Source organism: Parasphingorhabdus sp. (assembly GCF_048269865.1).
Taxonomy (GTDB): domain Bacteria; phylum Pseudomonadota; class Alphaproteobacteria; order Sphingomonadales; family Sphingomonadaceae; genus Parasphingorhabdus.
On the sequence record NZ_JBLWUA010000005.1, the window covers coordinates 1 to 56,918 of the forward strand.

The 56,918-nt window shown below is 58.4% G+C and carries 57 protein-coding genes and 1 tRNA gene (1 of these 58 running past the window's edge); 12 read left to right on the top strand and 46 right to left on the bottom strand.

The genetic code is table 11. The features are described from left to right. Window positions 1–694: 694 nt before the first annotated feature. Window positions 695–1,327, top strand: a complete 633-nt coding sequence (locus ACN0WW_RS07765; RefSeq protein WP_417611127.1) for a LuxR C-terminal-related transcriptional regulator — start codon at window positions 695–697, stop codon at window positions 1,325–1,327. Here ACN0WW_RS07765 and ACN0WW_RS07770 read toward each other — a convergent pair. The 16 genes from ACN0WW_RS07770 to hisB form a co-directional block, all read right to left on the bottom strand. Next, the gene (locus ACN0WW_RS07770; protein WP_417611129.1) at window positions 1,324–3,093 is read right to left on the bottom strand and encodes an ATP-binding protein; all 1,770 of its coding nucleotides are present in this window, start codon (window positions 3,091–3,093) and stop codon (window positions 1,324–1,326) included. The two genes, ACN0WW_RS07765 and ACN0WW_RS07770, sit on opposite strands and share 4 nt — an antisense overlap. Then, window positions 3,086–4,402: an MFS transporter gene (locus ACN0WW_RS07775; RefSeq protein ID WP_417611131.1), complete on the bottom strand. Its 1,317-nt coding sequence runs from the start codon at window positions 4,400–4,402 to the stop codon at window positions 3,086–3,088. Before ACN0WW_RS07775 ends, ACN0WW_RS07770 begins: the two co-directional genes overlap by 8 nt. A 208-nt stretch (window positions 4,403–4,610) precedes the next feature. Continuing rightward, the gene (locus ACN0WW_RS07780) at window positions 4,611–5,759 is read right to left on the bottom strand and encodes an ABC transporter permease (protein ID WP_417611133.1); all 1,149 of its coding nucleotides are present in this window, start codon (window positions 5,757–5,759) and stop codon (window positions 4,611–4,613) included. Then, window positions 5,756–6,886 carry an ABC transporter permease gene (locus ACN0WW_RS07785; RefSeq protein WP_417611135.1) on the bottom strand — a complete coding sequence of 377 codons (1,131 nt, stop codon included), beginning with the start codon at window positions 6,884–6,886 and terminating at the stop codon, window positions 5,756–5,758. The genes ACN0WW_RS07780 and ACN0WW_RS07785 overlap by 4 nt, the downstream gene beginning before the upstream one ends. After that, complete coding sequence (locus ACN0WW_RS07790) at window positions 6,874–7,917, bottom strand: HlyD family secretion protein (RefSeq protein WP_417611137.1); 1,044 nt, start codon at window positions 7,915–7,917, stop codon at window positions 6,874–6,876. The genes ACN0WW_RS07785 and ACN0WW_RS07790 overlap by 13 nt, the downstream gene beginning before the upstream one ends. Next, window positions 7,907–9,385 (bottom strand): TolC family protein, encoded by a 1,479-nt coding sequence (locus ACN0WW_RS07795; RefSeq protein ID WP_417611139.1) that lies wholly within the window; start codon window positions 9,383–9,385, stop codon window positions 7,907–7,909. Before ACN0WW_RS07795 ends, ACN0WW_RS07790 begins: the two co-directional genes overlap by 11 nt. 280 nt (window positions 9,386–9,665) lie before the next feature. Beyond that, window positions 9,666–9,741: transfer RNA gene (locus tag ACN0WW_RS07800), tRNA-Phe, on the bottom strand. Window positions 9,742–9,842: 101 nt separating this feature from the next. Beyond that, complete coding sequence (locus tag ACN0WW_RS07805) at window positions 9,843–10,046, bottom strand: DNA gyrase inhibitor YacG (RefSeq protein WP_417611141.1); 204 nt, start codon at window positions 10,044–10,046, stop codon at window positions 9,843–9,845. A gap of 3 nt (window positions 10,047–10,049) precedes the next feature. Next, a complete protein-coding gene (locus ACN0WW_RS07810) occupies window positions 10,050–11,519 on the bottom strand; it encodes a sodium-dependent transporter (protein WP_417611143.1) in 1,470 nt (489 codons plus the stop codon). A 52-nt stretch (window positions 11,520–11,571) separates the two neighbouring features. Further along, the gene (locus tag ACN0WW_RS07815) at window positions 11,572–11,952 is read right to left on the bottom strand and encodes a histidine triad nucleotide-binding protein (RefSeq protein ID WP_417611145.1); all 381 of its coding nucleotides are present in this window, start codon (window positions 11,950–11,952) and stop codon (window positions 11,572–11,574) included. After that, complete coding sequence (locus tag ACN0WW_RS07820) at window positions 11,952–12,272, bottom strand: phosphoribosyl-ATP diphosphatase (protein WP_417611147.1); 321 nt, start codon at window positions 12,270–12,272, stop codon at window positions 11,952–11,954. The genes ACN0WW_RS07815 and ACN0WW_RS07820 overlap by 1 nt, the downstream gene beginning before the upstream one ends. Before the next feature lie 152 nt (window positions 12,273–12,424). Continuing rightward, window positions 12,425–12,775 carry a PEP-CTERM sorting domain-containing protein gene (locus tag ACN0WW_RS07825; protein WP_417611656.1) on the bottom strand — a complete coding sequence of 117 codons (351 nt, stop codon included), beginning with the start codon at window positions 12,773–12,775 and terminating at the stop codon, window positions 12,425–12,427. A gap of 277 nt (window positions 12,776–13,052) precedes the next feature. Continuing rightward, window positions 13,053–13,814, bottom strand: a complete 762-nt coding sequence (gene hisF / locus ACN0WW_RS07830) for an imidazole glycerol phosphate synthase subunit HisF (protein WP_417611149.1) — start codon at window positions 13,812–13,814, stop codon at window positions 13,053–13,055. Window positions 13,815–13,932: 118 nt separating this feature from the next. Continuing rightward, on the bottom strand, window positions 13,933–14,658 hold the full coding sequence (gene hisA / locus ACN0WW_RS07835) for a 1-(5-phosphoribosyl)-5-[(5-phosphoribosylamino)methylideneamino]imidazole-4-carboxamide isomerase (RefSeq protein ID WP_417611151.1): 726 nt from the start codon (window positions 14,656–14,658) through the stop codon (window positions 13,933–13,935). Continuing rightward, a complete protein-coding gene (hisH, locus tag ACN0WW_RS07840) occupies window positions 14,655–15,275 on the bottom strand; it encodes an imidazole glycerol phosphate synthase subunit HisH (RefSeq protein WP_417611153.1) in 621 nt (206 codons plus the stop codon). Before hisH ends, hisA begins: the two co-directional genes overlap by 4 nt. Further along, window positions 15,268–15,861 (bottom strand): imidazoleglycerol-phosphate dehydratase HisB, encoded by a 594-nt coding sequence (gene hisB, locus ACN0WW_RS07845; RefSeq protein WP_417611155.1) that lies wholly within the window; start codon window positions 15,859–15,861, stop codon window positions 15,268–15,270. Before hisB ends, hisH begins: the two co-directional genes overlap by 8 nt. A gap of 114 nt (window positions 15,862–15,975) precedes the next feature. Between hisB and ACN0WW_RS07850 the strand changes: the two genes are divergently transcribed. The 4 genes from ACN0WW_RS07850 (at window position 15,976) to ACN0WW_RS07865 (ending at window position 19,585) form a co-directional block, all read left to right on the top strand. Beyond that, a complete protein-coding gene (locus ACN0WW_RS07850) occupies window positions 15,976–16,461 on the top strand; it encodes an SspB family protein (protein ID WP_417611157.1) in 486 nt (161 codons plus the stop codon). Beyond that, window positions 16,458–17,852, top strand: coding sequence for a class II fumarate hydratase (fumC, locus tag ACN0WW_RS07855; RefSeq protein WP_417611159.1), 1,395 nt, complete (start codon window positions 16,458–16,460; stop codon window positions 17,850–17,852). The genes ACN0WW_RS07850 and fumC overlap by 4 nt, the downstream gene beginning before the upstream one ends. A gap of 18 nt (window positions 17,853–17,870) precedes the next feature. Next, the gene (locus ACN0WW_RS07860; RefSeq protein WP_417611161.1) at window positions 17,871–18,152 is read left to right on the top strand and encodes a hypothetical protein; all 282 of its coding nucleotides are present in this window, start codon (window positions 17,871–17,873) and stop codon (window positions 18,150–18,152) included. 125 nt (window positions 18,153–18,277) lie between these two features. Further along, complete coding sequence (locus ACN0WW_RS07865; RefSeq protein WP_417611163.1) at window positions 18,278–19,585, top strand: MFS transporter; 1,308 nt, start codon at window positions 18,278–18,280, stop codon at window positions 19,583–19,585. On the opposite strand, the gene ACN0WW_RS07870 is transcribed toward ACN0WW_RS07865, so the two are convergent. Continuing rightward, on the bottom strand, window positions 19,562–20,680 hold the full coding sequence (locus ACN0WW_RS07870) for an AI-2E family transporter (protein ID WP_417611165.1): 1,119 nt from the start codon (window positions 20,678–20,680) through the stop codon (window positions 19,562–19,564). The two genes, ACN0WW_RS07865 and ACN0WW_RS07870, sit on opposite strands and share 24 nt — an antisense overlap. Window positions 20,681–20,800: 120 nt before the next feature. Here ACN0WW_RS07870 and gmk point away from each other — a divergent pair, with 120 nt between their 5' ends. Then, a complete protein-coding gene (gene gmk, locus ACN0WW_RS07875; protein ID WP_417611167.1) occupies window positions 20,801–21,469 on the top strand; it encodes a guanylate kinase in 669 nt (222 codons plus the stop codon). Here the strand turns inward: gmk and ACN0WW_RS07880 are convergent, their stop codons facing one another. Continuing rightward, window positions 21,470–22,117, bottom strand: coding sequence for a hypothetical protein (locus ACN0WW_RS07880; RefSeq protein ID WP_417611169.1), 648 nt, complete (start codon window positions 22,115–22,117; stop codon window positions 21,470–21,472). A gap of 274 nt (window positions 22,118–22,391) precedes the next feature. On the opposite strand from ACN0WW_RS07880, the gene ACN0WW_RS07885 reads away from it, so the two are divergent. Then, window positions 22,392–24,419 carry a hypothetical protein gene (locus ACN0WW_RS07885; protein ID WP_417611171.1) on the top strand — a complete coding sequence of 676 codons (2,028 nt, stop codon included), beginning with the start codon at window positions 22,392–22,394 and terminating at the stop codon, window positions 24,417–24,419. A 37-nt stretch (window positions 24,420–24,456) separates the two neighbouring features. On the opposite strand, the gene ACN0WW_RS07890 is transcribed toward ACN0WW_RS07885, so the two are convergent. After that, entirely contained in the window at window positions 24,457–25,572 is a 1,116-nt protein-coding gene (locus ACN0WW_RS07890; RefSeq protein ID WP_417611173.1) for a hypothetical protein, read from the bottom strand. A 231-nt stretch (window positions 25,573–25,803) separates the two neighbouring features. Between ACN0WW_RS07890 and uvrA the strand changes: the two genes are divergently transcribed. Further along, window positions 25,804–28,836 (top strand): excinuclease ABC subunit UvrA, encoded by a 3,033-nt coding sequence (uvrA, locus tag ACN0WW_RS07895; RefSeq protein ID WP_417611175.1) that lies wholly within the window; start codon window positions 25,804–25,806, stop codon window positions 28,834–28,836. Window positions 28,837–28,875: 39 nt separating this feature from the next. Here uvrA and ACN0WW_RS07900 read toward each other — a convergent pair whose 3' ends face one another. Together ACN0WW_RS07900 and ACN0WW_RS07905 are read right to left on the bottom strand one after the other, a co-directional pair. Next, window positions 28,876–29,247 (bottom strand): DUF4345 domain-containing protein, encoded by a 372-nt coding sequence (locus ACN0WW_RS07900; protein WP_417611177.1) that lies wholly within the window; start codon window positions 29,245–29,247, stop codon window positions 28,876–28,878. Window positions 29,248–29,676: 429 nt separating this feature from the next. Further along, the gene (locus tag ACN0WW_RS07905) at window positions 29,677–31,074 is read right to left on the bottom strand and encodes a cytochrome P450 (protein ID WP_417611179.1); all 1,398 of its coding nucleotides are present in this window, start codon (window positions 31,072–31,074) and stop codon (window positions 29,677–29,679) included. Between the two features lie 172 nt (window positions 31,075–31,246). Between ACN0WW_RS07905 and ACN0WW_RS07910 the strand changes: the two genes are divergently transcribed. Together ACN0WW_RS07910 and ACN0WW_RS07915 are read left to right on the top strand one after the other, a co-directional pair. Next, complete coding sequence (locus tag ACN0WW_RS07910) at window positions 31,247–31,936, top strand: peptidase (RefSeq protein WP_417611181.1); 690 nt, start codon at window positions 31,247–31,249, stop codon at window positions 31,934–31,936. A 318-nt stretch (window positions 31,937–32,254) separates the two neighbouring features. Continuing rightward, on the top strand, window positions 32,255–33,340 hold the full coding sequence (locus ACN0WW_RS07915; RefSeq protein WP_417611183.1) for an acyl-CoA desaturase: 1,086 nt from the start codon (window positions 32,255–32,257) through the stop codon (window positions 33,338–33,340). 15 nt (window positions 33,341–33,355) lie between these two features. Here ACN0WW_RS07915 and gspM read toward each other — a convergent pair whose 3' ends face one another. From gspM to ACN0WW_RS07965, 10 genes are all read right to left on the bottom strand, one after another. Then, the gene (gspM, locus tag ACN0WW_RS07920; RefSeq protein WP_417611185.1) at window positions 33,356–33,829 is read right to left on the bottom strand and encodes a type II secretion system protein GspM; all 474 of its coding nucleotides are present in this window, start codon (window positions 33,827–33,829) and stop codon (window positions 33,356–33,358) included. Further along, window positions 33,826–34,950 (bottom strand): hypothetical protein, encoded by a 1,125-nt coding sequence (locus ACN0WW_RS07925; RefSeq protein ID WP_417611187.1) that lies wholly within the window; start codon window positions 34,948–34,950, stop codon window positions 33,826–33,828. The genes gspM and ACN0WW_RS07925 overlap by 4 nt, the downstream gene beginning before the upstream one ends. Before the next feature lie 9 nt (window positions 34,951–34,959). After that, the gene (gene gspG, locus ACN0WW_RS07930) at window positions 34,960–35,433 is read right to left on the bottom strand and encodes a type II secretion system major pseudopilin GspG (protein ID WP_417611189.1); all 474 of its coding nucleotides are present in this window, start codon (window positions 35,431–35,433) and stop codon (window positions 34,960–34,962) included. A 21-nt stretch (window positions 35,434–35,454) separates the two neighbouring features. Continuing rightward, window positions 35,455–36,678 carry a type II secretion system inner membrane protein GspF gene (gene gspF, locus ACN0WW_RS07935; RefSeq protein WP_417611191.1) on the bottom strand — a complete coding sequence of 408 codons (1,224 nt, stop codon included), beginning with the start codon at window positions 36,676–36,678 and terminating at the stop codon, window positions 35,455–35,457. Beyond that, window positions 36,671–38,218, bottom strand: coding sequence for a type II secretion system ATPase GspE (gene gspE / locus ACN0WW_RS07940; RefSeq protein ID WP_417611658.1), 1,548 nt, complete (start codon window positions 38,216–38,218; stop codon window positions 36,671–36,673). The genes gspF and gspE overlap by 8 nt, the downstream gene beginning before the upstream one ends. After that, window positions 38,218–40,365, bottom strand: coding sequence for a type II secretion system secretin GspD (gene gspD, locus ACN0WW_RS07945; RefSeq protein WP_417611193.1), 2,148 nt, complete (start codon window positions 40,363–40,365; stop codon window positions 38,218–38,220). The genes gspE and gspD overlap by 1 nt, the downstream gene beginning before the upstream one ends. Next, window positions 40,365–41,174, bottom strand: a complete 810-nt coding sequence (locus ACN0WW_RS07950) for a type II secretion system protein N (protein ID WP_417611195.1) — start codon at window positions 41,172–41,174, stop codon at window positions 40,365–40,367. Before ACN0WW_RS07950 ends, gspD begins: the two co-directional genes overlap by 1 nt. A gap of 108 nt (window positions 41,175–41,282) precedes the next feature. Continuing rightward, complete coding sequence (locus ACN0WW_RS07955) at window positions 41,283–41,930, bottom strand: HAD-IA family hydrolase (RefSeq protein ID WP_417611197.1); 648 nt, start codon at window positions 41,928–41,930, stop codon at window positions 41,283–41,285. Then, window positions 41,927–42,616, bottom strand: coding sequence for a VIT1/CCC1 transporter family protein (locus ACN0WW_RS07960; protein WP_417611660.1), 690 nt, complete (start codon window positions 42,614–42,616; stop codon window positions 41,927–41,929). Before ACN0WW_RS07960 ends, ACN0WW_RS07955 begins: the two co-directional genes overlap by 4 nt. 18 nt (window positions 42,617–42,634) lie before the next feature. After that, window positions 42,635–43,561 (bottom strand): SMP-30/gluconolactonase/LRE family protein, encoded by a 927-nt coding sequence (locus ACN0WW_RS07965; protein ID WP_417611199.1) that lies wholly within the window; start codon window positions 43,559–43,561, stop codon window positions 42,635–42,637. An 80-nt stretch (window positions 43,562–43,641) separates the two neighbouring features. On the opposite strand from ACN0WW_RS07965, the gene ACN0WW_RS07970 reads away from it, so the two are divergent. Further along, window positions 43,642–45,078: an NAD-dependent succinate-semialdehyde dehydrogenase gene (locus ACN0WW_RS07970; RefSeq protein ID WP_417611201.1), complete on the top strand. Its 1,437-nt coding sequence runs from the start codon at window positions 43,642–43,644 to the stop codon at window positions 45,076–45,078. Window positions 45,079–45,346: 268 nt separating this feature from the next. Beyond that, entirely contained in the window at window positions 45,347–46,996 is a 1,650-nt protein-coding gene (locus ACN0WW_RS07975) for a thiamine pyrophosphate-binding protein (protein ID WP_417611203.1), read from the top strand. A 6-nt stretch (window positions 46,997–47,002) separates the two neighbouring features. Here the strand turns inward: ACN0WW_RS07975 and ACN0WW_RS07980 are convergent, their stop codons facing one another. From ACN0WW_RS07980 to ACN0WW_RS08050, 15 genes are all read right to left on the bottom strand, one after another. After that, window positions 47,003–47,563, bottom strand: a complete 561-nt coding sequence (locus ACN0WW_RS07980) for a manganese efflux pump MntP family protein (protein ID WP_417611205.1) — start codon at window positions 47,561–47,563, stop codon at window positions 47,003–47,005. A gap of 99 nt (window positions 47,564–47,662) precedes the next feature. Further along, the gene (locus ACN0WW_RS07985) at window positions 47,663–48,622 is read right to left on the bottom strand and encodes a glutaminase (RefSeq protein ID WP_417611207.1); all 960 of its coding nucleotides are present in this window, start codon (window positions 48,620–48,622) and stop codon (window positions 47,663–47,665) included. After that, the gene (locus tag ACN0WW_RS07990; protein ID WP_417611209.1) at window positions 48,619–49,029 is read right to left on the bottom strand and encodes an EVE domain-containing protein; all 411 of its coding nucleotides are present in this window, start codon (window positions 49,027–49,029) and stop codon (window positions 48,619–48,621) included. The genes ACN0WW_RS07985 and ACN0WW_RS07990 overlap by 4 nt, the downstream gene beginning before the upstream one ends. A gap of 205 nt (window positions 49,030–49,234) precedes the next feature. Beyond that, on the bottom strand, window positions 49,235–49,804 hold the full coding sequence (locus ACN0WW_RS07995) for a fasciclin domain-containing protein (protein WP_417611211.1): 570 nt from the start codon (window positions 49,802–49,804) through the stop codon (window positions 49,235–49,237). Between the two features lie 179 nt (window positions 49,805–49,983). After that, the gene (locus ACN0WW_RS08000) at window positions 49,984–50,565 is read right to left on the bottom strand and encodes a fasciclin domain-containing protein (protein WP_417611213.1); all 582 of its coding nucleotides are present in this window, start codon (window positions 50,563–50,565) and stop codon (window positions 49,984–49,986) included. A 104-nt stretch (window positions 50,566–50,669) separates the two neighbouring features. After that, window positions 50,670–51,455, bottom strand: a complete 786-nt coding sequence (locus ACN0WW_RS08005) for an SDR family oxidoreductase (RefSeq protein ID WP_417611215.1) — start codon at window positions 51,453–51,455, stop codon at window positions 50,670–50,672. Further along, window positions 51,452–51,823 (bottom strand): dihydroneopterin aldolase, encoded by a 372-nt coding sequence (locus ACN0WW_RS08010; protein ID WP_417611217.1) that lies wholly within the window; start codon window positions 51,821–51,823, stop codon window positions 51,452–51,454. The genes ACN0WW_RS08005 and ACN0WW_RS08010 overlap by 4 nt, the downstream gene beginning before the upstream one ends. 36 nt (window positions 51,824–51,859) lie before the next feature. Next, a complete protein-coding gene (locus ACN0WW_RS08015; protein WP_417611219.1) occupies window positions 51,860–52,744 on the bottom strand; it encodes a class I SAM-dependent methyltransferase in 885 nt (294 codons plus the stop codon). After that, window positions 52,737–54,140, bottom strand: coding sequence for a threonine synthase (gene thrC, locus ACN0WW_RS08020; protein ID WP_417611221.1), 1,404 nt, complete (start codon window positions 54,138–54,140; stop codon window positions 52,737–52,739). Before thrC ends, ACN0WW_RS08015 begins: the two co-directional genes overlap by 8 nt. A 13-nt stretch (window positions 54,141–54,153) precedes the next feature. Then, complete coding sequence (locus ACN0WW_RS08025; RefSeq protein WP_417611223.1) at window positions 54,154–54,759, bottom strand: SURF1 family protein; 606 nt, start codon at window positions 54,757–54,759, stop codon at window positions 54,154–54,156. Then, a complete protein-coding gene (locus ACN0WW_RS08030; protein ID WP_417611662.1) occupies window positions 54,756–55,154 on the bottom strand; it encodes a DUF983 domain-containing protein in 399 nt (132 codons plus the stop codon). Before ACN0WW_RS08030 ends, ACN0WW_RS08025 begins: the two co-directional genes overlap by 4 nt. A 3-nt stretch (window positions 55,155–55,157) precedes the next feature. After that, entirely contained in the window at window positions 55,158–56,024 is an 867-nt protein-coding gene (locus ACN0WW_RS08035) for a cytochrome c oxidase subunit 3 (protein WP_417611225.1), read from the bottom strand. A 32-nt stretch (window positions 56,025–56,056) separates the two neighbouring features. After that, window positions 56,057–56,644, bottom strand: a complete 588-nt coding sequence (locus ACN0WW_RS08040; RefSeq protein ID WP_417611227.1) for a cytochrome c oxidase assembly protein — start codon at window positions 56,642–56,644, stop codon at window positions 56,057–56,059. Continuing rightward, entirely contained in the window at window positions 56,644–56,805 is a 162-nt protein-coding gene (locus tag ACN0WW_RS08045; protein WP_417611229.1) for a hypothetical protein, read from the bottom strand. The genes ACN0WW_RS08040 and ACN0WW_RS08045 overlap by 1 nt, the downstream gene beginning before the upstream one ends. Further along, window positions 56,802–56,918 carry the final stretch of a heme o synthase gene (locus tag ACN0WW_RS08050; RefSeq protein WP_417611231.1) on the bottom strand. 789 nt of this gene lie beyond the right edge of the window, so 117 of the gene's 906 nt are visible here — the last part of the coding sequence; the start codon falls outside the window, past its right edge — the gene reads right to left on this strand; the stop codon is at window positions 56,802–56,804. The genes ACN0WW_RS08045 and ACN0WW_RS08050 overlap by 4 nt, the downstream gene beginning before the upstream one ends.

Consider the following 56,918-nt stretch of genomic DNA (forward strand, 5'->3'; position numbering starts at 1 on the left):
GCACCAGCATCGCCCTCGGGGCCTTGGGGACCAGTCGGACCCGGTCTGCCGTCTACACCATCAGCACCAGCATCACCTACGGGACCCTGCGGTCCGATTGGACCCGGTGCACCCGCGTCACCAGTAGCACCCTTGGCACCAGCATCGCCCTCGGGGCCTTGGGGACCAGTCGGACCCGGTCTGCCGTCTACACCATCAGCACCAGCATCACCGACGGGCCCTTGAGGGCCTTCAGGACCTGGGGGCCCTGGAGGACCTGGAGGACCCTGCTCCCCGACTTGCGCCAAGGCTTGCTCTGTCTGAACAGCGGTGCCGCCCACTACTACAAGAGCGATAGATGAACTGTGGAGCAGGATTGCGAGCAATTGCTTGCGTCCCCTGCTGGCTGTCGTTGCGCGATTCAAGATTTTCATTCCAATTTCCCCCCGTCGAACAATCGCCGATTCGGGCCAAAGCTAGCGCCGGGAAAAGTTTGCCGGTATCGCCCGAAAGGGTGATCAAAAATATGCGGGTAACAGGGCTGCTGGCGGACAAGTCGGGCAGCAGCCGAATATCAGGCTGGACCTGTCAGGGGTTGATGACTATCATGGTTCAGCCGTCCGCTTAACCGGATGAAAAATAATAATATTTTGGTATAGAACCAACGGGGTTACGCTAGTTGAATGCAAGGGAGACGGATCCGCTGAAGATCGCGGTGATCGACGATCACCGACTGTTTCTGGCCGGCTTCACACTGCTGCTGGAGAAATTTGACAAGCCCTTTGTTGTTACCCCGTTCGGCGAACCGGTATCACTGCTCCGTAGTCTGGATGACGGCCTGATATTCAATCTGATCATCTGCGACCTCGTCATGCCGAGCATGAACGGTCTCGCTTTTGCTCAGGCCTTGCGCGACCAGTGCTCGATTCCGCTGATGATATTGTCCGGTATCAACACTTACCCTCCGATTTCGGAAATGAAACAACTGGGGGTTAGCGGCTTTGTTCACAAATCGGCAGATGATGCGGTTCTGTTGGCGGCCATTCAAACGATATTGGCAGGAAAAACCAGCTTTCCCGATGCTGGAGAAACAGGAACAGAAGCGCAGGATCCAAATTTCGGGGCTGTCGCTGAGCCTTATGAGGTCGAAAGCGTACCGGTTTTGACTCAACGCCAGATCGAAGTCCTGCACCTAATTTCGAACGGTGCCTCCAACGCTGAAATCGCCACCAGCCTCGGGATTAGCGCGAATACCGTAAAAACACATTTGCGGCAGATTTTCGAACTGCTGCAGGTCAACAAACGGACCGCCTGCGTCCGTGCCGCCCAGGCCTTTGGCCTTATCTAGCCTTCCGAAATATCCGGCTTTGGCGGCGGTGCGATAATCCGGTCGAGTATCGCCCATATCTCGTCCGGTTCCACCGGTTTGTGAAGGAACTCGATATCCGCACGGGCTTGGTCGATATCGATCCTGCCCATTTGCCCACTCATCAAGATCGCCGGCACGGTCTCGTTCACTTCTTCCCTGAGCGATTCGATGAGCTCCAGACCATATTGGTCATTACCCAGCTGCTGGTCGATAATCAGCAGCGCCGGAACGGCTGATGTCCTGCTGACCAACTGGACAGCATCGTCCTGATTGGTCGCGGAAATCACCTGGCAGTTCCAGGTCGAGAGCAGTTGGGTCATTGATACCAGCACCGATTCATCATCATCGACAATCACTACCAGCGGCGACATATCAAACCGCTTGATTGCAGATAGATCATGGTTTTTCAGAATCCGGTCGCTCGTCGTGACGGGAAGCGCGAAGGTAAACCGTGTGCCCACACCCGGTTCAGAATGCAGCGTCATTTCAATCGCCAATAATCTGCAAAGCCGTCTGACGATCGCCAGCCCCAGTCCAAGCCCCTTGGGATTGTTCCCGCTCACGGCATCCAGCTGTACATATTCGTCGAATATCCGGTCGAGATTGTCACTGTGGATGCCGGGTCCATTGTCAGAAATCTCTACAAGAGCATGATCATCAACATGACGCAGCGAAAATTTGACGGTCCCGCCAAGCGTCACGAATTTGCGGGCATTGGACAATATGTTCCGGATGATGCGAGCGAACAGGACCGGGTCGGTCACTGACTGTATATTTTCAAAATCAGCGACCAGTTCGATTCTGGCGCTGTTATCGGACAGAAATTCGCTCGCCAGTTTTTCACACAGGTCCGCCATATCGACCATCACCGGCTTGGGAACGATCGCTCCGCTGTCGATCCGGGAAACATCGACAATGCCCTGCAACAATTCCTTTTGCGCCCGCCAACTGTCCTGGACCTGGTCGAGCAACGCGATCTGTTCCGGCTTTTCGAGCGTATCGCGGAGCGCCTGCATAAAAAAACCTTGCGACTGGAGAGGCTGAGAAAGGTCATGACCGGTTGCGGCGAGAAAACGTGTTTTTTCCTCGGATGCTTTTTGAATGGTCTTGTTTTGCCCGATGACCCGCTCGGTCAGCGCCTTCTTCTGCCGGGCCGAAATCGTGTCTCGGGTTTCGATTTCGACCCGGGCGCTCAGGAACATTGCGAAGGCGAAATAGATCATCATCGCGAAACCGACCAGGCCGAATGGTGCGGGCGCATTGATCATCAGGAACGCGCTAAACGGGGGGACCGCGAATATCGCCAATGCGATATAGCCGGGTCGATAGGCGGAGCTGGGCAATATCCCGCCCATCGTGATGCTCGACACCAGCAGGCAGCCGGTGAAAACGGTATATTCCAGCCGGAAATCGGTCTGGTAAATGGCGACTGCACCCCACACTATGCCCGTCAGAGCGGAAACAATCGTATGGCCAACCAGATAGGAACCATGGTTCTCCCGGGTTATACCCTCGGGTGCCTTCAGCTTGGCGTAGAGAAACGTTACGACCACCATGGCGGTGCCGCTGGCCAGCCAGAGCGTAGCAATGTCGGGGCCGCTGACGAAATACATGATCGCGGCGGTGTAGCTGATCAAGAACTGCACGATCAGGCAGGAACCGCCAACCCGCTTTTTCAGCATCGTAGCCTGTTCAATCCTGAGTTCGACGAAATCTGTCGCAGAATTTTCGATAAATTCAGGCAAAGACGCTATCCTGCTTTTGTTCGACCACGAAGTCCGGGCCGATTTTTAGCACATATAAGGCAGCTAGCCTCAGCAAGATCGGCAAAGCCGAATAGAAGAAAAAGAAGGTCAGCGCCGCATTGGGGCCAGTGGCTCCGGTTTTTTCAAAGCCGATATAGCCCAGCACCGGAAAGGCCAGCCCCATCGGCACAATGAAGGACAATTTGGAGACGGAGTTTTTTACCGCCAGATACAGCCCGCCAAGGCGGTTATTGCCCTCGCGCTCCTTTTCATAGACGATATCCGCCAGCATCGAAGTCGGCATGGTCGCGTCGGCACCAAAGCAACTGCCGACGATTATGCTGACGATAATCGCCCCCTTCACGTCGCCAGGGCCGACAACCGGCACGATAGCGAGCGCAATGGAGCACAACAGGCTGGCCGCCATCCACGATGTCTTTTTGCTATAGCGCTTCGACAAATATATCCAGAACGGCAGAAAAGCCGCCGATGACAATAATAATATGCCGAGAAACAGACCGACAAGCTCCGCTGCCTGCACGATATGGACAACATAGAGAACCATCAATCCGGCGACCAGGGAATTGGCGGTTTGAACAATCAGAAAACTGCCGAGCAGATAACGGTATCGCCGGTCCGCAAGCACCGCCTTCAACGCTTCGACCGTGGTCAAACGTGGGCTGCTGATGATCCTGACCGGCGTAGGCACAGATGAAAGAAACAGCGCGAGCCCGATGAAACAGAGTGCGATTATTGCGAACGCAATAACGTTGAGCGCTTCGCCAATAGAATAGCCCATGATGAAGGGCAGTGCCGCGGCCAGGATGGCCCCGACCACCTGAAACACGGCTTTCGATCCGGCGAGCAATGATCGTTCATGGACATGAGGAGAGACTTCAAGGCCGATCGACGAATAAGGCACGTCCAATATCGTGTAGAAAAGAAAATAGAGGCCACTCGCCAGCACAAGATATGCGGGGCCGATGGCATCAGGAGGGGAAAGAAACAGATAGGCAGAGAGGCTGAATCCAAAAACGCCGGCCATCATCCAGGGCTTGCGTGGCCCGAACCGGGACCGCGTCTCGTCACTCCAGTGTCCGATAAGCGGGTCGGTGATGATGTCGAGTAGCCGACCAAAGACAAATATCGCACCGACCAGGCCCAACCCGAGTCCCATATCGACCGCATAATAGGTCGGCAGATACATGGCCATAGCGAGCCCACCCATCGCCAATGGCGTGGTGAGCAACCCAAAGCATATTATTTGCCAGGCATTGAATGTGCGGACACTGTCGTCACGTTTATCCATGGGCCCTGGGCAATACCCCTTTCGCACTGAAGCCGTGTCGGGACGGTTCTCCAGACCCGTCTGGGTCATTTAAAGGAATCGCGCAACCGCCCTTTCGGGTGATTGTGCGGAGTGAAGAGGCATCAATGGCGATGATTGACTTCGGTCTTGCTGTTCGCGGCGGTCAAACTAATCGCGGCAGTAACCGTTCACCCCGTCAGTTGCCCCTTCACAACCGGCGATCGTCCGTTGGGCCGCTACCGTTCGTCCGGTTGCGCCTCTTTTCCCTCACGGATAGGCAGCTCGAAAGCGCGAGATAGGCGATTGTCAGCATGACGAGCAAGGCCAGCGGACCTGCGACCGCCGAAAAGGGCGCGCCCATCTGGTCTGCCAGAAGCAGGGCGCGGCTGCCGTGCGTGGCGGGGAAAATCGCACCGATGGCCGCTACCCAGGCAGGCATCGCCTCCCGGGGCCAGGTCGCGCCGGTCAGGAAGAAGATCGGCAGCGAACTGGGAATCAGCAGCAGCAGGCCGGTCTCCGCCCGCCGAAACAAGGCTCCCACTGCGCAGGCGAAGGCAGCGATCGCGGATCCCAAGAGCAAGGCGATCAGGCCCAGCATGAGCGGCGAAGTTCGGCCGGGCACGGCCTGCAGAACAAAGAACCAGCCGAAATAAAGCGCCGACGCGATGGTCGACAGCAGGGTGAAGGCCAGCCAGCTTCCGATCAGCTCCCGATGATCCGCGAACGCCAGACCACGCGCACCGGCTCTCTTTCGCCGGCGCAAGGCCAACAGCACCGTGACGCCGAACAGCATTGTCTGCTGCAGAATCACCGGGGTGACAGCAGGGAATATATAGCTCGCATAGCCGGTCTGCGGATTGAAACGGGCGATCGAGACAATTGGATCGGGCAGCTTCAGATTATTGACATAGGGCGCCGCTTCCATGGCCAGCGTCTGGCGGAGGGCCTGCTCCACTGCATTCCCGGTGCTTTTTGCCCGGACGAGATAGGCTCCGTCGATCCACAGCGCGATCTGCGGACCCTCTCCGCGCAGGGCGGCTTTGGTCATGCCCTTCGGGATCAGCAAAACCGCTTCCGCCTCCCGGCTGACAAGCAAATCTTGCGCTGCGGCCAGATCGGCGGGCTGTGCAATCACCGCTGCCTGCTCGCTGCTGTCGATGCGCCTTACCAATGCCCGGGTTAGTGCCGTGCTTTCTTCATCGACGACGGCAATGGGCACATCCTGTGCCTGCTGATGGGCGTAAGGCGCGGGATAATAGAAGCCGTAGAGCACCACCGCGAGAACGATGAGGGTTGTTACCTCCGGCTGCCGAAAAACCTCACGCAGAGTGGCGACAAAGGCGGCCTTCACCGTCATGCGCGCCGCTGCGCGCCCCACAGCGACGCCGAGATGCCAATGGCCACATTTATCACCAGCAGAAAAGCAGGCCACAGATCCACTGCTATTGGGCTGCCCAGAAACTGGTCCATTTGCAGCCGGAGATAGTGGGTGAAGGGCAGCACCTCGCTCCACCAAACCACGACCGAAGGCGCGCCCTTGATCGGCAGAGAACCGCCAGAGTAGGCAAGCGCCGATCCGGCATAAAAGGCGCTGCCCGAAAAGCCCAATCCGCTGCGCCGCGAGACCAGCGTAATGGCAGCAGAAAGGGCGAGACTTGCCGCCACCATTATCACCTGCGCGCCATAGGTGAAGGCCAGCGAACCGCCCATGCGCCAGCCGCGAAAACCGACCAGCCAGATCATCCACACCGCTCCCCACAGCGACAACAGCGCCAGATATGGCAAGAACTTGCCCAAAAGCGCCATCCCCCTGCCACCGGTCTCTCGCCGCCACCGCTCAAGCCGTCCGTCATCAAACTCGCGAGCGACGGCATAAACGCCAAGACAGGCGGCCATAAGATGGAGCATCGCCGGTTGGACAAGCGCCTGCAGATACCATTCGAAACTCGCTTCCGGATTGAACAGAACATGGATCTGGACCTGCGGCAAGCTGGCGTCGCTGAGCTGAAGCCCACGGCGTTCAGCCGCGGCAATGGCCTGTTGGGCAACCACCCCTGTCACCGCACGGCTGATATCGCGTTCGAGCACCGAACCGACCGACAGATAGGTGGCGTTATAGGCAATTTGTACCGGCGCCGACCGGCCGGAGGGGATCTCGCCATAGCCGGAAGGAATCACGACATAGGCCCAGACTCGACCCTGGCGCAGTTCCGCATCGGCTTCGATTTCACTGGCAGGCGTAGCGGCGATCGAGACCCCGCCCTGTGCAGAGATCGCGCTGACCAGGGCCCGGCTCGCCTGAGTATCGGCGGCATCAACCAAGGCGACCGGCAGTTCCTGCAGCGCGCCGCGCGAAAGCATCGACGCGATCAGCAGGATCGACAGGCCCGGAAGCAGAAACAGCGCTGCCAGCAGCGGCCGCGACCGGATTATCGCACGCGCCTCCCGTCTGACGGCGGCTGCCGCCCGATTCATTGGGGCCATTCGAACAGCACGCTCATTCCGGGTCGCAGGCCATGAGCCCGATCAACGGGCTCGAGACGAATTTCAAAGCTGCGCGCATCGAAACCACTGCTCTGCCGGGTTGCCCGTTCGCTGGTAAATCCGGCTTCCGCCCCAATATTGGTCAGGCGAAATGACAAGAGCTTGTCGCCCAGCGCCGGCACCGTCCCGCTCAGAATCTCGCCCTTCTTGACGCCAGCATATTGCGTTTCGTTGATGCGCAAGAGGACATAGGGATGGGCGATATCGACGATCTGGAAGATCGGGATGGCTGGCCCGACAACTTCGCCCGGCGCAGCAAGACGACGCGAAATTTCGCCGGTGATCGGTGCGATCAGTTGCTCTTCCCTGGCCGCGGCGCGCGCGGTCTGCAGCCGGTTCTTGGCGGCCCGTTCCTGGGCGGCGGCAATTGCCTTACTTTCCTGTCGGCGTCCAGCGAGCGCCCGCTGGTATTGCGCTTGGGCGGCGTCTGCATTGGCTGCCGATGCGACGCGTGCGGCGTTGGCTTCATCGCGGCGCTGGGCGGATATCACACCCTGTTCAAACAGATTGTTCATACGACGCGCGGTCACGGCGGCCAGATTGGCCGCTGCGCGCGTCGATTCGGCGATGGAGCGCAGCGAAGCGATGTCTTCTGGCCGCGCGCCCTGGTTGATGATGGCGTCGAGCGCCGACGTGGTCTCCACCGCCGCTTCACCCTGACTGACCAGCAGGTCGCGCGCAGGACTGGACAGTTCCCCCAGAATCTCACCCTTGCGTACCATGTCACCCTCGGCGGCCGACAGCGAAACGACGCGGGCAAAGGCCTTGGTCGCGACGCTGACCTCTTCCGCCTCTACCGTTCCCTGCAGTGGAACCGACACCGGCTGCGATGCATACCAGAGACCTAAGGCCGCAAGAATCGCCGCGACGCCCAGCCCGATCCAAAGAAAACGACCGGTGCGCCGGTCCCCGGTGTCTGTTTGGTCCGTCGGCGCGTCATGAGGTTCGTCGGGTGCAGTATCATTGGTCATCGATAAACATCCTGTCGTCCCGGCGGGTGTAATCGGTGAATGCTTCCGGGATTCCACTGGCGGCTAGCAGGGCTGCGAGGGAAAGATCATATTCATACGCGGCGCTTGCTCGCTGCGTCTCGGCGGTTGCCAAGAGAGCCTGCGCGTCGAGCAGGCGAGAGGCGGTACCGACGCCTTCTCGAAAAGCGATTTCCTGAACCCGCAAATTTTCGCGCGCCGCCGCAAGGCTCGATTCCATCGACAGGAAGATCGTGCGGGCACTTTCTGTCAGAGCATGGGTGCGCTCGATCTCGCTGGCGATGCGGTCCTGTGCTGCGCGTTGCTGCGCTCTGGCGGCTTCTCGCCGGGCGCTGGCCGCAGCCACCAGTCGGCGACGCTGCACGGGGGAGATCAGCGTCAGGCTGACCGTCCCTCCGACCAGCCAGTCCGGTTCGGTCGGCACATTGCTTTGTGTATCCACGGTATAGGATCCAAAAGCATAGGCACGCGGCCGCATGGAAGCGCGCGCGAGCCGTTCCCCGGCTTCCGCAATCTGCACCTTCCCTTGCGCCAGATCCGCCTGTCCGTTGCCATTTATCCCGGCTGCCTGCGAGAATTCAGCCAGTGGCGGCAGCGGCCTGCGATTGACAAACAGCGGCGTCGCCACCGCCTCGACCTCGCGCCCGGTCAGTCGTGCAAGGGACAGTCGCGCCAACCGTTCCTCGCGCATGGCCCGCTCCAGACCGCGCTGCGCAGCATCACGCAGGACCGTAACCTCGAGCGTGGTCGATCGGGGCAGGATACCTTCACTCTCCATCGCCCGCGCATTCGCCAAGTGACGTTCGTTGGCATCACGCCGATTTTGCGCTGACACGACGAGCGACCGGGCCAACTGCAATCCGAAATAGCGCTGCGCCAGCTGCACATGGTTCGCCGAGGCCAACGTCCGCTGGCCGCCGCGCGCAATCAGCACGCCAGCGGCCGCGCCGTCCTGTACCGCTTCCAGTGCCCCTCCTGTGTAGATGGGCATCAGGGCGGTCAGGCTGGGACGCACCACAACGTCCTTCGCACGATAGCGCAATTCGTCAGGAAGCGGTGCCAGAAGCCCCGGAATGGCTTCTTCGATCCGGCCCGAGACCAGGCTCACGATGCTGGTAAAAGCTGGCGGAAATTGATCCGGAAGTGTGTCGAGAAACTGACCTGTTTCATCAAGGATCCGCTGTTTGGTGTCGGACAGGTCAACGGACAGCGTCTTCTCATAAGCAATCACGCTAGCCGATGCGATCACCGTGGGCCGGTAGAGAGTGGACAGGGCCTCGGCCTGATCTTCTGCTGCCTCAACCTCCAGTGCCGCTGCTTCGGCACCCGGATCATGAGCGGACATCGCCAGTTGCGCCGCTTCGTAGCTCATCCCGGACTGCGCGAAAGAGACTGTCGGCGTAGCCGAAACAAGAACGGCAAACAGGGAAACGAAATATCTCAAATTCACGGACTTCCTGAGCTGGCTCACGGAGCCATTGATATAGCAAGCCGCAAGCATGACCAACAAGCCAATATTATTATTTCGCGATAGCGAGAAACTGAGGGTAGACCTTGCCTGTAACCAAATCGGAAACAGCATTGAGCCAGAGGAAAAACGTGCATGGTCCGAAGGCAAGTTCTGAATTGACGCACGATATCTCAAATGGGCTGGCCCGCCAGATGCGACAAGACCGTCAAATTGGCACATAGTGGTGATGCCGCCAGATACTGGAAATTTGAAAAAAAAGTGGTGCCCGAGGGCGGATTCGAACCACCGACACAGCGATTTTCAGTCGCTTGCTCTACCAACTGAGCTACTCGGGCATCTGCGCCTGCGCGTTGCGCTGGCTGCGTTAGGAAGCGACGCTATAGGCGGGGGCCTTGCCGCTTGTCTAGCCTAAAAATCGCGGATTTGTTGCGCGGGTTCAGTCCTCTCCGTCGCGGCCGGACTCACCCGCAAAATGATCCGCCATCTCATCGGGAGAAACCGCTGGCCCCGGTATTTTATAGCCGTCGCCAAGCCATTGCAGCAGGTCACGATCCTTGCATCCGGCGCTGCAAAAAGGCGCGAATTCTTTAATCGCACCCCGTCCGCAAACCGGGCATTTCGGGGATTTCGAGCCCGCCATCGCCTAGCCCTGCCCCAACAGGCCAGGGAACAGGCCGGTCAGCAGGATCGCCGATATGACCAACGGACAAAGCCAGCGAACCAGAAAAAGCCAGACGCGGTGCACATTGCCGTCGAGGCCATTTTCGCTATCAATCAGTCGGCGGTCCGCTATCCAGCCGACAAATATCGCGACCAGCAGCGCGGACAGCGGCAGCAATATTTTTGCCGTCAGTTCATCGATGATGCCGAACACCGGCTGCCCGGAGAAGATCATGAAATCGAACGGATGAAAATCTGCCTGGCTGTTGAACGACAGACTGGCCCAGGCTCCGATCAGGAACGCCAAACCGCCCAGAACCATGGTCACCAGCCAGCGTGGTTTGTTGAAACGCCCGATCGCCCAGCTGACCGACGCCTCCAGCAGCGCGACCGAACTGGTCAGCGCGGCAAAAAATACCATGATGAAGAATAATAAGCCGATCAGGGATCCGGCGGGCATGGTTTGGAAAGCAACCGGCAGATTGACAAACAACAGACCCAGCCCGCCCTGGACCTGCTCCTGCCCATCAAGAATTGCGGCCAAACTGGCCGGAGCAAGCGCGGCAAAGGTGATAGGGAAAATTGCCAGGCCAGCGACAATAGCGACAGACGTATCAGCGGTGGCGATCTGGACCGATGTTTTCGCAAGATTGATATCTCGCGCAGCATAGGCACCATAAGTGATCATCAACGCAGACCCCAGCGATAGCGAGAACAGGGCCTGGCCGAGCGCCGATAGCTGAACCGACGGATCCAGCAACCGCGCCGGTTCAAAGTCGAACAGAAACGCGAGCGCCGCTCCGAATGATCCGGTAAATGCGCCATAGACAGTAATCGCAATCAGCAAGAGGAAGAAGATCGGCATCAACCAGACCGCCACTTTCTCGATACCACTGCTGACACCGCGGCCAACGGCGAATACGGTCAGCGCCATGAAGATCGCGTGCATTGCCAGCATTTCGCCTTCGTCGGCCTGCAGGGCCGGCAAAATAGCTTGCACCTGTTCCACCGAACGCCCCTGCAACGCGCCTTGCGCCAACCCGCCAGAAGCGAAACTGGCACCAACATCGCCAGCGAAAACACCGATGAAATGAACGATCCAGCCAGCAAGGACGCTGTAATAGGTGAGAATCAGGAAAGCGCCGACCATCCCGACACCGGCAGCCACCGACCACCAGCCAGAAGCGCGCGATTCAACCGCCACTTTCTTCATGCTTTCGATCGCCGAACTTTGACCGTGGCGACCGATCAGGGTTTCCGACAACAAGATTGGCAGGCCGATCAACAATACGCAGAAAATGTAGAATATGACAAAGGCACCGCCACCATTGGCACCAGCCTCCGCAGGAAATCGGACCAGATTGCCCAGCCCCACTGCCGAACCAATCGCTGCCAGAACAAAGGCTGTCCGCGAAGACCAGCCATCGCCTGTGGGTACTGCTGCGCCTGCCATATATTTGAACTCCCCGATATTTCGTGCCTGTGCGGCCTTGTTACGCCTGTTACTAGCTGCGCATCAGCATCGGGCCAAGCGGTTTTCCGGCAAATATGTGAACGTGCAGATGGGGCACTTCCTGATGACCGTGCTCGCCGACATTGGCGAGCAGGCGATAGCCCGGCTCCACCATCCCGGCTTCACGCGCAACATGACCAACAGCGCGCACAAAACCGGCGATTTCGGCCTCACTTGCCGATGCTGAAAAATCGTCCCAGCTGACGTAACGGCCTTTTGGAATCACCAATATATGCTCGGGTGCTTGCGGATTGATATCGTGGAAAGCCAGTACCCACTCGTCCTCATAAACCGTCTTATTGGGAATTTCTCCGCGCAATATTTTCGCGAATATGTTGTCATCGTCATAGGGTTCGGTCGGGTCTATTGCCATCAACTGGCTCCTCTTGCGGCTTTTTCTTCCAATCCTGAAATACCTTCCCTCCGCGCCAATTCGTTAGTCACGTCATCGAGAGACAGATCCATATCGGCCAGCAGGACCATCAGGTGAAACAGCAGATCGGCGGCCTCGCCAGTCATCGCTGTCTTGTCGTCCTGAATTGCAGCGATCACCGCTTCGACCGCCTCTTCGCCAAGCTTTTCCGCCATTTTCGCGCGGCCTTTGGCGGTCAGACTTGCCACATAGCTGGCATCTGGCTCCGCTGAGCGTCGCTGCACGATCGTTTTTTCGAGTGATTTGAGAATATTGTTCATTGCTTGCGGTTTGCGCGACGGGTCGCCTGTTCGTCAAGCCCTACCGCCAGAATTGACGTAGGTCATGAAAAAGGGCCGCCAGTTATTTCACTGACGGCCCTTTTTATGCCGTAAAACGATTGGGTCGCTTCCGGCGCTGTAAAGAGAATGATCTAGTCGCGATCAGAAATTTTCTTGCGGCGTTTTGCAGCAACCCGGCCGGCGACCAGACCGCCGAGGCCAAGACCAAGCATCATCATGCTGGATGGTTCGGGAACCGGGGTTCCGCCGCCGGAGCCCGTACCACCGCCGCCGGTGCTCGTGGAGCCACCGGTCGATCCGGTGCTGCCCGTAGATCCAGTGCTACCCGAAGATCCCCAGCCGGAACTACCCCAACCGGAACTGCCCCAACCGGAGCTACCCCAACCCGAGCTACCCCAGCCGGAGCTGCCCCAAGTAGCGTTGGCGGGAGCGCCTGCAGCAAGCGCCATGGTTGCAATACCTGTCAGAACTGCGCATTTCATCGGTTTCAAAACATATCTCCATCCAAGTTCAAATCTAATGTAGATTAGTAAAGCAAAATCGCTGCCAGTTTCGCAAAACCCCCAGTCTTCCTCACATACAATGGTTAATCCCATTTTCGGACAATCGGATACTGTAAAATAAGCCGACAGAATCAATGGGTTCGGGTCCAAATTCAGCCAGATGACTCTGCCCGACAACTCACGCGTCAGGGCTACACGCCGCTTATTGGGAGACGCCGCCATCCATCCGGATGATCGCCGGCAATTGCGAAGGGAGTCAGGCCCGGGCCGGAAGTCCTGCAGAGCGCAGCGCTTCATGCGCTTCGGAAATGCTGTGCTCGCCAAAGTGGAAAATCGAGGCTGCCAGCACGGCATTGGCATGCCCCTGGGTCACGCCTTCTACCAGATGGTCCAGATTTCCCACTCCGCCACTCGCTACGACCGGGATGGAAACGGCATCTGCGATGGTCCGAACCAGATCGAGATCATAGCCGTCTCGCGTGCCATCGCGATCCATCGACGTCACCAGCAACTCTCCTGCCCCCAGATCGGCCATACGCAGGGCATGCTCGAGCGCATCAATACCCGTCGGGGTACGACCGCCGTGCGTGAATATCTCCCAGCGTCCATCCGCCACGCGCCGAGCATCGATTGAGGCAACCATGCACTGACTGCCAAACCGGTTCGCGATATCGCTGACCACTTCCGGCCGGGCCACGGCGGCACTGTTCACCGCGACCTTGTCGGCTCCGGCCATCAGCAATGCCCGCGCGTCGTCGGCGGTGCGTACACCCCCGCCAACGGTCACCGGCATGAAGCAAACCTCTGCCGTCCGCCGGACGACGTCGATGATGGTGTCCCGCTTTTCATGGCTGGCGGTGATATCGAGAAAACAGAGCTCATCGGCACCGGCAGCATCATAGGCCTGCGCCTGCTCGACCGGATCTCCGGCATCCTGAAGATCAACGAAGTTGACTCCCTTGACCACCCGGCCATTGGCAACATCGAGACAGGGAATGACACGAACCCGCACGGTCATATCGGAAACCTGATAGTAGCTGTGCTCCGCACTTGATGCGGAGCCCGGGAGGCAAAACACTGACGACGCCAGAGCTCCGGCTCGACGGCCTGAGCACAATATATTTTCCGTCTGAATGTCATCGATTGGCCATCGCAATCGCCGTCGCCAGGTCCAGCCGCCCATCATAAAGCGCCCGCCCGGTAATCACGCCTTCAATGCCATCTTTGGCATGCAGGCTCAGCATGTGGATATCATCGAGTCCCTTCACGCCGCCGCTGGCAATCACTGGAATATCAACACCCCGCGCGAGATCGACCGTCGCTTCAATATTGCAGCCGGTGAGCATACCATCGCGGCCAACATCGGTGAACAGGATCGAAGCGACTCCGACATCTTCAAACCGGCGGGCAAGATCCCGAACACTGACATCTGACACATCGGCCCATCCCTCGGTCGCAACCATGCCATCGCGCGCGTCCACGGCCACAACAATGCCGCCCTCATATTCGTTCGCCATATCCTTGACGAACTCCGGATCTTTCAGCGCCGCCGTGCCGATCACCAGGCGGGCCACGCCCAGCTCGAACCAGCGCTCGACCGTCTCGCGATTCCGGATACCGCCGCCCAGCTGCACATAGCCCGGGAAACTGGCGATGATCGCCTCGACCGCTTCGGCATTTTTCGGAGAGCCGGCAAAGGCGCCGTCGAGATCGACAACATGAATATGTTCAGCCCCGGCAGCCGCAAACAGTCCGGCCTGCTCTGCCGGATTATCGCCGTATACCGTGGCGCGATCCATATCCCCTTCGGCGAGGCGCACGACTTCGCCGGATTTGAGATCAATTGCGGGAAATACGATCATGGCTTCCATTCCATAAAACGATTGAGAAAGGCCAAGCCATAAGCCTGGCTTTTTTCGGGATGAAACTGCACCCCGACAATATTGTCGCGGCCAACGGCCGACACCAGTGGACCACCGTGATTTGTTTCGGCGAGAACATGGTCGGTGTCGGTGACATCGAAATGATAGCCGTGCAGATAATAAGCCTCACCGGCTTCGAGAAGGTCATGGCCCTCGGTTGGAGTCACGTCATTCCAGCCCATATGCGGAACTTTTATGTCTGCTGAAGGCGGGTTGATCGCCTTGACCGTACCGCCGATCCACCCCAGTCCGTCATGCACACCAAATTCGATACCCTTGTCAGCGAGCATCTGCATTCCGACACAGATTCCGAGAAACGGCGCGCCTTCATCGCCCACCCGACGCTCCATGGCCGCAACCATGCCGTCAATCCCGACCAAGGCATCGCGGCAGGCCCCAAAAGCGCCGACGCCGGGCAATATGATCCGGTCTGCCCGGGCAACGAGCGCCGGATCTGCCGTTACCGCTACATTGCCGGCACCTGCGGCCATCAATGCATTGTGAACACTGTGCAGATTACCGGCGCCAAAATCGATCAGCGCGATTGTTTCAGCCACCCAATTGCCCCTTGGTCGACGGAATCGCATCGCCCTTGCGAGGATCCCGCTCTACGGCCTGACGCATGGCGCGAGCGAAACCCTTGAAGATGCTTTCCGCGATATGGTGGTTATTCTCGCCATAAAGCAGCTCGATATGCAGCGTGATCCCTGCGGAATCGGCAACGCTATGAAACCAGTGTTTGAACAGCTCCGTGTCCATCTCGCCCAGCCGTTCCTGGGTGAATGATGCGTTCCAGACCAGATAGGGACGCGCGGAAATGTCCAGCGCAACCCGGCTCAGAGTCTCGTCCATCGGCGAATAGGCACTGCCATAGCGCACGATCCCGGCCTTGTCGCCCAGGGCCTGCTCGATCGCCTGGCCCAGCGCGATGCCGCTATCTTCCGTGGTGTGGTGCTGGTCGACGTGCAAATCGCCCTTGATCCGCATGGTCAAATCGATCAGCGAATGGCGAGAGAATTGTTCGACCATATGGTCCAGAAAACCGATGCCGGTGGACACCTCATATTGACCGGTCCCGTCGAGATTCACCTCGACAAAAATCTCGGTTTCCTTGGTATTTCGTTCGATTGTCGCTGTTCTCATGCAACAGGCCTATAATGGCTTGGCCAAATCAGGCAACAATTTCGCGGCCTTTGGTCAACGCAAAATTGATTTTACGCCCTTGACCCGATGCCCGCTTCACGCCACCAAGTGCAAATGAGCGATGATGCACCCGATAGCCTGATTCCATATGACGAAATTGTGCAGGAAGCGCTGCGCGCCGTGGTCGGCCGAGTGCTGGGAGAAGTCGTCAAGGGCGGCCTGCCCGGCAACCATCATTTCTACATCACGTTCAAGACCCGCGCGCCCGGCGTCGACATTCCCGACCACCTGATCGCGCGGTTCCCGGACGAAATGACGATTGTCATCCAAAATCGATTCTGGGACCTGAAGGTCGACAAGGACCGGTTCGAAGTCGGCCTTAGTTTCAATCAGATCAGCTCGATGCTGCATATCCCGTTCGCGGCGATTACCTCGTTCGTCGATCCGGCTGTGGATTTTGCGCTGCAATTCCAGGTGGATGAAGTCGAGGGCCATTTGGACGGCCATGACCCAGCCGAAAATGACGGCGAGACGGAAACGGCCAAGCCGGTTGATGACGGATCCAACGTGGTGACGGTGGACTTCGGCAAGAAAAAGTGAGCGGCACACGCACCGAAACCGATTCTCTCGGCGAGATCGAAGTGCCCGCCGATGCCTACTGGGGCGCCCAGACCCAGCGCAGCATTGAGAATTTTCCTTTTCCGCGTCAGGAACGCATGCCGATCCGGTTGATCCACGCGCTGGCCGCAGTCAAACAGGCAGCGGCGCGCGTTAACGGCATTCATGGCCTGGATCCGGAAATTGCCGCAGGAATCGAAAAGGCAGCCAATGCCGTCCGGACCGGCGAATATGACAACCAGTTTCCGCTCAGCATCTGGCAGACCGGCTCCGGCACCCAGACCAACATGAACGTCAATGAAGTAATCGCCGGCGTCGCCAATGAGGCGATCTACGGCACCCGCGGCGGCAAATATCCGGTCCATCCCAATGACCATGTCAACCGGGGCCAGTCGTCCAACGACAGCTTCCCCACCGCCATGCACGTGGCAGCCGCGCGGGCGCTGGAGGTCGAACTGTTCCCGGCGCTGGAACAATTGCACGACGCGCTGGCCGAAAAGGCGCGGCAGTGGAAATCCATCGTCAAAATCGGTCGCACCCATTTGCAGGACGCCACACCGCTGACCCTCGGTCAGGAGTTTTCCGGCTATGCGGCGCAGCTCGTGGCAGCACGAGACCGGATCGAGAGCGTATTGCCGCGCCTGCACCAGCTGGCACAGGGCGGCACTGCGGTCGGTACCGGCCTGAATGCGCCCGAGAATTTCGGCGCGCATATGGCCAAGGAAATCTCCAAGATTACCGGCCTGAAATTTACCTCGGCACCGAACAAGTTTGCCGAACTGGCCGCGCATGACACAATGGTAGAGCTTTCCGGCACACTTAACACGCTGGCGGTTTCGCTGACCAAGATCGCCAATGATATCCGTCTGCTCGGATCCGGACCGCGGTCGGGTCTGGGCGAGATCGACCTGCCGGCCAACGAGCCGGGCAGCTCGATCATGCCTGGCAAAGTCAATCCGACCCAGTGCGAGATGATGACCATGGTCGCTGCGCAGGTGATCGGCAATCATCAGGCCGTGACCGTCGGCGGTCTGCAAGGCCATCTGGAACTCAATGTGTTCAAACCGCTGATCGGCGCCAATGTTCTGCGCTCGATCGAAATTATTTCAATCGGCATGTCCAGTTTTTCCGAGCGCTGTGTGGAAGGGCTGGAAGCCAATGAAGCGCGGATCAAAGAGCTTGTCGACAATTCGTTGATGCTGGTGACCGCACTCGCACCGGTGATAGGCTATGACAAGGCCGCTTCCATCGCCAAACATGCTCATGCGACCGGTCAGACACTGCGCGCCGCTGCGTTGGAACTTGGTCTGGTTGACGCTGAGACCTATGATAGCCATGTTAAACCTGAAGATATGGTCGGCAGAAACGGCTGATCCGGGAACAGCAAAAACATGTCCGCAATCCGAAATGTTTTTATCACCTACGTCGGCAACGAAGCACGCCGCCACACTCAAGGCCATGGTTTGCGCAATTTCGCCCTCGGCATGATCGCAGCCCGCATTGCGACCCGATCCGTTCCCGGTGCCATGCTGGTCGCCGGAGTGCTAATCGCCAAAAGACTTTATGATGATGCGAAAGCGGACCAAGCGCGCGCCGCCGCTGACATGATCATTGAGATTGAAGGCAGGCCGGTACCAGCCGGCAAGCCTATCGTATCACAATCCGAAGTCTGAACACGGTCCCGCAAACGCCGACCACGACTCCCGCAATTTCCTCCACCAAAGGGCAATGTTGATTGTCACTGACATTGCTGTAAGCTAGCGCCAGTCGACCGCGCAAAGCGGCACAGGAGAGCAGATTGGCAACCACCGCGCAACCGGGGCAGATATCCCGTAAATTTTACGGGTGGACCAATGTGAGCCTGCTGTTTTTCCTGCAATTCGCGGCATCCGGCTTTGTCTATTTTGCCTATTCCGTTGTCTTTCCGGTGATGGTCGAGACTATGGCATGGAACCGCGGCACTGCATCGCTGGCACAATCCGTCGCGTTGATGATGCTGGGCCTGGCCTATCCTTTGACCGGCTATCTCCTCAGTCGTTACGGCGTTCGCCAGACCGTCACCATTGGCTTGCTTGTAATGCTTTCCGGTCTCGTGCTGCTCATGCTGGTGGTAAGCGCAGTCTGGCAATGGATCCTGATCTGGGGCGGTGTCATGGGTCTGGCCTTTGCGCTCACTGGCCCGATCTGTTCCCAAACGGCAATGATCAACTGGTTCAGCATCAAAAGATCAACCACCATCGGCATCGTCATGACCGGAGCCGCCCTCGGCGGTGCTCTGGCGCAGCCGGTGCTGACAACGATGATGGAGCGGTTCGACAGTTGGCGCGCCGCATGGCTGATAGCAGCTGGCATGGTGGCCATTGCCCTGATTGCCGCGCAATTCATCATCAATCGTCCGCAGGATATCGGTCAGTTTCCGGACAATGTTGATCCGGATTTGGCAGCGCAGGACCCGCTGAGCCAGAACCTGCAACCCAAAACCCATCGCACCGGCCACGACTGGACGTTTAAGCAGGTCATCAGGACACCGGCACTCTATCTGGTGATGCTGGTGACACTCGGCTATCTGGGCACATTTTTCTTTCTGCTGAATCACGGCGTTCTGCACCTGACCGACAATGGTCTTTCCCCGCTTGAGGCCGCATCGATCATGGGTCTCGCAATTCTGGGCAGCGGCCTGTCGCGCATTCCGGCCGGTTGGCTCGGCGACCAGTTTGAACTGCGCTGGACGCTGTTCGGGTCCATTTCACTGATGGCCATTGGCCTGTCGGGCTTCTGGCTCGGTCACGGTGTGATCCTGCTGTCCGCAATGGGCATGCTGGTCGGAGCGGGCTACGGTAGCCTGCTGGTCCTCGGCCCGGTCGTCATCGGCAATTATTACGGCGAGCGCGCATTTCCGATCATCAATTCGGTGCTGGCACCGGTCATGCTGCCGTTTGCCGCTGCGGCTCCGGCAGGGGCCGGCTTCATTTTCGAGGCCACCGGCAGCTATGACATCGCCTTTGCTGCAGCGGTCGCCTTGCTGTCAGCCGGCCTGATCGCCGCATTATTCCTGAAACCGCCGCAACCGCCGCGTCAGGCCTTAGACATTGCCGTCACTGGATAGCAGCGCCGCAATCGCGCGGGTGCCCGGACGCCGCGCCAGCACGATCATCAAAATTGTCGTGAACGGCACCGCCAGGATCGCGCCTGGAATACCCCACAGGCTGCTCCAGACGGCCAGGGAAACCAGCACCACCATCGGGCTGAGATTGACCGACTTGCTCAGCATCTTGGGCTCAACAATATTGCCAACAACGACCTGCGCGACCGTCATCAGACCTGTAGCGATCAGCGGCGTCGTCAAGGTTCCGAACTGAGCAACGGCAAATAGCGCCGGAAAAGCGACACCGACAAACGATCCGATATAGGGGATGTAATTCAGCAGCCCGATGATAATCGCCCAGAGCGCCGCATATTCCACGCCCAATATCACCAATATCACCCAGCATATCACGCCGAGAATGATGTTGATCAACGTCTTGGTTGCCAGATAACTTCCGATATCATGGTTGATCCGCGTGATCATATTCAGCGTATCCGTGGAATCGCGATCCGAGCCGAACGCCCGCCGGACTTTCTCGGGAAAGCCAGTGATCTCGCTGAGTAGGAAAGATGCGTACAGGATTGTGATGAACACAAATCCGCCAAAACTGGTCAGGGAAGCCAGCGCGGTCTGGGCCACAGCAGCGATGTCGATCTCGGTGAAGAACCTTGTCGCAAACTCGCTGATCGCGTGCGCAACGGCCTCCGTTCCCCGGTCGAATATCGCTCCCGGTGAACTCATCAGTTCGGAAATCTTCGGTCGGCCGGCACCTTCTTCCACCGGCACCGGGAACCAGGTTACAAACAGATTTTCCAGATTACGTTGGTAGACTGGCAGTGATGGCACAAGATTCTGCAAGCTGGCCACCAGCATCCGGGTCATCGCAAAAAGCAGCGCCAAGAAACCGATCAGGGCCAGCGTCGCGCGCAGCCATAGCGGGGTTCGGCCCAGGCCCGGAATACGGGCCACAGTGGCGCTGGCGGCATAAAGGATCTGTAGCAATATGATCGCTGTGACGATCGGCAAAATGATGTCCTTGCCCACGTAGAACAGCCAGCCGAGCATGATCGTGATGCCGATCGCATAGAATATAGTGCTGACACGTCCCTGGATCATAGCACTGCGTTAGCCGGATTTCGCGAGACTGTCATCAGGATGATTGCGGCCGAAAGCGATATCAAAAAACTTCCCGACAAGGATCTTGACGCCAAGCGCTCTTCTCGGCCAATAGCCGCTATGGCCGAGAACATATCTTCCCAGAATATCGACAATGATCACCGCGAATTGAACCGCAGAGGCCTGCTGTTCGTGCTGTCTTCTCCTTCCGGCGCGGGCAAATCGACACTGGCACGCATGCTGCTGGACGCGGATGACGAAATCGCCATGTCGGTCTCCGTCACAACCCGCCCAAAGCGGCCCGGTGAAGAACATGGCAAAGACTATTATTTTGTCACCGGCGACGAATTTGAAGAAATGGTCGCCGATCACAGCTTCCTGGAATATGCGACGGTCTTCGGCAATCGCTATGCGACGCCCGCCGCACCCGTGAATCAGAGTCTTGAAGACGGACAGGACGTGCTGTTCGACATCGACTGGCAAGGCACACAGCAACTATACCAGCGCGCTGGGCAGGACGTCGTTCGCGTGTTCATCCTGCCGCCCTCGCTCGACGAGTTGCGCAAGCGCCTGGAAAGCCGCAACACCGACTCTTCCGAAATCATCGAAAGCCGGATGCAGCGGGCGACCAGCGAGATCAGCCACTGGGACGGCTATGACTACGTGCTGATCAACGACGATCTCGGCGCCTGCTTCGAAAAGGTAAAACAGATCCTCGCCACCGAGCGCATGCGGCGTTCGCGGCAAACCGGTTTGATCGGCTTTGTCCGGGATTTGATGGCGGAGTGATCAGCCCTCGGGCTGCGGTGTCTGCCTGACATAGAGGCCGTCGAAGACCGTGCTCCATGTCTTCCCGCTATCCTTCGATCCCTGCCAATGCTGGCGCACGCTGCCATCCGCATTGGGAATCCAGGTGATCCGGTTGATTGGCGTGCCTTGTTGATAGTAAGGGGTGTTGCGGTTGCTCAGGACCATCTCCCCGCGATCGTTCAGTCCGCCCTCGATAAATAGCGCACTGCCGTCGACGCCCATCCATGTCTGATGCCATCTGTCCCGGGCCGCATCATAGAAACTCATGCTCATTCCGGTATAGCCGCCTTTGGTCGCATAATCCTCCCGAAGTACGCAGCCTGCATGTTCGCGCGAGATCCGGTTCACCGCAGAGGGCTGATCCTGCCCTGCCGCGGTTACGTTCCACGTACCGATCCAGAAATCAAAAGCGCGATGGGCGTCAGTGGCACAGGCTGGAGCGGGTTTGGCAGGAGAATCTGTCGCCGACTGCGCCTTGGCAGGCAGAGTCAAAGGGGATGGCACCAGAAGCGTTGCGATGACAGCGCCCAATAGGGGGCGGACGCGTGACCAGCTTTTCCGGGAAAAGGAGCTTGCCCATGCGGTAGGCAATATATCCCGGTTCAGCATTTTGCTATTCCGCATCACGATACCATCCCCCGAGCCTGAGCTTCGATGCAACCCGAAAGCATTATTAGCCTTTTCCGGATCGTTGCTCAGCTATCCAGTCAATAACAGGCCGAAGCGGTGCTGTGTCTTTCATTCGACCAACCGCAATTGACCATCGACCAAGGGGCGGTTTCGGCGCACACTTTGCCAATGCCCCGCTGAACGGCGGAAGCACAGGGCCAGATTGTCCCGACAAGAGCATTGGTTTTGGCGCCGGGACCAGTTACCAGTAACGAGAGCGGCAGGGGAAACGATGGTGGAAGCACGGGAAATTGATGTCCTGATTGTCGGTGGCGGCTTTTCCACCATGCCGCTGATCCGGGAGCTGGAAGCCAGCGGCATCGACTGGCTCATGGTGTCCCCGATGACTCCGATATGGCAGCAACTCGAAGCCGCCGATGCGCTGGATTTCGATCTGGTCAGTTCGCTGCAGAGCAGCGTCTATTCCTTTGAACTGGTCGAGATGCTGAAAGAGCAGGGAGACACTTTCACCGACGGCTTCCCGACCGCTCGCGAATTTTACGATATCCACAAAAAATATGCCGCGCGCCACGCCGACAATATCCATCACGGCCGGGTCGAGAGCATCGACAATCACGCCGACCACAGCATCGTCCATCTCGAAAACGGCGAACAGTTCCGCGCCCGCCATGTCGTTGTCGCGACCGCCTTCCGGCGGCTGATGAATGCCAATCTCAAGCAGATCAAGGTGGATGCCAGCTATGCCGGCAAAAGCGTCGCGATCACCTCGACCGGCGACAGCTCCAATCTGCTGATCGCCAAGCTGGTCGCTTATGGCGCAAAGGTCCATCTGGTAACCAATGGCTTCATCATGCTCGACAAGATGTTCGCTACCTTTTCGCCGCTCGACGACGGCCCGCGCTTCGTGCCGCTCGACCAGCTGGAGTGCCACAATTTCTCCGAAATCAGCAAATGGAGCTACCGCGCCTTCATCGACGGCGGCTATATCCATGGCCTGATCCATCACGGCTTTGCAAGGCTGTTCGACCGAAACAGCCTCGGCGTCCGCCATCCCAAATCGATCCGCCCGTACAAGGACATTCGCACCTTCTTCAAGGCGAAGGCACCGGTGGAAAACGGCCATATCGCGATCAAATATTGGCCGATCGACGTCTATAAACTCTATTGCGAAGAGACGCTCGAGCAGAAGATCAGCGCCGGCTATCTGATCAACGACCTGCCCTTCTTTCTCGAACAGGGCCACGTCAAGCTGTGGGACAAGAGCGCCGCGACCATCGACCGCGAGGCGATGACGATCAGCGAGGGGGGCGAGACCACATCCTTTGACCTGATCATCGACGGCGACCAGGAAGAACCGGCTATCCCGGAGATTCGCATGCATAGCTGCGAGGGCGATTCCTTTGCCTACCGCCCCCGCGAGCAGTTTCTCGGGGTCGCCTCGCCGCAGCTCGACAATATCTACACCATCGGTTTCACCCGCCCGTTTACAGGCGGCCTCAACAATATCAGCGAGATGCAATGCCTGCTGGTCCACCGGATGATCAACGATCCGGCGTTTCGCACTGACATCCGCGCCAATATCGACCAGCGGATCGCCGACTATAACGCGACCTATTATGCCAACCGCCCCGAGAAAAAGACCGACCATCTGGTCTGGTACGGCACCTTTACCGACGAGGTCGCGCGGGTACTGGGTATCCGACCGAAACGCAGCGACACGCCCGGCTTCATGGGGTTGATGAAATATTACATGTTCCCCAACAACGTCTTCCGCTTCCGCGAAAAGGGCCGTTATGCGGTGGAGGGTGTGGACGAGCTGATAGCGCACACCGCAAAACAATATCATGACTACAAGGTGTTGGCGCTGCTGGTGATCCGCTACCCGTTTTTCGAACTGCTCGCGCTGGGTACGATCCTGTTCGCACCCGTGCCCTGGTGGGTAAAGATCCCCGCCGCGATCATCCACAACCGCCTGCCTTTCACCTCGATACTGGTCGGAAAATTCGGGCTACCGACGCGCGAGGACAAGGCGATCTTCACCTATCGCAAGGCGATCAGCTTTCCGGTGCTGGCCTATCCGGTAGTGGCAGCAGTCGTTTGGGCAGCAGCCGGTATGGGAGCGGCCTTCGGATTTTCATCGGCGTTGCTGGCCTATGTCTACGCCATGATCCATCTCGGCACCGCCAAGGGCTGGAACCGAAAGTTTTTCTGCGACATGAAAAGCAAGAGATCGCCCGAGATGGTTGGGTTTTTTGAGCGGTATCGGGAGGTTTTGGGAAACGTGACGCGACCACGTTAGCGTCAGCCGCCCCACGTCGACACTCGCCCGAGCATTCCTATTCCACCGTCAGACGGATTCCAGACGCTGCGTTTAAATCGCCAACGAAAAACTTTGGAGGCGGGTCGTTGGCTGTGGCCTCGGCATTTTTTGACCGCTCCTCTATCTCGGTCCTGAAACGATCCCGAGCAGCTTCAAAATTACCCAGTACTTCGATTTTCATGGACCGCAACAGCCGAATGATGGCGGCTTCATCAACATTCGCCTGTGCTGATTCATAGATGACCGACTCACCGGACGACACAATTCCGTTGGCTATATCCGTACCAGCTAGCAACTTGCCGATTTCCGGAAGTTCGCTGGATTTTGGCGTCCCGAGAAAGAGCCACCAAAGCGCACCGGCTTGGGTCACAGACACTTCGCCTGGCACACCTCCAATCAGCTGCCCCAATTCATACAACTTGTTGGAGCCTTCAGACAGACCGGTTCCGATGCGACTATTCTGCGCAATTTTAACTTCGCTGGAGGTAATGGCACCTTTGACGAGAAACTTGATGCCTTGAGGAGTGCAAATACCGTCATGCCTCATCAGAAATTTTACCGCACTTTCGAAATTCATCTTGCCCTTGGATCGAATTCCCGCCTCGCTGGCATCCAGCGCCGCGACGGTCAGCTGTTCCACTTCAAAAATATTGTCAGCGCCAAACAGGAAATGTTGATCATGTATATCCAGTGTCGCGAGAAACGCAGCTGACCCGATTCCGATACCTTCTATGAAATCCTGCTGGCGCGAAACATTTTTGAAATCCTTCAACGCGATCACTCCCGTCAAAAGCGATATCACCGGCGCGAGCATGTCTCTTGCTATCCCACTGTCCCGCTGACGAGCGCCCATAACCCGAAAAAAATCGTCACAATTTGAAGATACCAGCAAGAAGCCTGTATCCAGCATTTCCTTCGCCTGGCCCCAGTTCGCGTCTCCATACGTCATAGCTGCCCGGTCAACGGCATAGCGAAAATTATCCTTAAAATTTTCCGTTCGACCGGATACGGCTCCGCTTTGGTTAACCACCCCACCAGCATTAATTATCTGCGGAGTCCCCTGCATCGCGTAGCAACCTGCCAAAAAAAGCGGCAAAGAAAGGATCAAAAGAGTTCGATTAATAGTCGCCATAGTTCCCCCACTGACTTGAGTTACCAATTCGCGACTCGTTTTCTTGCGATAATACCCGAATTACATGATCAAGTAAAATATCGACCCTGCCCCCAAATACCCCGTGACCCCCATCACGCCCCGCCAAGAAACTCCCTCTTGAAAACAGAACAAACATTGAACATATAGCGCAGACCACCCTGTTCTTTTGGCCCGCTGGACTCTCTCCAGCATCTTCTGCAAAGCACGCGCATGAGTCTGACCCATATCAAAGTAAAAGGCGCCCGGGAGCATAATCTCAAGGGTGTGGATATCGAGCTGCCGCGCGAGAAGCTGATCGTGATCACTGGCCTGTCCGGTTCCGGCAAGTCCAGCCTCGCCTTCGACACCATCTATGCCGAAGGCCAGCGGCGCTATGTCGAATCTTTGTCCGCCTATGCGCGGCAGTTTCTGGAGATGATGCAGAAACCCGATGTCGAGCATATCGAGGGTCTGTCGCCAGCAATCTCGATCGAGCAGAAGACCACCTCGCGCAACCCCCGCTCGACCGTCGCCACGGTGACCGAGATTTACGACTATATGCGCTTGCTCTGGGCCCGCGCTGGCGTCCCCTATTCCCCCGCAACCGGCCTGCCGATCACTGCGCAGACCGTCTCGCAGATGGTCGACCGGGTGATGGCCCTGCCCGAAAAAACCCGTTTCTTCCTGCTCGCGCCCGTGGTCCGCGGCCGCAAGGGCGAATATCGGAAGGAACTGCTCGAATGGCAGAAGGCTGGGTTCACCCGCGTCCGGGTCGATGGCGAATTTTACGATATCGAGGAAACCCCGAAGCTCGACAAGAAATACAAGCATGACATTGAGGTCGTGGTCGACCGGCTGGTCGTGCGCGAAGGCATGGAGCAGCGACTCGCCGACAGTTTCGAGACTGCGCTGCGACTGGCCGATGGTCTGGCTTTTGTTGATCTCGCTGATGGTACGGTGGAAGAGGCTTTGGCGGAGGCCGAAAGTGCTTCAACAGGCTCAGCACGAACTGACGCTGAAGGCGTCGCTGAAGCTCAGACACCGTTCGTGTCGAGCGAAGTCGAGACACGCCCCGCGGACGAGAAACGCCCTTCGACAAGCTCAGGGCTAACGGATTCCCCCCAGGGGAAGATGAAAGGCACCGGCCTGCCGGACAACCGGATCGTCTTTTCCGAACGTTTCGCATGCCCGGTTAGCGGCTTCACGATCGAGGAAATCGCGCCCCGCCTGTTCTCGTTCAATGCGCCGCAGGGTGCCTGCCCGTCCTGCGACGGTCTCGGCGAGAAGCTCCACTTCGACACCCAGCTGATCGTGCCCAATCCGGAGCTGAGCATCAAGAAGGGCGCGGTCGTGCCCTGGGCCAAATCCAACCCGCCCTCGCCTTATTATATGCAGGTGCTGGGTTCGCTGGCGCGGCAATTTGAATTCGATCTCGACACCCCGTGGAACGAGCTCAGCGAGCATCATCGCGATATCATTCTCAACGGCACCCAGGGCCTGCCGGTAACGCTGCGATTCCAGGACGGTCGCAAATCTTATGAAGTGAAAAAGCCGTTCGAGGGCGTGGTCGGCAATCTCAAGCGCCGGATGCTGCAGACCGAGAGCGCCTGGATGCAGGAAGAACTGTCCAAGTTCCAGGCCGCAGCCCCCTGCGAGACCTGCCACGGCGCGCGGCTGAAACCGGAAGCGCTGGCGGTCAAGATCGCCGGCGAGGATATTTCCATATCGACCCGGCGCAGCGTCGGCGATGCACTGGTCTTCTTTGAAGGCCTCGGGGCGCAGCTCAACAACACGCAGAGCCAGATTGCGGAACCGATCCTCAAGGAAATCATCGAGCGGCTGGGCTTCCTCAACAATGTCGGCCTCGACTATCTCAATCTCGACCGCACCAGCGGTACGCTATCCGGCGGCGAGAGCCAGCGCATCCGCCTCGCCAGCCAGATCGGCTCGGGCCTGTCGGGCGTGCTCTATGTGCTCGACGAACCGAGCATCGGCCTGCACCAGCGCGACAATGACCGGCTGCTAACGACGCTCAAGCGGCTGCGCGATCTTGGCAATACGGTAATCGTGGTCGAGCATGACGAAGACGCCATCCGCACCGCCGACTGGGTCGTCGATATGGGTCCGGGCGCCGGCGTCCATGGCGGCGAGGTCGTGGCCGAAGGCACACTCAAACAAATCCTGAAATCGAAGAAATCGCTGACTGCTGCCTATCTCAACGGCACGCGCGAAATTGAGGTGCCGACCGAGCGCCGCAATGGCAATGGCAAGAAGCTCACGGTGCACGGCGCCACCGCCAACAATCTGCAGAATGTAACCGCGTCGATCCCGCTCGGAACCTTCACCTGTATCACTGGCCTGTCCGGCTCCGGCAAATCATCCTTCACCATCGACACGCTCTACGCCGCCGCGGCGCGGACGCTGAATGGCGCGCGAGTGATCGCCGGCAAGCATGACAAGATCACCGGCCTGCAATATTGCGACAAGGTGATCGACATCGACCAGTCCCCGATCGGCCGCACGCCGCGCTCCAATCCGGCGACCTATACCGGCGCCTTCACCAATATCCGCGACTGGTTCGCCGGCCTGCCAGAGGCGCAGGCGCGCGGCTACAAGCCGGGGCGCTTCAGCTTCAACGTCAAGGGTGGCCGCTGCGAAGTGTGCCGCGGAGACGGGCTGATCAAGATCGAGATGCACTTTCTGCCCGACGTCTATGTCACCTGCGAGGAATGCGGCGGCAAGCGCTACAATCGCGAGACGCTCGAAGTGAAGTTCAAGGGCAAGTCGATCGCCGATATTCTCGACATGACCGTCGAGGATGCCGTCAGCTTCTTCAAGGCCGTGCCCCCGATCCGCGACAAGATGGCGATGCTCTACGAAGTCGGTCTCGGCTATGTGAAGGTCGGCCAGCAGGCGACCACCCTGTCCGGCGGCGAGGCCCAACGCGTCAAGCTGGCCAAGGAACTCTCAAAACGGTCTACCGGCCAGACGCTCTATATCCTCGATGAGCCAACCACCGGTCTGCATTTTGAAGATGTCCGCAAGCTGCTGCAGGTGCTTCACCAGCTGGTCGAGCAGGGCAATAGCGTGGTGGTGATCGAGCATAATCTCGATGTCATCAAGACCGCGGATCATATACTCGATCTCGGCCCCGAAGGCGGCGTGCGCGGCGGCGAAATTGTCGCGCAGGGCACACCGGAAGAAGTAGCCAAAGTAGAAGCGAGCTATACCGGCAGTTATCTCAAGGATATGCTGGGGAAATAAATGTTGGGGAATGGCACCGTAGTTCCCCGAATATTTTTCCTAGTAGCGTAGAACCCGTGCCTGCCAGAGCAACAGCAAGGGTGACAATATTTCCACGAACATCGCCGCAAATTGCTCCGTCGGCGGCACGCCCACTGTCAGGTACGACACAACCCGCGCACAGCCGCCGATAAAAAAGAACAGCATCGCGAAACGGAAGAATTTAGCCCGCTTCCGGATATCGCCAGCGCTGTAGAAAATCATCAGCGCGACGCCGATATAAACGCCGGATAGATAGCGGTACTGATTATCCATCGCGTTGGTGAACGCATCGCCGCCCATATGTTCCGCTGCACCGAACAACAGGCCGTTAATTCCGAACCATAGGGGGATGAATCCGATCAGAAAGGAAAGGATGCGGAATGCGGCCATTTATAGTCTCCTCTATAGTGTTCGCGCCACGCCTGTGTCCGGGCATGTTGCGGCAGGTTCTGGTTTCACGGAAATATCAACTGGGTAGTGACTAAGCCCCCAAAGCAGTTTGCAACTGTGTCTGGCCGTCGGCTTCCTCGACTGCCAGTGGCGGCGCTTCACAACGCGGATCGGTTTTTTGCAGTCTCCTGATCATGATATCATTGATCGGAATGGAGTCGCACCCGTGACTTCGGTCTTGACGCCGCACCCCTGCGCGACCAGCGCAGCAGCCAAGCGCAACCGTCTGCGGGATAATTGTCCCCCTGATTGCACTGACGCCATGATGATCCCCCGAATAAGCCTGAAGAGTGGCACGCACCGATGCGCCTGTCAATTTGTTGCACTGCACTAGGCAATTGATAACGGCAGCAAACAAACATGCTAGGGCTAAAGCCGCTCCAGCCTCACCGGCAGTCCGTCTCTGGGTTGTGGGATCGGAAAGACCTGCCATTTTGGTTCGTAATCCGCTCCGCCCTGCAGCACGATCCGGTTCTGGGTCAGCATCGCGTGCATCAATATCTTGATCTGCATATAGGCGAAATGCAGGCCCAGACACATATGGGCACCCCCGCCAAAAGGCACCCAGGCATATTTGTGCCGGCCAGCGGAATTTTCCGGCGTGAAGCGCAGCGGATCAAACTTGTTCGGTTCCGGCCAGTGCTTTTCCATCTTGTGCACGAACTGCGGGCTGATCCCGATGTTCGTGCCCGCCGGAATCGTATAGTTGCGGAAGGTAAATTCCTTCAACGCGCGGCGCGGAATGCTGGGCACCGGCGGAATCATCCGTAGCGATTCCTTGAACGCCATTTCGGTCAGCTGCAACTTGCCCAGTTGCTCCATGTTTAGCACGGTTCCCGCTGGCGCAACCGACAGGCATTCTTCGCGCAACCGATCCTGCCATTCAGGATGCTTGGCGAGCATATACGTCATGCTGGTCGCCGAAGAGGTGATCGTATCATGCGCGGCCATCATCAGGAAGTTCATGTGATCGACGACTTCATCCTCGGTCAGAAGCTCGCCATTCTCATGCGTCGCAAGGCAGATCTGGGTGAAGATATCCTCGCCGCCCTTGGCGCGCCGCTCCTTTACCTGCGGGGTAAAATATTCCAGCAGATATTCCCGCGCCTTGACCCCTTTCCACATTTTGGTGAACGGAATCGGCGACCGGGCAATGCCGACCGACGCCTGCACTTCATCGACAAACGCCTTGTTGATCTTGTCCGCTTCCGGGCCCCAGGGAATGCCGAGAATGGCGCTGGCCGCCGTATCGAGAGAAAGCGATTTGATCGCGGGATAAAATTCGAATCCCGTCCCGCTCCATTCACCGACCCGTTCCAGAATGCCTTCGCCCAGAACCGCGCAATGGTGCTTCATCGGCCCCGGTTTGAAAGCAACCGACAGCGCTTTACGGTCGGCTCTGTGACGTTCGAAATCCATCAGCATCAGACCGCGCGGAAAGAGATTGTTCAGCACGCTTCCCCAGCCCTGTTCGCTGGAAAAAATCTTGTCCTTGTTGAACATCACCAGTTCGGTTGCATCCGCGCCCAGCAGCATGACGTTCTGCTTGCCAAAGCTGTAGGTGCGATAGACCGAGCCGTAGCGTGCGAACATATATTGGCCGAAACCGATCGGATCCTTGATGACCTTCAATGTCGTCCCGACCAGCGGCAGCCCCCGTTCGCCCGGAATATGGGCCAGCTGATCCTCGCTGGGCGGTTTTACCCAGTGTGGATTGGAGCTTTCCTGATAGGGATAGCCATGCGGTTTTGCTGCGATGGTGGCCAATGAAAATCTCCTGAAGCGCTATTTTCCTCCTTCCTAGCTACTTTCATGAATGTCAGCAAGACACTCCATTCATAAGCTATTCAATCGCCTGGCGTTAAGTATGATTAACAACGAAGAGGGAAAGTCGACTCGGCTGACCCAGTCCGCCAGCGCCGATCTCTAGGAAAAGAATATGACTCATTCAGCTATCCCAAAATTGCTCAAATCCGCCATAGCGGCGGGTGCCCTTTTAGGATTGGGTGGCTGCATGTACGGCGGGACCGGCTATTACGGCGACGGCTATGTCAACAACAGCCGCTATGACTGCGATCCCTACGCACCGTTCGACGATTATTATGCCTGCGACTATGGCTATGGCTTCGCCAATATCGGTTATGGCGGCGGCTGGTACGATCAATATTATTACCCCGGCTATGGTGTGTATGTTTTCGATCGCGGCGGACGACGCCATGCGATGCGCGCCCATGACCGCCGCTATTGGGCGAGACAACGTGCTGCCTATGGCGGTCGTCACGTCAGGGATCGCGATCACCGCCGCGGCCAGCGGGCTGACTGGCGAAATCGCGACCGCGATGGCGCTCGGGACGGCAGACGCGGCCGCTACCGCGACAATGATTATCGCAATGGCCGGCGCCCTGGGACGAGAGTCACGCGACCGGACGGTAGTGGCCAGGCTCGTCCCTACCGGAACCGTGGTGACCGGGCCAACCGTCCTGACCGCCGCCCGACGGGGTCAGTCCAGCAGCCGCAAGCCAGGCCGCCGGTCGCCCGGCCGGCTCCGATCAGACAGGCGCGTCCGGAAGGCCGACGCACCTCACCCAGAATGAACCGGGTCGATCGCCAGCACGTCCAGGACGAGTAACCCTTTCAACGCAGTTTTTCAGAATAACACCCGCCCGGCGCAATCCCAGCGTTCGGGCGGGTTTTCTATGCGCTGCTCGGCGAGACAAAGCGCGCTACCGGCCCGTCATTGATAAACGGGCGAAAATTGACCCGCATGGGTGGCTGCTGCGCAATTTCCAATCAAGCCTGACCAGCATAAATTGGCTGTCCCGCAAATCAGACTTCGCCAAATCGGAGGGTTTTGCGATCGGCAACTAACTTATTAGTTAACACAATTGTAATCATCGTAAATAGCCTATATCCTGGGTTTTCGTCTCAGCTTTGAGGAATTACGTCGATGGCAACCGCATTTAGCGACATTCAACCCGACGAATATATCCCGTCGGAAAAGCACCCCCAGCACGGCGTCATCATTGGCGGCCCGGCCGCAAGGGCAAAGCGAATCGAATATGGGATTTTGCTTTCTTCGATGGTCCTCGGCTCTCTCGGCGCCTTATACTGGACCCTCACCCATCAAACCGGCTGGGTCGAATGGTCGGCCTTTTTGTTCGGCTTCGTCCTGATCAATATGGGCGTGGGCATTGGTTATCATCGCTATTTCACGCACCGCGCTTTTGAAGCAGGGCCGAAGATGCGCCTCGCCATCGGCATTATGGCGCAAATGGCCTGTCAGGCGTCGGTGCTCAAATGGGCTGCCGATCATCGCCGTCATCATGCCTTTGCCGACGCAGTGGGCGATGTGCACAGCCCCTATATCGACGGTCACGGCGAGAAAATGTCGAAATGGAAAGGCCTTGGCATCGCTCATTTCGGCTGGCTGTTTGACAATACCACATCCGACATGACCGTCTATGGCAAGGGCCTGATCGACGATCCTCAGGTTTTGTGGTGCCATAAGCATCGCTGGTCCATCGCCATTTTTTCCAGCATCATTTTGCCTGCCGCGTGGGCGCTGGCATTTGGCGGACCGGAACATATCATTGGAACCATCCTGATCGGCGGCTTTTTCAGGAATTTCTTCTTCCTGAATTTCGTCATGGGTGTGAACAGCATCGGCCATGTCTTCGGTTCCCAGCGCTTCGATACCAAGGACGGCTCGCGCAACAACTGGTTCATGGCATGGATGACCTTCGGGGACGGCTGGCATAACAACCATCACCAGCACCCGCGGGCCGCCTCGTCACAGATCGCCTGGTGGGAATTCGATCTGAACGGCCAGATCATCTATCTGTGGGAAAAAATGGGACTGGTCTGGAACGTGAAGCGCGCGCCGGCCTATATTCGTAACGAAAAAGGCGAGTGGGTTCAGAAAGAGACAAAAATTGCCCGTCCCGAATTTGCCGAACCGGAGGTTATGTCAGCCGACGATGGCGGCGTGATGTTCCCTGCGGACAAGCAGCGTCAAGTCGAGCCGGCAGAATAAAAACAAATACTTGGTTCAGTTTGCACGCAGGGTCATCGTCGCGGAGACCGTGCCGTTGGCAGCAGGCTCGATAGTGAGCGATTCGACGGTAACGCCCTGTTGCTCGATTCGAGCCAACCACCCGAACAGCGCCGTCGGTCTTGCCGATTCCACCACTATATTGGCGCGGCTATCCGGCTGCAGCGTGACAGATGCGACCGCAATACCTGTTTCGCCAGCGCTTTGACCAATGAAGGCGTCAATCGCACCACTGAACTTGGCCACGGATCCATCGATCGGTTGCCGCAGCGCAGCCACCTTGGCGTCAATCCGCGCCCGCCGCTCGACTGCGTCCATATAGCGTTGCTCAGCCGCCGTCATCGCATCGGACATCGGTCGCGCCACGCCATAATAACCGATCAGTCCCACCAGCAACGCAGCCGCTATTGCGACTAGAATTTTCTCCCTCTGGCTGAGCCCGACGAACCAGTTTTTGGCAGTATCGATCATGGGGCCCTCACCGTTATATCTGCCTGTGCTGAACCGGTGGCATCGGTGCGCGGTGTCGCCGTGATAATAAAGCCCGCCTCCTGCAACGCGATCAGAGCCGGATTGATATCCTCATTGCGGACGGCGGACAGAGTCGCAGATATAATACCGTTTTCCCCATAAGCCATTCGCGTGATCGACACGTTTGGCACTTGCTGGAGAGCCGAAAACAGCGCCGACGCGGGGACCGGGAACATGATGTTGCCGCGATTTTCGGCTATCAACCGCTGGTCCAGTGCGCGCTCGGCGCTTTGTGGATCGGCCTGCTCACCGACAATGGTGGCGGCATTGGCCATGGCAGCCTCGTCCGCTACCCCGGCGGCCCAGTGATATTTGGCTAGCAGCACCAGGGGAATGGCGAGCGTGATGATGACCAGAGCCGCTACCATCCAGCCGAGCAGCCGCTTCTCTTGCGCAGCCATCGTGCGCTGTGTCTTTTTGGCGAACGGACCGCTGCGAAAGTTCAGGCCACCTTTCTCGGGTGCGCCAACGATCATCGCGTCAAAATCATCCCTGATGATCGGCTTCACCGTCAGGTCGGCAAAAAGGAACTGGCGCAGAGCGGGATCATCGGTCGCGATCACCGGGCCAGCGCGCAGAACCCGGTCAAATCCGAAATCTGCCGACAACGCCGCTTCATCGGCAACCGGCAATAATGAGCCGACAGGAAGGATCATATCCGGATCGATCCCGCGCGCCTGCAACTGGATCAGCCCGGAAGACAAAATATCCCTTCCGATGGCAGCTGTTATCACCTTGCCTTCACCATCCGCTGCCGCAACGATATGGATATTTTCGCTTTCCAGGCTGTCCGCTTTCGCCGCTATCTTTGCAGCGGCCAGCGCTTGCTGCTCGTTCACCCCTTCAATCGCATCATGCTCCTTGATGCGGGTAAGGTGAGAAGACACCAGTGCGATCAGGAAAATGTCGGACGGTGCATCATTCGGCCCATAGGCTTGCGAAGCCGCAATCGGGTCGGGATCACATCCGCACGCCTGAACCGCGCCATCAGCGACGTGCCACCAATAGAGCGCCTCGTCATCCGTGGCCGGAAAGGCGGTGAGAAGACAGTTTTCGGTCACGCGCTGATCTTATTCCGCGTAAATATCGGCATTGTCATCTTCACCACCCGGAGCGCCATCGGCCCCCAGCGAATAAAGATCGAAGCCAGGACCCTGACGACCGGGATTATCATATTGATAGGACCGTCCCCACGGATCCTCGGGCAGTTTTTTGATATAGCCGCCCTGGCGGTAGCGCGCCGTGGTCGACAAGGACGCGGGCGGTGCGATCAGGGCCTGCAACCCGTCGGAGGATGTCGGATAGCTGAGATTGTCGAGCCGGTACATTTCCAGAGCCTGGCCCAGCGTTGCGATATCGGCGCGCGCCTTCTCCACCATGGCCCGGTCCTGGCTGGGCAGCACGTTGATCACGACAATAGTCGTCAGCAGGCCGAGGATGAAAATCACCACCATCAGTTCGACCAGGGTAAACCCGTTGCGCTTTTTCCGCTCTTGCTCCTCGCGGACGGGAGCTTCAGCCGGCTTGTCTGTATCTGTCGTCATGATCATTCCTTTTTTCCGGCGCTATAGTCCGGCAAGATTCTGTAATTGCAAGATGGGTAACAAGATCGCCAGGATCACCAGCGCGACCAGCCCGCCAAGAGCCACGATGATGATCGGTTCCAGCAAGGACAAGGCAGTGGAACTGAAATTGTCAAATTCCCGCTCCAGATAGCCCGCTGCCCGCGCCAGCATATCATCCAGTTGTCCCGATGCCTCGCCGCTGGAGGTCATATAGACGAGCATCGGCGGAAACACGCCTGAATTTTTGAGCGCCGTGGACAGGCTGCCGCCACCACGGATCGCCTCGACCATGTCTTCCGACGCCTTGCGCAAAACGCTGTTGTGGATCGTATTGGTGGTCAACCGCAATCCCTCGATAATCGGCAGGCGGCTGGCAACCATGGTAGACAGGGTTCTGGCCAGACGCGCCGCGTGCAGATCGCGCAACAGACGACCAAAAAATGGCAGGCGCAGCAGAAAGCCGTCGAAACGATATTTGATCTGCGGTTCCTTCAGCGCGCGCCAGCCGAGCAGCGCCGCAAGGACGAGCACGATCGCAATCATCCACCACCAGTCCGCCAGAAAGCCGGAGATGCCGATCACGATCCGGGTGATCATCGGCAGTTGCTGGTTCACATCGTCGAACTGTTCCACCACCTTCGGGACAACCGCAATCATCAGCAGCGCGACCACGATGATGGAGACCAGCGCCAGCACCGCCGGATAGGCCAGTGTGCCGATCAGTTTCCCGCGCAACTCCGCCTGCCGCTCCAGCAGATCAGCAAGCCGTTCGGTGATATCTGGCAAGGTGCCGGAAGTCTCTCCGGCAGCAATCATCGCCCGATAAAGCGGCGGAAAGCTTTTGGATTCGCGGCGCATCGCCTCGGACAGGCGCTGCCCCTCGATTACGCCGCCGTGCACGGACGCGATCCGCTGCTGGACATGCGGTTTTTCGTTCTGGTTGCCGATCAGCCGGAGCGCTTCTTCCAGTGGACTGACCTGTGCCAGCGACGATAATTGCCGGGTAAACAGCGTGAGCTCTTTGGATGTCAGCTTTTTCGGGCCGAACAGGCCGGACGAAGCTTTATCCGTTTTGCCGTGCCTGCCCTGCGCCGTTTCCATGCTGACCACATAGAAATTGCGCTCGGTCAACTTCGCACGCGCAGCCTCATCGCTCGCCGCAGAAAGTCGCCCGCTCTTTTCGCGTCCTTTCGGATCGATGGCTTTATAGGCAAATTCAGGCATCGACCGCTTCGCTTTCGCGCCTGGATATGCGGATAGCCTCCTCAGCCGTGGTCAGGCCCTCGCGAACCAGCGCACGCGCAGCGGCACCCAGGTGAGGCTGATTGCGGAACGCGTGAGCGGTGATCGCCGCCTCATCGCCACCATCATTGATAAGCTTGCGCAGGCTGTCATCGATGCGGATGGCCTCGAACACGCCGATCCGGCCCTGAAAGCCGGTCTGGTTGCAATGCTCGCAGCCGGTCTCGCGGTACACCACCGTGCCATTGTCAAAGCCGAGGAGAGAAGCAAGGCTGCCATCGGCCTGAATCGGGGTGCGGCAATGCTCGCACAGCTTGCGGACCAGACGCTGCGCAACCACGGCGCGCAGGGTCGAGGCCAGCAGAAACGGCTCCACCTTCATGTCGCGCATCCGGGTGATCGCTCCTACTGCGTCATTGGTGTGCACGGTGGAGAGCACCAGATGGCCGGTCAGGCTCGCCTGCACGGCGATCTCTGCGGTCTCCCGGTCCCGGATCTCGCCGATCATCACCACATCCGGGTCCTGGCGCAGGATGGCGCGCAAGCCTGCGGCAAAGGTCAGGCCGACCTTGCTGTTGACCTGTGTCTGGCCAATGCCCTCGATCGCATATTCCACCGGGTCCTCGACGGTCAGGATATTGCGGCTGCCGTCATTAAGCTGCTTGAGACCCGCATAGAGCGTCGTGGTCTTGCCCGAGCCGGTGGGGCCGGTGACCAGAATGATGCCATTGGGTTCTGAAAGCGCATCGGTCAGGATCGCATGCGTGCTTTGCGACATGCCGAGCAGATCGAGCGAGATACCGGCGCTCTCCTTGTCGAGTATCCGCATCACCACCCGCTCGCTGGCTCTATTGGGCAAGGTGGATACGCGCACATCGAGCAGCTTGCCGCCGAGCGTCAGGCTGATCCGGCCATCCTGCGGGATTCTGCGCTCGGCAATATCCAGCCGCGCCATCACCTTGATCCGGTTGACGATCACCCCGGCGACATGCGGCGGCATCCTCAGCTTTTCCGTGAGCACACCATCGACCCGCATTCTTACCACCAGCCCTGTCTCATAGGGCTCGATATGGATATCGGACGCGCCCTGACGGGCCGCCTCTGCGATGATCCCGTTGATCAGTCTGATCGTGGGTGCATCATCGGCGCTGTCGAGCAGATCTTCTGCGCTTGGAATATCCCCGGCAATATCATCCAGCCCTTCGCCCGCCAGCGCCATATCGCCTGCCATCGCCGCTGCCGATCCGTCCATGGCGTAATGATCGCTCAGCAGCTTCTCGAACGCCGGGCCATCCACCAGTTCCACATCAAACGGCAAGGCCAGATAGCGCCGGACCTCCAGAAGGGCCGATGGATCGGAGCCGGCACGCAGCGCGAGCGACAATTTCTCCCCATCGCGGTCCTGCACAATCAATCCATGATCACGCGCATAAGCATAGGGCAGATCCTTGACCGCTGCCGTCCCCACCGGTCCGCTCTCCGCTTCGGAAACAACCGCTTCTGTTCCCCGAGCGATTTTCATCATCGATTCCCGCTGGGCTCGCTCGGAGGCAGCGGCGTCTGTTCAACCATGCCGCCGTCCCTGACGGCGGGCACATCGCCTGGCGCATAAATGATCTGGTCATCCGGCCGGGCATCTACCGAGGGCGGCACGGTGCCGAGATAATCACGCACCAGTGCATCGATCGACGGCTCCTGATCCGGATTGCGGCTCAGCTGCCGACCGCGGATATAGCCGTAGCGGTTGCTGGAGAAGCGCCGCGCATCATTCGGGTCTTTCAGAATCGTTGGCCGGATGAAGACCATCAAATTGGTCTTGATCCGCGACTTGCCGCGCGACCGGAACAATTCTCCCAGTAGGGGAATATCACCGAGGAACGGCACTTTCTGGATTGTCCGCCGTTCATTGTCGTCGAGCAGACCACCGAGCGCAATAATTTCGCCGTCACCGACGGTCACCGTCGTATTGATCTCGCGCTTGTTAATGATCAACTCGTTGAAGTCGTCTGATACCGGCCCGGCGATCGAACTGACCTGCTGGCGCAATTCCATCCGCACTTCGTCACCGGCGTTGATCTGCGGCGTCACTTCCAGCTCGATGCCGACATTCTGCCGCTGGATCGTGCGGAAGGCATTGTCGAAATTGTCGGACAACGCCTCGCCCGTCGATACCGGAATTTCCTGGCCGAACAGGATGCTGCCCTTGAGGTTGTTGTTCACGGTCAATGATGGTGTGGAAAGCACATTGCTGTTGCTGTCCGACTGTACCGCGTTGATGATCGCACCGAGCACGGCGCTGCCGCCCAGGCTGGTCGCAAAACCGCCAAAACCGCCACGCGCACCAAGCACCGCATCCGCTGCATTCTGGCGCAGCGCATCGCCAACCGCGCTATTGGTGGTCGTCGTTGTTGCCGTGTTGGTCGTCGTGGTCGTCGACGTGTCAAACTGGTCCGCCAGCAAGCCGCCCGCCACATCGACGATATTGGGGGAAGCGTTGGAGAAATTGGTCACCGCAAACGGCACGTCCTTGCCGCCGACCAGCCATTGCACACCCAGTTCGCGGGCCAGCGTCTCGGAAATTTCCACAATGATCGCTTCGACCACCACCTGTTCCTGCCGCGTGTCCAGTTGGCGGATCAGTTCGCCAATCATCCGCTGCACGTCAGGATTGGCAGCCACGATGATCGCGTTGGTCCCTTCCAGCCGGGTCACAATCGACGGGCCACGGCTGGCAATCCCATTGCCGCCACCGCCGCTGGCCGCCGGTGCCGCCGCACCATCGCCGGTCGGCACGACCGCAGCGGAGCCGCCGCTTGTCCCCTTGCTGCCCAGCAAATTCTCGATCACCGGCAGCAGATGCTCTGCGTTGGCATAATCCAGCCGATGGACGCGTATCTCGGTGCCGGATTCGGCGCCCTTGTCCAGTTCCCGCGCCATTTGCGCAAAGCGCGACACCGCACCGGGATCGCCGCGCAGGGCAATGCTGTTGCTGCTGTCGATCGGCACCACGGTCACCGGAGCGCGCAATCCCTCGCCGCCGCCCTGAGCCGCCAGCGCCTGCAGCGACGTTGCGATTTCCCGGGCACCGGCATTTTTCAGCGTGATGATGGTGCTGGCAGCGCTGTCGCGATCTATTTCTCCCACCAAGCTGCGGATCCGACGAATATTATCGGCATAGTCGACAATCACCAGGCTGTTCGCGTTGCGGTTCGACGTGATCGAGCCCTGCTTGCTGACCAGGGGACGCAGCGTTTCCAGCGCTTCGGTCGCCACAATCGATTTCAGCCGCACCACTTCGGTCACCAGTTGATTGCCACCGGCACCGCGCGAGCCGAGTCGGGTCGGCTGCGATGCTGCGCCATCGGCGGGCTGAATACGATAGGCGCCGCGGGTTGTCGGAATTGCTACCAGATTATTGGCACGCAAGGTCGACAGGAAAATCTCGAAATATTCCGAACGGCTGAGCGGCCGGTCGGTGACCACAGAAACCTTGCCCTGCACCCGGCTGTCGAGAATGAAGGTACGACCGGTTACCTTGGCCGCATCCTGAACAAAGGCGCGGATATCGGCATCGCGGACATTAAGCGTGTGCTGCGCGGCCGCCGGTGCGCTCCAGAGGGCCAGGGAGGCAGCAAGAACAGTGATGATCCGGGCGAACAGACTAGACATTATGGGGCTCCCAGATTGACAGCGATCGGAACCGTATTGGCCCCGCGCTCGACTTCAACGGACAGGCGGGCGCCCGGCTGAATTTGACTTTTCAGGGTTTCAATATCGCTGGTTGAACCGACGCGATTGCCATTGATCGACACGACAATATCGCCGTTTCGGAATCCCGCACTCTTGAACAGACTGCCATCTCCCAGGGGGGAGAGGACAATGCCGGTCACTCGACCCTGCTCGTTGCGCGGCGCCAGCGATGCGATACCCGGTATTTCGTCACCGCTGATCGCCAGCGAAGCCGGGCCTTCGGGATCCTCGGTGCCGACGGTTTGCGCGGGTATCGACTGGTCGAGATAAAGGCTCTCCAGCACTCCGCCGCGGCTGATAACCACATGGTCAAAAGCCACGCTGTTGAGCGTGACTCCAGACATGATCTCCTGGCCCACGGCATAATTTTCCTGCACACCATCCGGGCCGGACAGGATGGCCGAACCCAGCCCCGAGGCCTCGTTCATCCGGATCCCGTAGAGCGTCAGCTGCAGCGAGGTGACGACATTGGCGGTTTGCGCTGCGCCATCGCGGAAAAACGGGTCGAAGCTGCTGAACAGGGTCAGCCGCGACTGCGGCGACAGGACCTGCACGTCATTGGCGCGATAATCGCCGACCGGACCTAACGGAGTCAGGACCAGCCAGATCAGTCTGATCGCCTGGATCAGCAGCAAAACAGCCAGAATTACGAACAGCACAGGATAGAGTCCCCGCTGGTTATACCAGCGGGTAACCACGTCTATTCTGTCCGAAATGCTATGTCCCACGAATCCCCGCACCTTTGCAATCCCCGACGCGCTATAGCGATTTCACGACCTTTCGACGACTCATTGATGACAATAATATTACAGGTTTGCGTGATTGGGCAGACGTGTTCAGGGCAAACGCATCTCGAGCAGAGCGCCCAGATCATCCAGCGCCTGCTGCTCTGAAGACACCTTGATCGCCGCCATCCCAAGGGCTGCCGCCGGTTTGCAATTGATCCCCAAATCATCCAAATAAATGCACTCGGCTGGCGCGACGTCCAGCGCCTCGCACATCATCTGATAAATGCGCGGATCGGGCTTGCGGATCCCGGCCTTGCTGCTTTCGATAATGTGATCGAAGCGCTGCATGATATCTTTCACGGCTGCGGCCTTCTCGTCATCCATCGCCATCCCCGCGCCTTTTCCGGCGGGTACATTATTGGTGATACAGGATATGCGAATGCCTTCTGCTTTCAGCCGGTCCAGCGTCGCCACCATTTTCGGGCGGACATCACCAGCGAGCCGGGCCAGCACATCGGCGCCGCGCAATTCAATGCCGATAGCACGCGCTTCTGCTGCAAAGGCTTCGTCAAAACCAGCGGCATCGATCTCCGCCCGCTCGAACTTCGCCCAGGCATTGTCATCCGGATTGGCGCTGTTGATCCGGCGGACACTGTCTTTCGGCACGCCCCGCTCGGCTTCCAGCCGATTGAACGCTTCAAACGGCGAAGATGTAATCACTCCGCCAAAGTCAAAAATTACGGTCTCATAGGTCATGCAACAGCAGCTCCAAATATCGATCCAATGGCAGCGGTCGCGGCCATGGCCGCTGCGCCCCAGAACGTCACCCGTATGACCGGCCGCCCAATCGGTGCCCCGCCCAGGATTGCTCCAATAGCCCCCAGGGCCGCCAGCAACAGCAATGCCGTGCCGGATACGGCCCAGACCAACAACTGGCCAGAAAATAGCGCTGCGAGGATAACCGGCAATATCGCTCCCGCAGAGAAAGCAAGGGCAGAAGCAAGCGCCGCCTGCAACGGCTTGGCCGAGAAATACTTGTTCAGGCCAAGCTCGTCGCGCAAATGCGTGCCGAGCGCATCATGCGCGGTCATTTGATCAGCAACCTGTTCCGCCAGATCGGCGGTCAGGCCCCGGTTCTTGTAGATTGATATCAGTTCGATCCGCTCGGCCTTGGGCTGATGCTCAAGCTCCCAGGCTTCCTTGGCCCGCTCGGCCTTTTCGCTGTCGGCCTGCGAACTGACCGACACATATTCGCCGGCCGCCATCGACATCGCACCGGCCACCAGCCCCGCAAAGGCGGTCAGCAATATCGTCTGCTGCGAGGTCGCAGCCGCAGCTACGCCGACCACCAGACTGGCGGTCGAGACAATACCGTCATTGGCACCCAGCACCGCCGCGCGCAGCCAGCCAACCCGGTCAATCCGGTGAGTTTCATCATGCATTCTGGCCAAGGGGTGCTCCTATTTATTCAGATATTCCAGCTTCATGCCCGGCCGTTTCCATCGGGTTTTGGCCAGCTTGCCAGTTGCCGAGAGGCAGATCCAGGCGTCCATCATATCCTCGCCACCGAAACAGATATTGGTGGTAAAAATATCCGGGGTGGCAACAAATTCAACCAGCTCGCCCTCTGGCGAGATCACGCTAATACCGCTTTCGCCAATGGTGGCGACGCAGATATTTCCGCATTCCTCCATCGCGAGACTATCGAAGAATTTATATCCGGACGGCCGATAGAGCGGGATGCCGGGACCGCCCGGACCGGCATCAGGCGCAACCTTGCCGGGAGCGGTAATGTTGAATTTCATCAACCGGCAGGTAAAGGTCTCCGCTGCATAGAGCGTCTTGCCATCCGGTGAGATGCCGACGCCATTGGGATTGTTGGAAGGAAAAATCACTTCCTCCAGATGGCTGCCATCCGCCTTGGCATAGAAAATCCCGACGATGTCGTGGCAGCGCTTCTCGTAATCCGTCTTGCCATGATCGGTAAACCAGAAGCCGCCATGGGTATCGAACTGGATATCGTTGGGGCCGCGCAATATGCAGCCAAAATCGCCATCGTTATAGAGAGTCTCGACTTCTCCGGTTTCGGGATCGACTCGCTGGATGCTGCCTCCGACATAATCCTTGGCAATGCCGGCGGGCGTAAGATAGCCGTTCTCATCCTTATATTCGAACCCGCCATTGTTGCAGACATAAATTTTTCCATCCGGACCCAATGCCGCGCCATTCGGGCCGCCGCCGGTTTTCGCGACCAGTTGCTTTGTGCCATCCGGCAGGACCCGGGTGAGCTGCTGCGCCTCGATCTCGACCAGAATCACGCTGCCGTCCGGCATCGCGATCGGACCTTCGGGAAAACGCAGACCTTCAGTGACTATCTCCATGACCATATCCTCTCATTATTTTTCACAGTCATTGCGGGATTTGGCCTACAAGTCTAGTGCGAAGACAAAAGGTTACAGGAGCGACTATGTCCAATATTTATCCCGACAAATTGCAATTCCATATTGATGGTGAATGGATCGATATTGGCGACCGCGATGTTCATCATGTTGTGAATCCCGCAACTGGTGAGGTGATTTCCGATTTACCGAAAGCCAGCAAGGCGGACCTGGATCGTGCGCTGGATGCCGCGAACAAAGCCTTTCCGCTCTGGCGCGACACGCCGGTAGCCGAGCGCGCTGCCATTCTTCACAAGGCAGCCGATCTGATGCGCGAACGGGCTTCCGATATCGGTCAGCTGGTGACCGCCGAACAAGGCAAGCCGCTCGCCCAGGCAACCGGCGAGGTGACCGCATCCGCCGCCCATTTCGACATCATGGCCGAGGAAGCGAAGCGCTGCTATGGCCGCGTACTGGTCCGACCGGCAGGCCAGAACAGCTTCGTCAAATATCAACCGGTCGGTCCGGTGGCAGCGTTCAGCCCCTGGAACTTTCCGGTATTCACTCCGATTCGCAAACTCGCGCCAGCGATCGCCGCTGGCTGTTCGATCATTCTCAAGCCAGCCGAAGAAACCCCGGCCAGCGCGATCGAGATGATCCGCTGCCTGCTGGATGCCGGGCTGCCTTCGGGCGTCGCACAAATTGTCTTTGGCGATCCGGCGGAAGTGTCCAGCCATCTGATCGCCTCGCCGGTGATCCGCAAGGTTAGCTTCACCGGCTCGGTTCCGGTCGGCAAGCATCTTATGAAGCTCGCCGCCGAAGGCATGAAGCGCACGACTATGGAACTGGGCGGCCATGCGCCGGTGCTGGTGTTTGATGACTGCGATATGGAAAAGACGCTCGATCTGGTGGTGACCGGCAAATTCCGCAACGCCGGTCAGGTCTGCGTCTCGCCGACCCGCTTCTATGTCCAGTCGGGCATCTATGAGCGATTCGAAAAGGCCTTCACCGAACGCGCGCAGAAGATCAGCGTCGGCGACGGCTTTGCCGACGGCACGGAAATGGGCCCCCTTGCAAATCCACGTCGGCCCAGTTCGGTTGGCGACATGATTGCAGACGCAAAATCCAAGGGGGCAGAAGTCAAGCTGGGCGGCAGCCGACAGGCCAAGGACGGCTTTTTCTTTGATCCGACGGTCTTGTCGCATGTCCCGCTCGACGCCAATATCATGAACGACGAGCCATTCGGCCCAGTCGCGGTGATGCGCCCGTTCGACACGCTAGACGAGGCGATTGAACAGGCCAACCGCCTGCCGCTCGGCCTCGCCGCTTATGCTTTCACCTCGAACCTGCACACCGCCAATATGGTCGGCGACAAGATCGAGGCCGGCATGGTCGCGATCAACAATCTCACCGTCAGCCCCGGCGACGCGCCCTTCGGCGGCGTCAAGGAAAGCGGCCACGGATCAGAGGACGGGCCAGACGGCCTGAAAGCCTATATGGTCACCAAGGCAATCCATCAGGCCTAAATAATCCCCTCTCCCTTCTGGGAGTTCAAATCGGCTTCGGGTAGATCATGCCCCCGGCATGATCTAGAAATGATTTGGGGTATTATTTCGGCCCGAAATCGATTTGAACTGGTTGCGACGACTTGGCAACTTGTTGCCCAGCCATAGCTGGGTGAGGGTGTACAATATCTCGAGGGCAGAACGCCCTCATCCAACTCCGCCTAGCCAGCGAACTGGCAAGGCTCTGTATCCTTCTCCCTCACGGGAGAAGGAAGTGAAGGACGAAGCAATGAAAAAACGCACCGGGGCACAAATTCTCGTCGACCAGTTAGTCATCCAGGGCACCGACCGTATCTTCACCGTCCCCGGCGAAAGTTTTCTCTCGGTCCTGAACGCGTTGCACGACTGCGGCACGATCCAGACCGTCTCGACCCGACAGGATGGCAGCGCCGCCTTCATGGCAGAGGCCGACGGCAAGATGACCGGCGCGCCCGGCATTGCCTTTGTCACCCGCGGCCCCGGCGCGACCAACGCCAGCATCGGCGTCCACACTGCGATGCAGGACAGCACACCGATTATCCTGTTTATCGGCGATGTGTCCCGCGATGACCGCGACCGCGAGGGCTTTCAGGAAGTGGATTTCACCGCGATGTTCACGCCGCTCGCGAAATGGGCGGCCCGGATCGACAATGCAGCCCGCATTCCCGAATATATCGCCCGCGCCTTCGACACCGCCTGCTCCGGACGCCCCGGCCCGGTTGTCCTGGCCCTGCCCGAAGACATGCTGCGCGACGAGGTCGAGGCGCTAGACCGGCCCAAGGTGGTCGCGCCGGCCCAGCCGCTCTGCCCCGATGCGATGACCACACTCACCGACATGCTCCGCGATGCCACCGACCCGATTGCTATCATCGGCGGTGCGGGCTGGAGCGCAAAAGCCAAACATTATTTTGCCGAATATGCCGAGCGCATTGGCCTGCCGGTCGCGGTCGCTTTCCGGCGGCAGGACAATTTCCCCAATGAAAGCCCGGTCTATGCCGGCAATCTCGGCTACGGCCCCAACCCGAAGCTGTCCCAGCGTATCAAGGATGCCGATCTGGTGCTGGCGGTCGGCGCCCGTCTCGGTGAGGCGACCACCGACGGCTACACTTTGATCACGCCCGATCATCCCGACCAGATCCTCATCCATGTTCATCCCGATCCCGATGAGCTCAACCATGTCTATCGCATCGATCTGCCCATCTGCGCCGAGATGGACGAATTTGCCGAGCAGGTGGCGCTATGGGACGATGATCTCCTGACCTTTGACGCGGGCAAGGCAGCGCACCAGGACTATCTCGAATGGTCCAGTCCGCAGCCCACCGAAGCCAGGCTCGACCTCGGCCTGTGCGTCGCCGCGATGCAGGACCAGCTTCCCGCCGACGCGATCATCTGCAATGGCGCGGGCAATTTCTCGGGCTGGTGGCACCGCTACTGGAAATATGGCAATTTCCCCAGCCAGCTGGCCCCGACCTCCGGCGCCATGGGCTATGGCGTCCCCGCCTCGGTAGCAGCCGCCCTGCGCTTCCGTGACCGCGTCTCGGTCGTGATCGCAGGCGACGGCGACTTCATGATGAACGGCCAGGAACTCGCCACCGCGATCCAATATGAAGCGGACCTGCTGGTTCTGGTGATCGACAACGGCAGTTTCGGCACCATCCGCCTGCATCAGGAACGCGAATATCCGGAGCGCTTGTCAGCGACATCGCTGCAAAACCCTGACTTCGCCAAGCTGGCCGAAGCCTATGGCGGCTGGAGCGCAACGGTCGAAAGCACGGATGAATTCGCCCCAGCACTGTCAGACGCGATGCAGCGCAAGGGATTGCGGCTGTTGCACCTGAAAACCGATGTCGAGTTTCTGACAGCGGCAGGAGCAACGGTTAGCGGGCTACGGGCGAAATAGCCGCAATCACGCGCCGAAAAACTGCTGTGAAACGAATATCTTGATCCCCAAACCAATCAGGATCAGCCCGCCCAGAACCTCTGCCCACTTGCCGATTCTGGCTCCCAGCAATGCGCCCAGATAAACGCCGGGATAGGTCAGCAGCGAGGTTGTCAAACCAATCACGGCGCACGCAAGCAGGATCGGGGCACCAATCATCGGCAGCGTGATACCGGCGACCGCCGCGTCGATGCTGGTCGCGATGGCTGCGATCAGTAGCGGCCACAGGGACAGTTCTTTCATCGCTTCATCGGGGTGGCGATCCAAACCTTCCTTGATCATCCGCAGCCCCAGCCCGCCGAGCAGCACGAGAGCGATCCAGTGGGCAACCGTCGCCATGATCCCGGCAAAGGCAATCCCCAGCCCCCAGCCCAGCAACGGCATGGCCGCCTGGGCCAATCCAAAGGCAGAGCTCATGCGCAGGGCCGTGGCGCGGCTCGGACGGCTGGAAGCCCCCTGCGCCACAGCAGCGGCAAAGGCATCCATTGCCAGACCCAGAGAAAGCAACAACAGCGAAACCATGATCATGCGTGCGCATTGAAAGCTTGGAAAAATAAACTCAACCGAAAGATCAAAAGATAATTCGATAAAGGATCATAAGCCGCCTGCTGCTTCAAATGCCCATGGTCATCCAAAAACCGACCAGCCCGTCTGCCTGACCAGCTCTTCCAGCGCGATGCTGCCCACCATCGAGGTGCCCGCCTGATTGAGTCCCGGCGACCAGACCGCCACCGTGCCGTACTCCGGCGCGACCACCAGAATCCCGCCGCCGACGCCGCTTTTGCCCGGCAACCCGATGCGATAGGCGAATTCGCCGCTATTGTCATAATGGCCGCTCATCATCATGATCGCGAGGATCCGCTGGCACCGCTCTTTGGACAGCACCTCTTCTCCGGTCACCGGATCACAGCCGTCAAAAGCCAGAAACAGCGCCGCGCGGGCGAGCTGGCGACAGGAGATGGCAATTGAACAGTGACGAAAATAGGCGGACAGACTGTCCTCGACCGGGTTTTTCATGTTGCCGAAGCTGGCCATGAAATGCGCCAGCGCCCGGTTGCGCGATCCTGACTGCGATTCCGATTCCGCGACATCGCAGTCGATATCGATATTCTGATCCCCGGCCAGTCGCCTTGCGGTGTCCAGCAAGTCATCCATGGCTTCCCAAGCCCCCGCCTGCCCGCCGCCATAGGAATCGACCAGCCGGTCGGTGGTTGCGATTGCGCCGGCATTGATCAGCGGGTTGCGCGGAATCCCGTTTTCCGCCTCCAGCTGGACGATGGAGTTGAACGAGGAACCGGATGGTTCCCGTCCCACCGAATCCCATAGCGCTTCGCCAACCCTTTGCAGCGTCAGCGCCAGCGTGAAGACTTTTGAAATGCTCTGCACCGAAAAGCCCTCATCGGCATCGCCCAGACAGCGCATCGTCCCGTCCCTAAGTGCGACCGCCATACCGAATTTTCTCGGATCAACACAGGCCAGCGCCGGAATATAGTCAGCGACTTTGCCCGCCCCGATATGCGGCATCACAGCGCGCTCTACCGCAGCCATTATCTGCTGCCAGTCCAGCGCCGGATCCAACGCCGTCATCCGCCTGCCATCGCCAGAATTTCTTCCCACTCGCTCTGCGTGACCGGTGCCACCGACAGCCGGGACTGCTTGATAATGGCCAGATCCTCAAGCTTCGAATTCTGCTTCATCGCTTTCAGCGACACCGGCTTGTCGAGCTTGCGCACCGGCTTCACCTTGACCACCACCCAGCGCTCGGGATCGGTGGTCACATCCGGGCTATGCTCTTCCGAGACTTCCATGATCCCGACCACTTCCAGCCCCTGACGCGAATGATAGAAGAAAACCTGATCGCCCTTCTTCATCGCTTTCATATTGTTCGAAGCCTGCGCGTTCTTGACGCCGTCCCAGACCCCCTCGCCCTCGGCGATCAGATCATCCCAGCCATATTCATCCGGCTCCGATTTCATCAGCCAATATTGAGGCATATTTCACTCCTGAATTCACATCTGCCATTTGCTATTAGCCGTTAGCGGTGAGCCTGTCGAACCACGCTTCTGCTGTTGGGCCACCCTTCGACAAGACACGGGCTAGCGGCAGGCATGAAGCCCGGTCAAAGTCCGTGGCAATCGCTGCCCCAACAGAAAAGGCCCCGCATTTCTGCGAGGCCCTCTTTGTCGTCAATTGTTGTGCCTATTTCGGCATCAGGACATTGTCGACGATATGCATGGTGCCGTTGCTCGACTTCACATCCGTCTTCGTCACCGTCGCCTTGTTGCCGGCGCCATCTTCAAGAACGATCGTATCACCTTCCATCGTGGCCTTAAGCGTGCCGCCGCCCACGGTAGCGATGCTAGCGGTGCCGCCGCCATCGGTGATCGCCTTTGCAATATCAGCGGACGTCATGGTTCCCTTGATGAGGCCATGTTCGGCGATGCTCTTCAATTCTTCCTTATTGTCAGCGGACAAAAGCTCGCTCAGCTCCTGCGTGTCCATCTTGTTGAACGCTTCGTTGGTGGCGACAAAAGCTGTATAAGGCCCATTTTCCTGCATTTCGACACCAACGCCGGACAGGCCGATCAATATGCTGGCGGTGCTGAGGTCGGGATCGTCCTGCAATACTGCGATCATATTGGTGGGCTGCGTTTCTTCCGCGATACGCGTGTCGAGGATTTCCTGTTCCTCTTTGCTCAGCTCTTGCGAGCAGGCCGGCAGCATCGCCAACAGAGTGGATGCAAGAATGATTTTGGGGGCGTTAAACATGAATTTCCTTTCTTGTGATTAATTCGTCCGCCGCACCTTACGGTCGGACGATGGTGAAATTCGCAAGCGCGGGTTACGCGCGCCTGCGCGGGAAAGCAAACCCACAATAATGTCTATAAAAAAGGGCCCCGCCTTTCGGCGAAGCCCTTTCCAATCCATCCTAGTTCGGGGGATGAAAACTAGCCAGGCATGACAACCGTATCAATCGCATGGATCACGCCATTCGATGCATCGACATCTGTCAGGATGACGGTTGATTTGCCGCCTGCGACATCTTCCAGAATGACCTTGTCACCATCAAGCGTTGCTTTGAGCGGCGCACCCTGCACGGTGGTCAGGGTCGCGGTACCGCCGCCATCTGTGATCGCCTTGACGACATCTTCTGCCATCAACTTGCCGGCCACCACGTGATAGGTAAGCAATGCAGCGAGATCGTCTTTCTTCTCCGGGGTCAGCAACGCACTCAACGTATCCGGGTCGACCTTGTCAAAGGCTTCGTTGGTCGGAGCGAAAACGGTGAATGGCCCTTCTCCGGCCAGTGTTTCACCCAGATCGGCCGCTGTAATAGCGGTTACCAGGGTCGAAAAGTCCGGATTGCCAACGGCAACGTCGACAACAGTGCCAGGCTCGGTGGTCTCGGCCGAGTCCATCATCGCATCCGTCGAACTTTCATCAGCGGCTGCTGGAGGCGCTTCTGACGAGCAAGCCGCCAGCGCAACGACAGCGGCTGTAGTGAAGAAAATCTTGGGGAAAATACGCATGATAAGCCTTTCAAATTTCAAATTCATCCATTCCAGCCGGTCTGGCGACTGGTCCTCGGATGCTATCAATATGGGTTATTAAGGCGCGACTTCAAACCTGTCCTTTATGGCGTATCACCTGCCGGGTCCTGCCCGAGATGCACAAAATCCCGGTCAAAGCTCTTCAGATTGGCACCGCCATCGACATACAGCGTCTGTCCTGAAACGGATGCTGCGCGCGCCAGATAGAGCACTGCCTCGGCGATGTCGCTCGGCTGGGGCAACCGGTCGAGCGGCATCATCGTCTTGATCCTGGCAAGCTGCTCGTCGCCATATTCACCTGCGGTCAGGGTCAGACCGGGCGCGACTCCGTTGACCCGAAGTTTGTCGGCACAAGCCACCGCCAATGATCGCACCGATCCAGCCAAAGCCTGTTTGGACAGCGTATAGCTCAGCTGGTCGCGGTTCGGATTGCGGATACGCTGGTCCAATATGTGGACGACGCACGCCCGTTCGCTGCCGGCCGGTCGACGCTGGTGCAGCGCGGTCGTCAACAAAATCGGAACCTGGCTGTTGACCCTGAAATGCTCTTGCAAAGCCGCTTCGTCTATCGATTCAGCGTCATCCTGACCGAAAATTGATGCGCTGTTTACCAGCAGGTCAGGCGCTCGGCCGAAATGGGCAATCACCTGATCGAACAGCTTCTCTGCCACGCCCTCAACCGTAAAATCCTGCTGAAATCCAGACCATTGGCAGTCTGTCGCCCGCAGTTTTTCAGCCAGGGCCTCTTCCGGGACGGCATCGCTATGCCCATGCAGAGCAAGCGCAAAACCGGATTCGGCCAATCGAGCCGCGATCACCGCCCCGACCCGCTTCACGCCGCCGGTGACGAGCGCGAGCGGCGCGGTCATTTTCTGCCCCGGCTGAGCGTGATGCCGATCTGCTCGCCTTTTTCGGAAATCAGCAGTTTGACGATCTTGACCGTGACCCTCAGGATATTCTTGTCCTGCAGGAACAGTGTCTCGATAATATGGTCCGCAACCGCTTCAATCAGCTTGAAATGAACGCCTTCGGGCAAAGCGGCCGTGGCAGCATGTTTCAGGTCCATATAATTTTTGGACTGTTCCAGCGGCGTATCCGCTTCATAGCGTTCCTGGACCTTCAATTCGGCTGCGATTGAGATGCGCAATGGCTGCGGCAAATGGGTTTCTTCGGAATAGATCCCGGTGAGCACGTCAACGTCGAGATCGTTGACTTCCAGTAGTAATGTGTCTGTCATGGATATTCCCTGACCTTGTTCCGGCTAAATGGCAAGTCAGGCGGACCATCTCGCGAAAATCGCCGTCGGCAACAGCAAGCCTCTTGCCTCTTCGCGAACGGCCAGTTCACCCACTTCGATGGTACCGCCCAGATGGGCCAGTTTCTCATTCAGCAGCGCGCCGAGCGCCAGCGCCGACATGCGCACCGCATAGACGGTCAGAAACAGACAGCGGCTATCCGCGTCGAGCAGCTTTCCGCAATTCTCGACCAGTCCGGCCAGGTCCTCTTCAAGCCGCCAGACCTCGCCGTCCGGACCGCGTCCATATTTCGGCGGATCGAGAAGAATCGCATCATAGCGTCGCTCGCGCCGGACTTCGCGGGCAGCGAACTTGGCGGCGTCGTCGATGATCCAGCGGATCGGCCGATCGCTCATGCCGGACAAGGCAGCATTGTCCCGCGCGGCGCTGACCGACTTTTTCGACGCATCGACGTGCACCAGATTGGCTCCGGCTGCCGAAAGCGCCAGCGTGCCAACCCCGGTGTAACCGAAAAGGTTCATCATCTGCGATGATGCCAGATCCTGGAGACCCGTCCGTAGCCAGCGCCAAACCGGGTCCATATCGGGGAAATAGGCGAGATGGCGAAAAGGTGTGCATTGCGCTGTGAAGCTGACCTCCTCCCAATCCATCTGCCATCCGTCTTCCGGAACATGATCCTGCAGATGCCAGCGACCACCGCCATCCTCGTCGGACGCGGGAATGAATTCGCCGTCCGCCTGCCACTCAGCGCTCGACGGTGCCCACATGGCTTGTGGCTCAGGACGGATGAAGTGGAACGTGCCATAGCGCTCCAGTTTGCGGCCATGACCGGAATCGACCAGCGCATAGTCGCTGCGCGGATCGCTGGTCATCACGATCGGGGCGGGCCGGATCTCAGCCATCAGACGGTGTGGCGTTGGACATGATGAATTTTTTCACCGAATCATAGTCGCCGGGCAGCTTCGTATATTTTTCCTCCCGGTCAAACAGGTCGCCAACGCGGCGTGGCAATGCCGGGCGAATGCCGGTTGCCCGTTCGACCGCATCCGGGAATTTTGCCGGATGGGCCGTCGCCAGCGTTACCACCGGCACCGAGGGATCGATATCGGCACTTTGCGCGGCCGACAGGCCAATCGCGGTATGCGGATCAATCACCTGACCTGAATTTTCATAGGCGCCGCGCATGGCCAATGCCATCTCATCCGGATCGACCCGGTGGCTTACAAATATGTCTGCCGCTGTTTCGCGCATCGCGGGGTCCAGTTGCATATTCCGGCTCCGTTCAAACGCCGCCATCCGCTCAGCGGTCTTGGCACCATCACGGCCTTCCAGATCGAACAGCAAGCGCTCGAAATTGCTGCTCACCTGAATGTCCATCGATGGCGCAGCGGTCGGCGTCACCGATCCGGTCGAATAATCGCCAACGCTCAGCGCCCGGTGCAGGATGTCGTTGACATTGGTGGCAACGATCAGGCGCTCGATCGGCAATCCCATCCGCGAGGCGACATAGCCGGCAAAAACATCGCCAAAATTGCCGGTCGGTACGGAGAAGGCGATCTTGCGATGCGGGGCGCCCATCTGGCTGGCAGCGAAGAAATAATAGACGATCTGCGCCATCAGCCGCGCCCAGTTGATCGAGTTGACCGCCGAGATGGCAAAGCGATTGGTCACTTCCTGATCGGCGAACATCTTTTTGACCATCGCCTGAGCATCATCAAAACTGCCATCGATTGCGATATTATGCACATTCGGCGCCCAGACCGTGGTCATCTGGCGACGCTGGACATCGGATATCCGGCCGTCTGGATGCAGCATGAAGATGTCGACCTTCTCGCGGCCGGCCAGCGCATTGATCGCTGCCGATCCCGTGTCGCCGGACGTCGCACCGACAACCGTGAGATGCTTGTCCTGACGGGCAAGAAATTTCTCGAACATCAGGCCGAGCAATTGCAGCGCAACGTCCTTGAATGCCAGGGTCGGTCCGTGGAACAGCTCCAGCAACCATTGCCGTCCGTCGAGCTGCACCAGCGGCGTCACCGCAGAATGCGAGAAACGGCCATAAGCCTGCTCGCAAAGGTCCCGCAACTCCGCTTCGTCAAGCGCGTCACCGACAAACGGCTGCATCACCCGCACGGCAACTTCGACATAGGAAAGCCCGGCCATGGCCGCGATTTCCTCGGCACTAAATGACGGCCAGGATTTCGGAACATATAGTCCGCCATCGTCCGCCAGCCCGGCAAGGGTCACCTGTTCAAAATTCAATCCGCGCGCTGCGCCTCTGGTCGAGATATAATCCATAATGGCCAGCGCGTTAGGACAAGTTGCCGGATTGGGCAACGCCCTTGTTGCGGCCCCGCAGAGCGATCAGGAAAATCACCAGCGCAATGCCGGCAAACAGGAACCACTGAACCGCATAGGACAGATGATTGTTCGGAATGTCCTCAAGCGCGGGCGGCTGGCTTTTCTCAAGACCGGCCACGGGTTCGCTGGCGACCAGACGGATGACATATTGGCTGTCCGGCGCGATGATGCCCTCGACGATACCGCCATCCCATTCCGGGTCCTCCGGACGTTCGGACCAGCCGGCAACCACTTGCGCGCCCGGCCCTTCCGCACCAGCGGTGCGACATTGCGCAATATGGGCCCAGCCGGATTTGCCGTTCGCATTTCGGCCGCTGGTCGACCGCCAGCCGGTGACCGCCAGACAATTGACCTCTGACTTTCGAAAATAAGGCGGGTTTTCGGTTGTCGGCACGGCTGGATAGGCAATCGGAGGCATATCCGCTGCAGCGGCGTAGCTGGCCAGCAGGCCGTTTTTCCACTCCGCACGCCGCAGCTGCCAGATGCCAAGGCCGACCATGGTTGCCACGGCGGCCAGAACCAGAATCGTAACGAATATCGGCAAACGCCTGATCATGGCGCGTCGTCGTTATCTATATGGCCTTCATGCGCCTGATTGCGATGTTCGAGGATCAACAACAGCGCCTTGGATAGTCTGAGCGAACCGACAACCGCAGCGACAGTGATAGGCACCCACAATAATATATGCACCCAGATCGGCGGATGAAAATTTGCCTCCACGGCAAGGGCCAGCCCGAGGACGACCGCGCCAACGATCAGTGTCAGAAATGCGGCGGGGCCATCGCCGACATTATACTGGCTAAAGTCGAGACCGCAGGACCGGCATTTACCGGCGAATGCAGTCAGATTGGCAAACAGCGTCTTCTGTCCGCAACGGGGGCAGAGACCAAAAAGGGCAGCGGGAAGTACATCCGGCTGCCCTTGGATATTTTTGTTTTCGGTCAAAGCGATGCTCTAGTGAACCGGTGCACCCCAGCCGCCCCAGACATAGACGACGATGAACAGGAACAACCACACGACATCGACGAAATGCCAGTACCAAGCCGCCGCTTCAAAGCCGAAATGCTGCTTGGGCGTGAAATGTCCCTTATAGGCGCGGGCCAGACAGACGATCAGGAAGATCGTACCAACCAGAACGTGGAAACCATGGAAACCGGTCGCCATGTAGAAAGCAGAACTATAGTTGATGCCTGCGAACGGGAAAGGCGCAACGCTGTACTCATAAGCCTGAATGCAAGAGAACAAGGCACCCAGGATGATGGTGAGCCACAGACCGGTAATCATCGACTTGCGATCGCCATGGATCAGCGAGTGATGCGCCCAGGTAATCGTGGTGCCGGAGCACAGCAGGATCATCGTGTTAAGCAACGGCAGTTCAAAGGCGTTGAGGACTTGAATCCCTCTCGGCGGCCATTGCAGCAACGCGGCAGCGCCATCCTGTCCGATGTAATTGGTGACGACACCATCAACAATCTCGATCGGCTGCGGGAACAGCGAGAAATCAAACCAGGACCAGAACCAGCCCACAAAGAACATCACTTCTGACGCAATGAACAGGATCATCCCGTAGCGCATGTGGAGTTGCACCACCGGTGTGTGGTGGCCCTCATGGGCTTCCTTGATCACATTGCCCCACCAGGCATAAAAAGTCAGCGCAACCGCGGACAGGCCGATGGCGAAGATCAGCGGGCCAAAATTGTAAATATCATCGTGCATCCAGCGGACACCGCCGATTGCCATCACAAAAGCGGCAAAAGAACCGAACAGCGGCCAGATGTTTGGCGGCAATATATGATAATCATGATTTTTGGCACCGGCCATAATTTTTCCCTAACCTTACTCTCGAATTTCTCTTAGCTATCGCCCTTACCGGCGTCTACTGCCTGATCGTCCTTGGCGCGATAAAAGGTATAGCTAAGCGTGATTTCTTTAATGTCTTTGGTTTCCGGATCATCCATGATCGCTGGATCTACGTAATATAGTACCGGCATCCGCACGGTCTGGCCGGGCTTCAACAATTGCTCGCTGAAACAGAAACACTGGATCTTGTTGAAATATTGTCCAGCCAATAGCGGCGTCACATTGAATGTGGCGGTGCCGACAACCGGCTCATCGCTATTATTGGTGGCGAGGAAAATCGCCATATCGCGCGCGCCGACACTGACATGGTCAACCGGCTGCTCAGGCTTGAACGACCAGGGCAGTGCTGAATTGACATTGGAATCGAACCGGATCGACATGACGCGGCTAGTCGTCTGGACGGTGGCCGCCTGTGCTTCGTCAACCCGCTGCGTCGTCCCGGCATAACCGGTTACACGGCAGAACACCTCATATAAGGGCACAGCCGCAAAGCCCAGAGCAAGCATGCCAAGGCCCATGAAAGCCGCCATCATGGCGCTGCGGCGGTTCTTGCCCGAAAGAGTGGTCTGCACAGTCGTCATCAGCTGCCGGACCCGATTTTTACGATCGTGATAAGGTAAAAGAGCACAACCATGAACATCAGCAGCCCGGCCATGATGACCGCCCGCTGCTTCTGCCGCGCCTGATAGGCTTTCTGCTCTTCCGGGCTCATCGGTGCCTTGCTGCTATCGATCTCGCTCATGCCAATATCATCCGGTCAGCAACAAGCGCTGCAAACAGCGCGAACAGGTACAGAATCGAAAATTTGAACAGGCGTTTTTCCGCCGCCATATCTTTCGGCTCGTCGGTTTTGCT

What these genes read in the sequence shown, in the direction of transcription:
- ACN0WW_RS07775 (WP_417611131.1), bottom strand. Translation starts at nt 4,402, where the DNA reads ATGGATAAACGTGACGACAGTGTCCGCACATTCAATGCCTGGCAAATA.
- ACN0WW_RS07780 (WP_417611133.1), bottom strand. Translation starts at nt 5,759, where the DNA reads ATGACGGTGAAGGCCGCCTTTGTCGCCACTCTGCGTGAGGTTTTTCGG.
- ACN0WW_RS07785 (WP_417611135.1), bottom strand. Translation starts at nt 6,886, where the DNA reads ATGGCCCCAATGAATCGGGCGGCAGCCGCCGTCAGACGGGAGGCGCGT.
- ACN0WW_RS07790 (WP_417611137.1), bottom strand. Translation starts at nt 7,917, where the DNA reads ATGACCAATGATACTGCACCCGACGAACCTCATGACGCGCCGACGGAC.
- ACN0WW_RS07805 (WP_417611141.1), bottom strand. Translation starts at nt 10,046, where the DNA reads ATGGCGGGCTCGAAATCCCCGAAATGCCCGGTTTGCGGACGGGGTGCG.
- ACN0WW_RS07810 (WP_417611143.1), bottom strand. Translation starts at nt 11,519, where the DNA reads ATGGCAGGCGCAGCAGTACCCACAGGCGATGGCTGGTCTTCGCGGACA.
- ACN0WW_RS07815 (WP_417611145.1), bottom strand. Translation starts at nt 11,952, where the DNA reads ATGGCAATAGACCCGACCGAACCCTATGACGATGACAACATATTCGCG.
- ACN0WW_RS07820 (WP_417611147.1), bottom strand. Translation starts at nt 12,272, where the DNA reads ATGAACAATATTCTCAAATCACTCGAAAAAACGATCGTGCAGCGACGC.
- ACN0WW_RS07825 (WP_417611656.1), bottom strand. Translation starts at nt 12,775, where the DNA reads ATGAAATGCGCAGTTCTGACAGGTATTGCAACCATGGCGCTTGCTGCA.
- hisF (WP_417611149.1), bottom strand. Translation starts at nt 13,814, where the DNA reads ATGACCGTGCGGGTTCGTGTCATTCCCTGTCTCGATGTTGCCAATGGC.
- hisA (WP_417611151.1), bottom strand. Translation starts at nt 14,658, where the DNA reads ATGATCGTATTTCCCGCAATTGATCTCAAATCCGGCGAAGTCGTGCGC.
- hisB (WP_417611155.1), bottom strand. Translation starts at nt 15,861, where the DNA reads ATGAGAACAGCGACAATCGAACGAAATACCAAGGAAACCGAGATTTTT.
- ACN0WW_RS07850 (WP_417611157.1), top strand. Translation starts at nt 15,976, where the DNA reads ATGAGCGATGATGCACCCGATAGCCTGATTCCATATGACGAAATTGTG.
- ACN0WW_RS07860 (WP_417611161.1), top strand. Translation starts at nt 17,871, where the DNA reads ATGTCCGCAATCCGAAATGTTTTTATCACCTACGTCGGCAACGAAGCA.
- ACN0WW_RS07870 (WP_417611165.1), bottom strand. Translation starts at nt 20,680, where the DNA reads ATGATCCAGGGACGTGTCAGCACTATATTCTATGCGATCGGCATCACG.
- gmk (WP_417611167.1), top strand. Translation starts at nt 20,801, where the DNA reads ATGGCCGAGAACATATCTTCCCAGAATATCGACAATGATCACCGCGAA.
- ACN0WW_RS07885 (WP_417611171.1), top strand. Translation starts at nt 22,392, where the DNA reads ATGGTGGAAGCACGGGAAATTGATGTCCTGATTGTCGGTGGCGGCTTT.
- ACN0WW_RS07890 (WP_417611173.1), bottom strand. Translation starts at nt 25,572, where the DNA reads ATGGCGACTATTAATCGAACTCTTTTGATCCTTTCTTTGCCGCTTTTT.
- uvrA (WP_417611175.1), top strand. Translation starts at nt 25,804, where the DNA reads ATGAGTCTGACCCATATCAAAGTAAAAGGCGCCCGGGAGCATAATCTC.
- ACN0WW_RS07900 (WP_417611177.1), bottom strand. Translation starts at nt 29,247, where the DNA reads ATGGCCGCATTCCGCATCCTTTCCTTTCTGATCGGATTCATCCCCCTA.
- ACN0WW_RS07910 (WP_417611181.1), top strand. Translation starts at nt 31,247, where the DNA reads ATGACTCATTCAGCTATCCCAAAATTGCTCAAATCCGCCATAGCGGCG.
- ACN0WW_RS07915 (WP_417611183.1), top strand. Translation starts at nt 32,255, where the DNA reads ATGGCAACCGCATTTAGCGACATTCAACCCGACGAATATATCCCGTCG.
- gspM (WP_417611185.1), bottom strand. Translation starts at nt 33,829, where the DNA reads ATGATCGATACTGCCAAAAACTGGTTCGTCGGGCTCAGCCAGAGGGAG.
- gspG (WP_417611189.1), bottom strand. Translation starts at nt 35,433, where the DNA reads ATGACGACAGATACAGACAAGCCGGCTGAAGCTCCCGTCCGCGAGGAG.
- gspF (WP_417611191.1), bottom strand. Translation starts at nt 36,678, where the DNA reads ATGCCTGAATTTGCCTATAAAGCCATCGATCCGAAAGGACGCGAAAAG.
- gspE (WP_417611658.1), bottom strand. Translation starts at nt 38,218, where the DNA reads ATGAAAATCGCTCGGGGAACAGAAGCGGTTGTTTCCGAAGCGGAGAGC.
- gspD (WP_417611193.1), bottom strand. Translation starts at nt 40,365, where the DNA reads ATGTCTAGTCTGTTCGCCCGGATCATCACTGTTCTTGCTGCCTCCCTG.
- ACN0WW_RS07955 (WP_417611197.1), bottom strand. Translation starts at nt 41,930, where the DNA reads ATGACCTATGAGACCGTAATTTTTGACTTTGGCGGAGTGATTACATCT.
- ACN0WW_RS07960 (WP_417611660.1), bottom strand. Translation starts at nt 42,616, where the DNA reads ATGCATGATGAAACTCACCGGATTGACCGGGTTGGCTGGCTGCGCGCG.
- ACN0WW_RS07965 (WP_417611199.1), bottom strand. Translation starts at nt 43,561, where the DNA reads ATGGTCATGGAGATAGTCACTGAAGGTCTGCGTTTTCCCGAAGGTCCG.
- ACN0WW_RS07970 (WP_417611201.1), top strand. Translation starts at nt 43,642, where the DNA reads ATGTCCAATATTTATCCCGACAAATTGCAATTCCATATTGATGGTGAA.
- ACN0WW_RS07975 (WP_417611203.1), top strand. Translation starts at nt 45,347, where the DNA reads ATGAAAAAACGCACCGGGGCACAAATTCTCGTCGACCAGTTAGTCATC.
- ACN0WW_RS07980 (WP_417611205.1), bottom strand. Translation starts at nt 47,563, where the DNA reads ATGATCATGGTTTCGCTGTTGTTGCTTTCTCTGGGTCTGGCAATGGAT.
- ACN0WW_RS07985 (WP_417611207.1), bottom strand. Translation starts at nt 48,622, where the DNA reads ATGACGGCGTTGGATCCGGCGCTGGACTGGCAGCAGATAATGGCTGCG.
- ACN0WW_RS07990 (WP_417611209.1), bottom strand. Translation starts at nt 49,029, where the DNA reads ATGCCTCAATATTGGCTGATGAAATCGGAGCCGGATGAATATGGCTGG.
- ACN0WW_RS07995 (WP_417611211.1), bottom strand. Translation starts at nt 49,804, where the DNA reads ATGTTTAACGCCCCCAAAATCATTCTTGCATCCACTCTGTTGGCGATG.
- ACN0WW_RS08000 (WP_417611213.1), bottom strand. Translation starts at nt 50,565, where the DNA reads ATGCGTATTTTCCCCAAGATTTTCTTCACTACAGCCGCTGTCGTTGCG.
- ACN0WW_RS08005 (WP_417611215.1), bottom strand. Translation starts at nt 51,455, where the DNA reads ATGACCGCGCCGCTCGCGCTCGTCACCGGCGGCGTGAAGCGGGTCGGG.
- ACN0WW_RS08010 (WP_417611217.1), bottom strand. Translation starts at nt 51,823, where the DNA reads ATGACAGACACATTACTACTGGAAGTCAACGATCTCGACGTTGACGTG.
- ACN0WW_RS08015 (WP_417611219.1), bottom strand. Translation starts at nt 52,744, where the DNA reads ATGGCTGAGATCCGGCCCGCCCCGATCGTGATGACCAGCGATCCGCGC.
- thrC (WP_417611221.1), bottom strand. Translation starts at nt 54,140, where the DNA reads ATGGATTATATCTCGACCAGAGGCGCAGCGCGCGGATTGAATTTTGAA.
- ACN0WW_RS08025 (WP_417611223.1), bottom strand. Translation starts at nt 54,759, where the DNA reads ATGATCAGGCGTTTGCCGATATTCGTTACGATTCTGGTTCTGGCCGCC.
- ACN0WW_RS08035 (WP_417611225.1), bottom strand. Translation starts at nt 56,024, where the DNA reads ATGGCCGGTGCCAAAAATCATGATTATCATATATTGCCGCCAAACATC.
- ACN0WW_RS08040 (WP_417611227.1), bottom strand. Translation starts at nt 56,644, where the DNA reads ATGACGACTGTGCAGACCACTCTTTCGGGCAAGAACCGCCGCAGCGCC.
- ACN0WW_RS08045 (WP_417611229.1), bottom strand. Translation starts at nt 56,805, where the DNA reads ATGAGCGAGATCGATAGCAGCAAGGCACCGATGAGCCCGGAAGAGCAG.